The 55,970-nt window shown below is 74.2% G+C and carries 55 protein-coding genes (2 of these 55 only partly in view); 37 read left to right on the top strand and 18 right to left on the bottom strand.

The features are described from left to right. The 3 genes in view from ACIQVD_RS30875 to ACIQVD_RS30865 are tightly spaced (each overlapping or abutting the next) and all read left to right on the top strand, a layout consistent with a single transcriptional unit that may run on beyond the window. On the top strand, positions 1-1,751 hold the end of the coding sequence (locus tag ACIQVD_RS30875) for an SDR family NAD(P)-dependent oxidoreductase (protein WP_402292399.1). It extends 7,513 nt beyond the left edge of the window; only the last 1,751 of its 9,264 coding nucleotides appear in the window; its start codon lies beyond the left edge, outside the window; it ends in the stop codon at positions 1,749-1,751. After that, positions 1,748-4,000, top strand: a complete 2,253-nt coding sequence (locus ACIQVD_RS30870) for a cytochrome P450 (RefSeq protein ID WP_402292398.1) — start codon at positions 1,748-1,750, stop codon at positions 3,998-4,000. The genes ACIQVD_RS30875 and ACIQVD_RS30870 overlap by 4 nt, the downstream gene beginning before the upstream one ends. Continuing rightward, positions 4,000-5,163, top strand: coding sequence for a macrolide family glycosyltransferase (locus ACIQVD_RS30865; RefSeq protein ID WP_402292397.1), 1,164 nt, complete (start codon positions 4,000-4,002; stop codon positions 5,161-5,163). The genes ACIQVD_RS30870 and ACIQVD_RS30865 overlap by 1 nt, the downstream gene beginning before the upstream one ends. Before the next feature lie 89 nt (positions 5,164-5,252). Here the strand turns inward: ACIQVD_RS30865 and ACIQVD_RS30860 are convergent, their stop codons facing one another. The 6 genes from ACIQVD_RS30860 to ACIQVD_RS30835 form a co-directional block, all read right to left on the bottom strand. Further along, positions 5,253-6,248, bottom strand: coding sequence for a 2-hydroxyacid dehydrogenase (locus tag ACIQVD_RS30860; protein ID WP_400685611.1), 996 nt, complete (start codon positions 6,246-6,248; stop codon positions 5,253-5,255). A gap of 167 nt (positions 6,249-6,415) precedes the next feature. Continuing rightward, complete coding sequence (locus tag ACIQVD_RS30855; RefSeq protein WP_100834944.1) at positions 6,416-7,441, bottom strand: 6-phosphofructokinase; 1,026 nt, start codon at positions 7,439-7,441, stop codon at positions 6,416-6,418. 315 nt (positions 7,442-7,756) lie between these two features. Next, a complete protein-coding gene (locus ACIQVD_RS30850) occupies positions 7,757-8,482 on the bottom strand; it encodes a type 1 glutamine amidotransferase (protein WP_111552525.1) in 726 nt (241 codons plus the stop codon). 290 nt (positions 8,483-8,772) lie between these two features. After that, positions 8,773-10,029: a MurT ligase domain-containing protein gene (locus ACIQVD_RS30845; RefSeq protein ID WP_400685608.1), complete on the bottom strand. Its 1,257-nt coding sequence runs from the start codon at positions 10,027-10,029 to the stop codon at positions 8,773-8,775. Between the two features lie 225 nt (positions 10,030-10,254). Beyond that, on the bottom strand, positions 10,255-11,619 hold the full coding sequence (locus ACIQVD_RS30840; protein WP_400685605.1) for a GNAT family N-acetyltransferase: 1,365 nt from the start codon (positions 11,617-11,619) through the stop codon (positions 10,255-10,257). Positions 11,620-11,724: 105 nt separating this feature from the next. Continuing rightward, positions 11,725-13,164: a pyridoxal phosphate-dependent decarboxylase family protein gene (locus ACIQVD_RS30835; protein ID WP_402292396.1), complete on the bottom strand. Its 1,440-nt coding sequence runs from the start codon at positions 13,162-13,164 to the stop codon at positions 11,725-11,727. Positions 13,165-13,482: 318 nt separating this feature from the next. Between ACIQVD_RS30835 and ACIQVD_RS30830 the strand changes: the two genes are divergently transcribed. Then, positions 13,483-13,677 carry a hypothetical protein gene (locus tag ACIQVD_RS30830; RefSeq protein ID WP_400685599.1) on the top strand — a complete coding sequence of 65 codons (195 nt, stop codon included), beginning with the start codon at positions 13,483-13,485 and terminating at the stop codon, positions 13,675-13,677. A gap of 68 nt (positions 13,678-13,745) precedes the next feature. Here the strand turns inward: ACIQVD_RS30830 and ACIQVD_RS30825 are convergent, their stop codons facing one another. Continuing rightward, the gene (locus ACIQVD_RS30825; protein WP_400685596.1) at positions 13,746-14,498 is read right to left on the bottom strand and encodes an MgtC/SapB family protein; all 753 of its coding nucleotides are present in this window, start codon (positions 14,496-14,498) and stop codon (positions 13,746-13,748) included. A gap of 153 nt (positions 14,499-14,651) precedes the next feature. After that, positions 14,652-15,494, bottom strand: a complete 843-nt coding sequence (locus ACIQVD_RS30820; protein ID WP_402292395.1) for a class I SAM-dependent methyltransferase — start codon at positions 15,492-15,494, stop codon at positions 14,652-14,654. Between the two features lie 717 nt (positions 15,495-16,211). Between ACIQVD_RS30820 and ACIQVD_RS30815 the strand changes: the two genes are divergently transcribed. The 5 genes from ACIQVD_RS30815 to ACIQVD_RS30795 all read left to right on the top strand — a co-directional run bounded on the left by ACIQVD_RS30815 (position 16,212) and on the right by ACIQVD_RS30795 (position 20,832). Beyond that, on the top strand, positions 16,212-17,147 hold the full coding sequence (locus tag ACIQVD_RS30815) for a DUF692 family multinuclear iron-containing protein (protein WP_402292394.1): 936 nt from the start codon (positions 16,212-16,214) through the stop codon (positions 17,145-17,147). Continuing rightward, on the top strand, positions 17,144-18,262 hold the full coding sequence (locus tag ACIQVD_RS30810; protein ID WP_402292393.1) for a hypothetical protein: 1,119 nt from the start codon (positions 17,144-17,146) through the stop codon (positions 18,260-18,262). The genes ACIQVD_RS30815 and ACIQVD_RS30810 overlap by 4 nt, the downstream gene beginning before the upstream one ends. Continuing rightward, positions 18,256-19,632: an MFS transporter gene (locus ACIQVD_RS30805; protein ID WP_402292392.1), complete on the top strand. Its 1,377-nt coding sequence runs from the start codon at positions 18,256-18,258 to the stop codon at positions 19,630-19,632. Before ACIQVD_RS30810 ends, ACIQVD_RS30805 begins: the two co-directional genes overlap by 7 nt. Then, a complete protein-coding gene (locus tag ACIQVD_RS30800; protein ID WP_159072982.1) occupies positions 19,629-20,408 on the top strand; it encodes a methyltransferase domain-containing protein in 780 nt (259 codons plus the stop codon). Before ACIQVD_RS30805 ends, ACIQVD_RS30800 begins: the two co-directional genes overlap by 4 nt. A gap of 94 nt (positions 20,409-20,502) precedes the next feature. Beyond that, on the top strand, positions 20,503-20,832 hold the full coding sequence (locus ACIQVD_RS30795; RefSeq protein ID WP_400685581.1) for a DHCW motif cupin fold protein: 330 nt from the start codon (positions 20,503-20,505) through the stop codon (positions 20,830-20,832). Positions 20,833-20,909: 77 nt separating this feature from the next. Here ACIQVD_RS30795 and ACIQVD_RS30790 read toward each other — a convergent pair whose 3' ends face one another. After that, positions 20,910-22,019 carry a hypothetical protein gene (locus ACIQVD_RS30790; protein ID WP_400685578.1) on the bottom strand — a complete coding sequence of 370 codons (1,110 nt, stop codon included), beginning with the start codon at positions 22,017-22,019 and terminating at the stop codon, positions 20,910-20,912. Between the two features lie 281 nt (positions 22,020-22,300). On the opposite strand from ACIQVD_RS30790, the gene ACIQVD_RS30785 reads away from it, so the two are divergent. Both ACIQVD_RS30785 and glmS read left to right on the top strand, forming a co-directional pair. After that, the gene (locus tag ACIQVD_RS30785; protein ID WP_400685575.1) at positions 22,301-22,606 is read left to right on the top strand and encodes a hypothetical protein; all 306 of its coding nucleotides are present in this window, start codon (positions 22,301-22,303) and stop codon (positions 22,604-22,606) included. Positions 22,607-22,652: 46 nt separating this feature from the next. After that, entirely contained in the window at positions 22,653-24,494 is a 1,842-nt protein-coding gene (glmS, locus tag ACIQVD_RS30780) for a glutamine--fructose-6-phosphate transaminase (isomerizing) (RefSeq protein WP_400685572.1), read from the top strand. 85 nt (positions 24,495-24,579) lie between these two features. Here the strand turns inward: glmS and ACIQVD_RS30775 are convergent, their stop codons facing one another. Then, on the bottom strand, positions 24,580-24,840 hold the full coding sequence (locus ACIQVD_RS30775) for a GlsB/YeaQ/YmgE family stress response membrane protein (RefSeq protein ID WP_100834933.1): 261 nt from the start codon (positions 24,838-24,840) through the stop codon (positions 24,580-24,582). A 203-nt stretch (positions 24,841-25,043) separates the two neighbouring features. Here ACIQVD_RS30775 and ACIQVD_RS30770 point away from each other — a divergent pair, with 203 nt between their 5' ends. The 13 genes from ACIQVD_RS30770 to ACIQVD_RS30710 all read left to right on the top strand — a co-directional run bounded on the left by ACIQVD_RS30770 (position 25,044) and on the right by ACIQVD_RS30710 (position 35,891). Beyond that, a complete protein-coding gene (locus ACIQVD_RS30770; RefSeq protein WP_282204788.1) occupies positions 25,044-25,418 on the top strand; it encodes a PRC-barrel domain-containing protein in 375 nt (124 codons plus the stop codon). Positions 25,419-25,973: 555 nt separating this feature from the next. Then, complete coding sequence (locus tag ACIQVD_RS30765; protein ID WP_100834932.1) at positions 25,974-26,423, top strand: MarR family winged helix-turn-helix transcriptional regulator; 450 nt, start codon at positions 25,974-25,976, stop codon at positions 26,421-26,423. Positions 26,424-26,653: 230 nt separating this feature from the next. Then, the gene (locus ACIQVD_RS30760) at positions 26,654-28,123 is read left to right on the top strand and encodes an AMP-binding protein (protein ID WP_400685567.1); all 1,470 of its coding nucleotides are present in this window, start codon (positions 26,654-26,656) and stop codon (positions 28,121-28,123) included. Further along, entirely contained in the window at positions 28,120-28,386 is a 267-nt protein-coding gene (locus tag ACIQVD_RS30755; RefSeq protein ID WP_400685564.1) for a phosphopantetheine-binding protein, read from the top strand. Before ACIQVD_RS30760 ends, ACIQVD_RS30755 begins: the two co-directional genes overlap by 4 nt. Before the next feature lie 180 nt (positions 28,387-28,566). Then, positions 28,567-28,941 carry an ectoine synthase gene (locus ACIQVD_RS30750; RefSeq protein ID WP_282206411.1) on the top strand — a complete coding sequence of 125 codons (375 nt, stop codon included), beginning with the start codon at positions 28,567-28,569 and terminating at the stop codon, positions 28,939-28,941. A gap of 191 nt (positions 28,942-29,132) precedes the next feature. Continuing rightward, the gene (locus tag ACIQVD_RS30745; protein WP_402292391.1) at positions 29,133-30,251 is read left to right on the top strand and encodes an acyl-CoA dehydrogenase family protein; all 1,119 of its coding nucleotides are present in this window, start codon (positions 29,133-29,135) and stop codon (positions 30,249-30,251) included. Between the two features lie 17 nt (positions 30,252-30,268). Next, on the top strand, positions 30,269-30,943 hold the full coding sequence (locus ACIQVD_RS30740) for a transglutaminase family protein (RefSeq protein ID WP_400685558.1): 675 nt from the start codon (positions 30,269-30,271) through the stop codon (positions 30,941-30,943). An 11-nt stretch (positions 30,944-30,954) separates the two neighbouring features. Further along, on the top strand, positions 30,955-31,764 hold the full coding sequence (locus ACIQVD_RS30735) for a maleate cis-trans isomerase (protein WP_400685555.1): 810 nt from the start codon (positions 30,955-30,957) through the stop codon (positions 31,762-31,764). A gap of 431 nt (positions 31,765-32,195) precedes the next feature. Next, entirely contained in the window at positions 32,196-33,398 is a 1,203-nt protein-coding gene (locus ACIQVD_RS30730; protein WP_402292390.1) for an IS701 family transposase, read from the top strand. A 263-nt stretch (positions 33,399-33,661) separates the two neighbouring features. Further along, positions 33,662-34,150, top strand: a complete 489-nt coding sequence (locus ACIQVD_RS30725; protein ID WP_402292389.1) for a nucleoside deaminase — start codon at positions 33,662-33,664, stop codon at positions 34,148-34,150. Further along, positions 34,147-34,806, top strand: coding sequence for a DsbA family protein (locus tag ACIQVD_RS30720; protein WP_400685546.1), 660 nt, complete (start codon positions 34,147-34,149; stop codon positions 34,804-34,806). The genes ACIQVD_RS30725 and ACIQVD_RS30720 overlap by 4 nt, the downstream gene beginning before the upstream one ends. A gap of 306 nt (positions 34,807-35,112) precedes the next feature. Beyond that, complete coding sequence (locus ACIQVD_RS30715) at positions 35,113-35,433, top strand: multidrug efflux SMR transporter (RefSeq protein WP_100834922.1); 321 nt, start codon at positions 35,113-35,115, stop codon at positions 35,431-35,433. A gap of 56 nt (positions 35,434-35,489) precedes the next feature. Then, positions 35,490-35,891 (top strand): multidrug efflux SMR transporter, encoded by a 402-nt coding sequence (locus ACIQVD_RS30710; protein WP_100834921.1) that lies wholly within the window; start codon positions 35,490-35,492, stop codon positions 35,889-35,891. Positions 35,892-36,117: 226 nt separating this feature from the next. Here ACIQVD_RS30710 and ACIQVD_RS30705 read toward each other — a convergent pair whose 3' ends face one another. Further along, entirely contained in the window at positions 36,118-38,112 is a 1,995-nt protein-coding gene (locus ACIQVD_RS30705; RefSeq protein WP_400685542.1) for an amino acid transporter, read from the bottom strand. Between the two features lie 314 nt (positions 38,113-38,426). Further along, positions 38,427-39,530: a calcium:proton antiporter gene (locus ACIQVD_RS30700; RefSeq protein ID WP_400685539.1), complete on the bottom strand. Its 1,104-nt coding sequence runs from the start codon at positions 39,528-39,530 to the stop codon at positions 38,427-38,429. Positions 39,531-39,625: 95 nt separating this feature from the next. On the opposite strand from ACIQVD_RS30700, the gene ACIQVD_RS30695 reads away from it, so the two are divergent. Beyond that, entirely contained in the window at positions 39,626-40,525 is a 900-nt protein-coding gene (locus ACIQVD_RS30695; protein ID WP_402292388.1) for a polysaccharide deacetylase family protein, read from the top strand. Positions 40,526-40,687: 162 nt separating this feature from the next. Here ACIQVD_RS30695 and ACIQVD_RS30690 read toward each other — a convergent pair whose 3' ends face one another. Next, entirely contained in the window at positions 40,688-41,956 is a 1,269-nt protein-coding gene (locus ACIQVD_RS30690; RefSeq protein ID WP_400685533.1) for an MFS transporter, read from the bottom strand. An 86-nt stretch (positions 41,957-42,042) separates the two neighbouring features. Here ACIQVD_RS30690 and ACIQVD_RS30685 point away from each other — a divergent pair, with 86 nt between their 5' ends. Beyond that, a complete protein-coding gene (locus tag ACIQVD_RS30685; protein ID WP_400685530.1) occupies positions 42,043-42,942 on the top strand; it encodes a winged helix-turn-helix transcriptional regulator in 900 nt (299 codons plus the stop codon). Here the strand turns inward: ACIQVD_RS30685 and ACIQVD_RS30680 are convergent. Beyond that, positions 42,864-43,505 carry a DUF6629 family protein gene (locus ACIQVD_RS30680; RefSeq protein ID WP_400685527.1) on the bottom strand — a complete coding sequence of 214 codons (642 nt, stop codon included), beginning with the start codon at positions 43,503-43,505 and terminating at the stop codon, positions 42,864-42,866. The two genes, ACIQVD_RS30685 and ACIQVD_RS30680, sit on opposite strands and share 79 nt — an antisense overlap. A 135-nt stretch (positions 43,506-43,640) precedes the next feature. Between ACIQVD_RS30680 and ACIQVD_RS30675 the strand changes: the two genes are divergently transcribed. After that, positions 43,641-44,081: a MarR family transcriptional regulator gene (locus ACIQVD_RS30675; RefSeq protein ID WP_402292387.1), complete on the top strand. Its 441-nt coding sequence runs from the start codon at positions 43,641-43,643 to the stop codon at positions 44,079-44,081. A 156-nt stretch (positions 44,082-44,237) separates the two neighbouring features. Beyond that, positions 44,238-44,993: a PIG-L deacetylase family protein gene (locus ACIQVD_RS30670; protein ID WP_402292386.1), complete on the top strand. Its 756-nt coding sequence runs from the start codon at positions 44,238-44,240 to the stop codon at positions 44,991-44,993. A 13-nt stretch (positions 44,994-45,006) separates the two neighbouring features. On the opposite strand, the gene ACIQVD_RS30665 is transcribed toward ACIQVD_RS30670, so the two are convergent. The 3 genes from ACIQVD_RS30665 to ACIQVD_RS30655 all read right to left on the bottom strand — a co-directional run bounded on the left by ACIQVD_RS30665 (position 45,007) and on the right by ACIQVD_RS30655 (position 46,747). Then, a complete protein-coding gene (locus ACIQVD_RS30665) occupies positions 45,007-45,744 on the bottom strand; it encodes a DedA family protein (protein ID WP_402292385.1) in 738 nt (245 codons plus the stop codon). 41 nt (positions 45,745-45,785) lie between these two features. Continuing rightward, entirely contained in the window at positions 45,786-45,986 is a 201-nt protein-coding gene (locus ACIQVD_RS30660; protein WP_400685515.1) for a DUF1918 domain-containing protein, read from the bottom strand. Between the two features lie 89 nt (positions 45,987-46,075). After that, positions 46,076-46,747 (bottom strand): TetR/AcrR family transcriptional regulator, encoded by a 672-nt coding sequence (locus tag ACIQVD_RS30655; RefSeq protein ID WP_400685512.1) that lies wholly within the window; start codon positions 46,745-46,747, stop codon positions 46,076-46,078. Positions 46,748-46,818: 71 nt separating this feature from the next. Between ACIQVD_RS30655 and ACIQVD_RS30650 the strand changes: the two genes are divergently transcribed. After that, the gene (locus ACIQVD_RS30650; RefSeq protein WP_400685509.1) at positions 46,819-47,655 is read left to right on the top strand and encodes an adenosylcobinamide amidohydrolase; all 837 of its coding nucleotides are present in this window, start codon (positions 46,819-46,821) and stop codon (positions 47,653-47,655) included. An 84-nt stretch (positions 47,656-47,739) separates the two neighbouring features. On the opposite strand, the gene ACIQVD_RS30645 is transcribed toward ACIQVD_RS30650, so the two are convergent. Further along, complete coding sequence (locus tag ACIQVD_RS30645) at positions 47,740-47,946, bottom strand: DUF6011 domain-containing protein (RefSeq protein ID WP_100834910.1); 207 nt, start codon at positions 47,944-47,946, stop codon at positions 47,740-47,742. 212 nt (positions 47,947-48,158) lie between these two features. Between ACIQVD_RS30645 and ACIQVD_RS30640 the strand changes: the two genes are divergently transcribed. The 8 genes from ACIQVD_RS30640 to asnB form a co-directional block, all read left to right on the top strand. Next, positions 48,159-49,841, top strand: coding sequence for a metallophosphoesterase family protein (locus tag ACIQVD_RS30640; RefSeq protein WP_402292384.1), 1,683 nt, complete (start codon positions 48,159-48,161; stop codon positions 49,839-49,841). After that, complete coding sequence (gene wecB, locus ACIQVD_RS30635) at positions 49,841-51,010, top strand: non-hydrolyzing UDP-N-acetylglucosamine 2-epimerase (RefSeq protein ID WP_402292383.1); 1,170 nt, start codon at positions 49,841-49,843, stop codon at positions 51,008-51,010. The genes ACIQVD_RS30640 and wecB overlap by 1 nt, the downstream gene beginning before the upstream one ends. Beyond that, positions 51,010-51,663, top strand: coding sequence for a PIG-L deacetylase family protein (locus ACIQVD_RS30630; RefSeq protein ID WP_402292382.1), 654 nt, complete (start codon positions 51,010-51,012; stop codon positions 51,661-51,663). Before wecB ends, ACIQVD_RS30630 begins: the two co-directional genes overlap by 1 nt. 47 nt (positions 51,664-51,710) lie before the next feature. Then, the gene (locus ACIQVD_RS30625; RefSeq protein WP_402292381.1) at positions 51,711-52,427 is read left to right on the top strand and encodes an HAD family hydrolase; all 717 of its coding nucleotides are present in this window, start codon (positions 51,711-51,713) and stop codon (positions 52,425-52,427) included. Further along, entirely contained in the window at positions 52,424-53,734 is a 1,311-nt protein-coding gene (locus tag ACIQVD_RS30620; protein ID WP_402292380.1) for a glycosyltransferase, read from the top strand. The genes ACIQVD_RS30625 and ACIQVD_RS30620 overlap by 4 nt, the downstream gene beginning before the upstream one ends. Next, positions 53,731-54,378 (top strand): hypothetical protein, encoded by a 648-nt coding sequence (locus tag ACIQVD_RS30615; protein ID WP_402292379.1) that lies wholly within the window; start codon positions 53,731-53,733, stop codon positions 54,376-54,378. Before ACIQVD_RS30620 ends, ACIQVD_RS30615 begins: the two co-directional genes overlap by 4 nt. Then, the gene (locus tag ACIQVD_RS30610; protein WP_402292378.1) at positions 54,375-55,334 is read left to right on the top strand and encodes an ATP-grasp domain-containing protein; all 960 of its coding nucleotides are present in this window, start codon (positions 54,375-54,377) and stop codon (positions 55,332-55,334) included. Before ACIQVD_RS30615 ends, ACIQVD_RS30610 begins: the two co-directional genes overlap by 4 nt. 292 nt (positions 55,335-55,626) lie before the next feature. After that, positions 55,627-55,970, top strand: the beginning of a protein-coding gene (gene asnB, locus ACIQVD_RS30605) for an asparagine synthase (glutamine-hydrolyzing) (protein ID WP_402292377.1). The gene runs 1,510 nt beyond the window's last position; 344 of the gene's 1,854 nt are visible here — the first part of the coding sequence; the start codon lies at positions 55,627-55,629; the stop codon falls past the right edge of the window.

Genomic DNA, 55,970 nt, shown 5'->3' with positions numbered 1-55,970 from the left:
CCCGGCACGTGGTGCTCGCCGGCCGCCGCGGCGTCGAGCCGCCCGGACTCCGGCAGGAGCTGGGCGCCGCCCTCACCGTGGTCGCCTGCGACGCCGGCGACCGCGCGGCACTGCGGGACCTCGTCGCCTCGATCCCCGACCTGCGGGTCGTCGTGCACGCCGCCGGGGTCGTCGACGACGCCCTGGTGGGAACGATGACACCGGAGCAGGTCGACACGGTGCTGCGCGCGAAGGCCGATGCCGCGTGGCACCTGCACGAGGCCACCGAGCACCTGGACCTGCGGGCGTTCGTGCTGTTCTCCTCGGCGGCCGGGGTGTTCGGCACCCCCGGGCAGGCCAACTACGCCGCCGCGAACGCGTTCCTCGACGCGCTCGCCGAGCACCGGCACGCGCGCGGCCTGCCGGCCACCTCCCTCGCCTGGGGCCAGTGGGCCGAGTCCAGCGGCATCACCGGGAACCTGACCGAGGCGGACCACCGCCGGCTGGCGAGGACCGGCATGCTGCCGCTGGCCACCGAGCAGGCCCTCGGCCTGTTCGACACCGCCCTGGCCGGCGGACGCCCGGCGCTGGTGCCGGTCCGCCTCGACCTCGCGGCGATCGACACCCCGCCCGCGCTGCTGCGCAAACTCGCCCGGCCGCGGCGCGCGCCGGCACCGGCGGCCGGCCCGGACGAGCTGCGGGCCCGGCTCGGAGCCCTGCCCGAGCCCGAGCAGCGCGCCCTGCTGCTCGACCTGGTCGTCAGGCACAGTGCGAGCATCCTCGCGATGGCCCCCGGCGGGATCGACGACCCGCGTCAGCCGTTCCGCGACCACGGCGTCGACTCGCTGACCGCCATCGAGCTGCGCAACCGGCTCAACGCGGCCACCGGGCTCCAGCTCCCGGCGACCCTCGTCTTCGACTTCCCGACGCCCGAACAGCTCGTCCACCACCTCTACGGGCAGCTGTGCTCGCCGGAGAACCGGGTCACCGGGCCGATGGAGCGCCTGCTGCGCAAGGCCCTCGACGTCGGCCGCGCGCAGGACGGCCTCGACCTGCTCGCCACGGCGTCCCGGCTGAGCCCGGCCACCGACGCGCCCAAGGCCGGGGCGGTCGCCCTCGCGACCGGCTTCCTCCAGCCCTCGCTGGTCTGCCTGCCGTCCGCGCTGGCGTCCGGCGGCATCGAGGAGTACGGACGGTTCGCCGCCGCTCTGGAGGCCGCCCGCGACGTCACGGCGGTCACCCTGCCGGGCTTCGCCGGCGACCCGCTGCCCGCGGACGCCGACGTCCTGGTCCGCGCGCTCGCCGATGCCGCGTCGGCGGTCGCCGCGCCGGTGCTGGTCGGCCGTTCGGTGGGCGCGTGGCTGGCGCTGGCGACCGCCGGGGAACTGGAGCGGCGCGGGGCCCGGCCCAGCGCGGTGGTGCTCATCGACGGCTACCCCGACGACCTGCCGGGTGTGCTCACCGGCATGCTCGACGCCGGCCACCAGGTCCAGCCGGTCGACGACGACCGGCTGGTGGCCATGGGCCGCTACCTCGATCTGGCCGGCGCCCCGGAGCCCGTCACCGCGCCGGTGCTGCTGGTGGGCACCGGGAAGCGCCCGTCGCCCCGACTCTCCACCACCGCGCAGGACGTGCTCACCGTCCCGGGCGACCACTTCACCGTCCTGGAGGAGCACTCCGCGGCCACGGCGCTGGCCATCAGCACCTGGCTCCTCGACTTCACCGGATACGGCGCCGGGCTGTCCGAACTCAGGGGAAAGGACCACGCATGATCTGGGACAACGTGTACATCGGCGGAACGGGACGGTACCTGCCGCCCCGCACGCCCGCGACGCAGGCCGTGCCCGACACCGCGACCATGCGACGGCTGCTCGCCCTGTCGGACTTCGTGTCGTTCACCAGCTCCGAGGACGTCACCGAGCACGCGATGGCCGTGCACGCGGCGATCGGCGCCCTGCGCGAGTCCGGCCTCACCGGCGCCGACATCGCCATGGCCGCCTACGCCCAGATGGACCACCAGGACCACATGGCGTCCTCCTGCCACCTGCAACGCGTCCTCGGCCTCGGCCACGCCCTCGTCTACGAGGTCGAGGCGACCAGCAACGGCGGCTCGGCCGCGCTGCAGTCCGCCGCCGCGCACCTGGTGGCCGACCCGGCCGCGACCGCGACCCTGGTCACCGCCACCGCCCGGTTCCTGCCGCCGCGCTGGGAACGCTGGCAGCCCAGCATCGGGATCTTCCTGGCCGACGGTGCGGCCGCGGCCGTGCTCAACCGCGAGTCCGGCCGGGCGCGGCTGGTCGCGACCGCCAACAGCTCCGCGACCCAGATGGAGGTCCTCGCCACCCCGACGATCCCGGACCCCGCGGGCCACCGGAACCGCACGCCGATCGAGGTCACCGGCCTGGCGCCGTACCTGACGCTGATGAGCGGGGCCCTGGTCACCGCGGTCGAGCAGGCCGCCAAGGAGGGCGGCGTCGACATCGCCGACATCACCAGGTTCGTCGTCACCGGTCTGGGCCTGGCCCAACTGGAGGTCGTCGTGCTGGAGCCGCTCGGCATCGACCTGGGCCGCACCACCTGGCCGATGCTGCGCGAGCTCGGCCACGTCGGGCCGTGCGACCAACTGCTCGGCATCGACCACCTGCTGCACGACGAGACACTCAAGCCCGGCGACACCGTCATGTCGATCGGCCTCGGCATGGGGTCGCGGTTCACCGCGGCCCTGCTGGAGGTCACCGAACCGCCCAGGCCCCGCACCACCACCACCTTCACCGAGCCGGTGCGCGCGCAGACCCCGCCCGTCGACGCCTACGTCATCGACCCCTCGGGCGGCGACATCTTCGGCGAGGCCGCCGCCCTGCGCGAGCGCGGCCCGGCCACCCGCGTCCGGCTGCCCGGCGGCGTGTCGGCCTGGGCCGTCACCGGGCACGACCTGGCGAAGAAGCTGCTGCTCGACCCGAGGGTCTCCAAGGACGCGAACAAGCACTGGCCCATGTGGCGCGACGGCGACATCCCGCCGGACTGGCCGCTGATCATGTGGGTCGCGATGCAGAACATGTTCACCGCCTACGGCGCCGACCACACCAGGCTGCGCAGCCTGGTGGCCAAGGCGTTCACCCCGCGCCGCATCGAAGCGATGCGGCCGCGCATCGAGGAGATCACGGCCGGCCTGATCGCCGACCTGGCCGCGGTGCCGCCGGGGCAGCCGGTCGACCTGCGCGCGCGGTTCGCGTTCCCGCTGCCGATCCAGGTCATCACCGAACTGTTCGGGGTGACCGCGGAGACGGGCGCGGACCTGCGGCGGCTGGTGGACGCGGTGTTCAGCCTCGACGCGGACCCGGCGGGGGTGCAGGCCGCCTCCGGCGAGCTGTACATGCTGCTCAAGGAACTCGTGGCCGCCAAACGGCGCGACCCCGGCGACGACATGACCAGCGACCTGATCTCCGCGCAGGAGGCGGACGGCACCCGGCTGTCCGAGCGGGAACTGCTGGACACCCTGCTGCTGACCATCTCCGCCGGCTTCGAGACGACGGTCAACCTGCTCGACCACGCCGTCCACGCGCTGGCCACCCACCCGTCCCAGCTCGCCCTGGTGCGGTCCGGGACCAGCACGTGGGAGGACGTGGTGGACGAGACACTGCGCTGGCAGGCACCGGTGCCGAACCTGCCGCTGCGCTACGCGGTGGAGGACATCGCCGCGGACGGCGTGCGGATCGGCAAGGGCGAGGCGATCCTGCTGTCCTTCGGCGCGGTCGGCCGCGACCCGGCGCAGCACGGGGCCGACGCGGAGGACTTCTCCGTCGCCCGGCCGTCGCGGGCCGACCACCTCACCTTCGGGCACGGCGTGCACTTCTGCCTCGGCAGCCCGCTGGCGAAACTGGAGGCGACGACGGCGCTGTCCGCGCTGTTCTCCCGCTTCCCCCGGCTGCGGCTGGCCGTCCCGTCGTCCGCACTCGAACCGCTGGGGTCCTTCTTCACCAACGGCCACAAGACCCTGCCGGTCATCCTGGAGGAGGGCTGATGGCCCACTTCGCCTTCGTGAGCGCGCCCGCGTCCGGGCACGTGAACCCGACCCTGCCGCTGGTCGAAGAGCTGGTCCGGCGCGGCCACCGGGTCAGCTACGCCACGGGACCGGCCGCCGTGGGCGCCGCCGTCGCCGCCGGGGCGTCGCCGGTGACCCTGCCCTCGCAGCTGCCGCCCGGCATGGCGGCGCGGGGCGAGTTCACGGCGGAACAGCTCGCCGTGACGATGGAGTACTACCTCGACGACGCGCGTGCCTCCTTCCCGGTCCTGGCCGCGCACTTCGCGGCCGACCCGCCGGACGCGGTGTGCTACGACTCGGTGACCTTCACCGGGCGGATGCTGGCGAACCTGCTCCGGGTGCGGGAGGTCTCCCTGGTGCCGACCTTCGCGGAGAACGAGTCCTTCTCGGCGGCGCAGGTGTACCTGCCGGCCGACTTCGACCACACCCACCCCCGGCTGGTGGCCGCGGTCCAGGACATGGGGAAGTTCGCGCAGGGCCACGCCTTCCTGGACGACCCGGACCTGATGTTCGGTCACGTGCCCCCGACGAGCCTGGTGTTCGTCCCCCGCGAGTTCCAGCCGGCGGGGGACACCTTCGACGAGCGCTTCCACTTCGTCGGGCCGTCGCTGAGCAGCCGGCAGGCCGCCGAGGAGTGGAGTCCCCGGTCGCGGGCCCCGGTGCTGCTGATCTCGCTGGGAACCGTCTTCAACGACCGGCCCGAGTTCTACCGGACCTGCATCGAGGCGTTCGGGGACGGCGACTGGCAGGTCGTCATGGCGGTGGGCGGGCTGGACCGGGAGTCGCTGGGCCCGGTCCCGGCCAACGTCGAGGTGCACGCGCACGTGCCGCAGGTGGCGGTGCTGCGGCACGCCGAGGTGTTCCTGAGCCACGCCGGGATGAACTCGGTGATGGAGTCGCTCTACCACGGGGTGCCCCTCGTGGCGGTGCCGCAGATCCCGGAACAGCGGGCGATCGCCCGGCGGGCGGAGGAGATGCGGGTCGGCAGGACGCTCGCCGAGCCGACCGTGCGGGGCCTCCGCGAGGCCGTCCGGGAGGCCGGGTCCTGCCGCCCCCGGGCGGCGGCCCTGCGCCGGATCGTGCGCGGGGCGGGCGGCGCCTCGAAGGGGGCGGACGTCCTGGAGGAGCTGCTGACGCGGTAGCGGCCGGGCTCCTGCCCGGTGCCCGGCGGGCGCGCGGCCGTCCGGCCGCGCGTTCCGCGGGGCGGGACCGCCGGGCGGACGCACCCGGGTCACGGCCTGGGCACGAGGGTGTTCTCATTGGTGCGGCCGGCGGTGTAGTCGTCGACGTTGCGGACGGTGGTGTCGATGATCTGGTGGACGGCGGTGTGGGTGTAGTAGGCCTGGTGGCTGGTGACGAGCACCTGGGGGAAGGTGATGAGGCGGGCGAGGGTGTCGTCGGTGATGCCCTGGAGGGACTGGTCGGTGAAGAAGACGCCGGTCTCCTCCTCGTAGACGTCGAGGCCGACGCCGGAGAGGCGCCCGGTGCGCAGGGCCTCGACCAGGGCGGCGCTGTCGACGAGGCCGCCGCGGCTGGAGTTGACGAGGATGGCGTCATCCTTCATGCGGGCGAGGGCGGCGGTGTCGATCAGGTGGTGGGTGGTGGGGAGGAGGGGGACGTGGAGGCTGATGAGGTCGGCCCGGGAGAGGAGTTCGGGGAGTTCGGTGTAGGTCATGCCGAGTTCGAGGCAGGCGGGGTTCTCGGCGATGTCCCAGCCGAGGAGGTGGGTGCCGAACCCGGCGGCGATGCGGGCGAAGCATTCGCCGATCTTGCCGGTGCCGATGACGCCGACGGTCATGCCGTGGACGTCGCGGCCGAGGAGGCCGTCGAGGCGGAAGTCGAACTCGCGGGAGCGGTTGGCGGCGCGGGTGAGCCGCCGGTTGACGGCGAGCGCGAGGGCCCAGGCGTGTTCGGCGACGGCGTAGGGGCTGTAGTGGGAGACCCGGGCGATGGTGAGGCCGAGTTCGGCGGCGGCGTCGAGGTCGATGTTGTTGAAGCCGGTGGAGCGCTGGGCGATCAACGTGGTGCCGCCCGCGGCGAGGACGGTGAGCACGTCGGCGTCGAGTTCGTCGTTGACGCTGGTGCTGACGGCGGGGTAGCCGGCGGCGAGGGGGGCGGTGTCGCGGTTGAGGAACACGGCCAGGGCGCGCAGGGCGTGGCGGTCCGCGAAGGCCCGTTCCAGGAGCGGTCGTTCGTCTGCTTGGACGCCGTAGGCGAGGATCTCCATGCGGTGAGGCTATCGCCGGGGCAGCGGGCGGGCGGGCCGCGACGCGCCCCCGGCGCACCGTCCGATCATCACAAGATGATGGTCCGACGATCTCGCGGTGGATCATCGGCTGATCATCTTGTGATGACCGGATCATTCCGTTCGGTGGGGCGGGAGTTGACCGGCCGTCAGATGACGGTCTCGGCCTCCCGGTAGCGCTCCGCCGGGACGGTCTTCAGCTCGGCCACCGCCTCGCCCAGCGGCACCAGCTTGATCTCGGTGCCCTGCAGCGCCGTGATGTGGCCGAACGCGCCCTTGTGGGCGGCCTCCACCGCGTGCCAGCCGAAGCGGGTGGCCAGGACGCGGTCGTACGCGGTCGGGGTGCCGCCGCGCTGGGTGTGGCCCAGGATCACCGGACGGGCTTCCTTGCCGAGCCGGTGCTCCAGCTCGCGGGAGAGCTGGGTGGCGATGCCGGTGAACCGCTCGTGGCCGTACATGTCCTTGCTGCCCTCCTCCCACGGCATGGTGCCGGGCTCGGGCTTGGCGCCCTCGGCGCAGACCACGATCGCGAACTTCTTCTGCCGGTCGAAGCGCTCGCGCACCATCTCGGTCAGCTTGTCGATGTGGAACGGGCGCTCCGGGACGACGATGGCGTGCGCACCGGCCGCCATGCCCGCGTTCAGCGCGATCCAGCCGGTGTGCCGGCCCATCACCTCGACCACCATGACGCGCTGGTGCGACTCGGCGGTGGTCTTCAGCCGGTCCAGCGCCTCGGTGGCCACCGAGACGGCGGTGTCGAAGCCGAAGGTGACGTCGGTGCAGGCGATGTCGTTGTCGATGGTCTTCGGCACGCCGATCACCGGCAGGCCCGCGTCGCTCATCAGCTTCGCGGCCTTCAGGGTGCCCTCGCCGCCGATCGGGATCACCGCGTCGATGCCCAGGTCGGCGCAGTGCCGCTTGGCGCGCTCCACGCCGTCGCGCAGGTGGCTGGGCTGGACCCGGGACGAGCCCAGGATCGTGCCGCCCTGGGCGAGGATGCCGCTCACCGAGTCGAGCGTCAGCGGACGGTGCACGCCCTCCAGGAGACCGCGCCAGCCGTCCTCGAAACCGATGATCTCGTCGCCGTGGTCGACCACCCCCCGGTGGACCACGGAACGGATGACGGCGTTCAGGCCGGGGCAGTCACCGCCGCTGGTCAGGACACCAATACGCATTGCTTTGCCAACTCCCGAGCAGGATCGGACGGCCGGACTGGTGGGTGGGAATCGGACATCTCGTCCGAAACTGACCTGCTGCACAGCATACGGTTCCTGCGTCCGGCCGGGCCGAAACCGACGCGGGAGCGGCTTCCTCGACGCACCACACGTAACTGCGACCCGACCGCCGAGGAGGGTGTTGCGTCCGGGCTCTCCTATTCTCCTATGAAGTTGTCCCACGGGGGGACGGCTGACCACATGGCGGTCAGCCGTCCACCACCGTGACCTCGGCTTACGCGCGGATGAACGCGCGGCCGAGCCGGGCGGGGCCGCTCACGCCGGGCGGGCCGCGGCGATCCGCTCGGTGCGCAGCGCGTCGTACCAGGTGGTGTCGGCCGGCGGCAGCGCGTTCACGTCCAGCGCCAGCTTGATCAGCATGTCGGCGACGGCGGGGTTGCGGGCCATCACCGGGCCGTGCAGGTAGGTGCCGAACACGGTGTCGCGCCAGGCGCCCTCGGTGCCGTCGCCGGTGCCGTTGCCCCGGCCGACCTGGACGGTGGCCAGCGGGCTGACGCCCTCGCCGAGGTGGGTGATGCCCTGGTGGTTCTCGAAGCCGGTCAGCTGCGGCAGGTTCAGCTGCGGGTCGACGTCCGCCAGCACGTCGCCCACGCAGCGGGCGCCCTCGCCGCGCGCGGTCCACACGTCCAGCAGGCCCAGGCCCGCCTCGCGCTCGCCGAGGTCGTTGACGAACTCGTGGCCCAGGATCTGGAAGCCCGCGCAGACCGAGAAGATGATCGCGCCGTTCTCGGCCGCCCGGACCAGCCCGCCGTCGTTGCGCAGCCGCTCCGCCGCCAGCCGCTGCGGCCGGTCCTCGCCGCCGCCGATCAGGTAGATGTCGCCGCTGGTCGGCACCGACTGGTCGGAGCGCACGTCGATCCGCTGCACCCCGAGGCCGCGCTGGCGCGCCCGCCGCTCCACCACCAGCGCGTTGCCGCGGTCGCCGTACGTCGACAGCAGGTCCGGGTACACCCAGACCACCCGCAGGCTGCTCTCGCTCATCCTCGAAGACCTCCCGAACTGCTGCTGGGACGCGGGCCGCTGCGGCGCGCCCCCGCCGTACTGCTGCTGCGGCGCCTGCTGCTCGTACTGCTGCGGCGGCTGCTGCTGTCCGTACTGCTGCTGGTGCTGCTGGTGTTGCTGCGGCTGCGGCTGACCGTACTGCTGGTCGTACTGCTGCTGCTGTCCGCCGTACTGCTGCTCGCCGTACTGCTGTCCGGAGTAGGGCTGCGGCTGACCGTAGCCCCCCTGGTCGCCGAACTGCGGCTGCTGCCCGTAGTACTGGTCGCTCATCAGGCCACCACGGCCTTGCGCAGCTGCTGGAAGGCGGTGTAGTTGGCGATGGCCTCGATCCGGCCGGCCGGGGCGGCCTCCACCGCCTGGGCGAGCGAGTCGACCACCTGGAACTGGAGGTTGGCGACCTCCAGGCGGACCGCCAGGTCGAGCTTGCGCTGGCCCATCACGAAGATCGGGTGGCCGGACAGCCGCTCGTAGTCGACGTCCCACAGCCAGGAGGTGTCGGTGCCGTCGGCGTCCAGCGCGTTCACCGACAGGACCACCGGGGTGGGCGGGCCGTCGATCAGCGAGAAGGTCTCCAGCCAGCCGGCCGGGTTCTTCGCCAGCAGCAGCCGGATGTCCCGGCCGCGGAACTGCACCACGTCGTAGCGGCCGGCCACCGCGGCCACCGCCTGCATCCGCTCCAGCGCGACCTGCGGGGCCACCCCGAAGACCGCCGCGACGGCGGCCGAGCTGGTGGCGTTCGCCAGGTTGGCGCGGCCCGGCAGCTGGAGCTGGATCGGCCAGGCGCCGCGGTGCGGGTCGATCACGTGGGTGCCCTGGAGCGCCCAGTGCGGGTTCGGGCGGCGGAAGCCGCACTCGCCGCAGAACCAGTCGTCGCCCGGGCGCTGCATCACGCCGCCGCAGGACGGGCACGACCAGGCGTCCTCCTTCCACGCCTGCCCGGCGGCCACCCAGACCACCTTCTTGCAGGACGAGGCGGCCCAGGTCACCAGCGGGTCGTCCGCGTTGGCGATGATCACCGCGTCGGTGTCCTTGAGGCCCTCGCGCCACTTCTCGGCCATCATCCGGGTCTCGGCGGCGCGGTCCAGCTGGTCGCGGGAGAGGTTCAGCAGCGCTATGGCCTTCGGCCGGGTGTCCCGGGCGACCATCGGCAGGTACTTCTCGTCCACCTCGATCACGCCGAAGCGGGCGCTGGTGCCGCCGGCCAGCGCGCCGGTGATGCCGGCCGGCATGTTCGCGCCCAGCGCGTTGGAGACCACCGGGCCGGCCGCCCGCAGCGCCTCGGCGATCAGCCGGGTGGTGGTGGTCTTGCCGTTGGTGGCGCTGACCAGGACCACGTCCAGGTGCTCGGTGAGGGTCGCCAGCAGGTCCGGGTCGAGCTTGAGCGCGACCTTGCCGCCGATCACCGAGCCGCTGCCGCGGCCCGCCTTCTGGGAGAGCGCTGCGGCCATCTTGCCGGCCGTCACGGCGATCTTCGCGCGGGCGGGCAGCGAGGCGTCGCGCGGGGCTTCCGAATCGGTGCCTGGCATGCTCAGGGGTTCCTCCTTGCTGCGGCACCGCCCGGGGCGTTCGACGATCCGCGGGCGGCGGGGACGGGCTCAGCCTACCGACTCCCGCCCGCACACTTGAGCAGGGGCGACAACCAGCGGCGCGAGCTCAGCCCTTCGGCAGCAGCGTGGCCCGCCGCCGGGGGCCCGGGGGAGAACGGCGGGGCCCGCCGCCGGGGCTCCTGGCGACGGGCCCCGGGCGGAGCCTCAGCGGGCGGGCCAGGGAGCGGGGAGCTTCTCGGTGGCCTCGGCGAGGTGGGCGGTGATGACGAGGGTGCCGTCCTCGACCTGGTAGTCGAGCGGGGCGGAGAGCCGGCGCATGGTGGAGATCAGGCCGGTGTTGGCGGAGGTGGTGACGGCGTAGACGGTGCGCACGCCCGCCTCCAGGGCGAGGGCGGCCATCCGGCGCACCAGGTCGACGCCCAGGCCGCGGCGCTGCCAGGCGTCCTCGACCAGCAGGGCGATCTCGGCGCCCTCGTCGTCCCACATCAGGTGGGCGAGGGCGACCAGGCGGCCGTCCGAGGTCTCGACGGCGAGGGTCTGGCCGTGGCGCGGGTCCAGCAGGTGGTCGAGGTAGCGGTCGGCGTCCCGGACCGGGCCGTGGTAGCGGCGGCGCAGCGACTCCGCGGAGCAGCGGGCGTGCATGGCCAGCGCGGCGGCCTTGTCCCCGGGGGAGGCCCGGCGGACGGTGAGCTCGGCGCCGTCGAGCCCGCCGATCCGGGCGGCGACCGCGGGGACGCGCGGGCCGAGGACGGTGTCCAGTTCGACCAGGGCCCGGGCGCGGGCGAACTCGGTGGGCGTGAAGGGCAGGTGCGGGCGGGAGAGTTCGAGCAGGTCGCCGCCGGGCAGCGGCAGGCGCATCAGGTGTCCTTCCAGGCCGGCCGGGGTGTCGTCGCCGCGGCCGGGGTACTGCCGGATGGTGGCGCGTCCGAACAGCTGGCGCAGGGCGACCGGGAGTTCGGCGGCGTCCAGGGCGGTGCGGGTGGCCAGGGCGAGGACCTGGCGGGGGACGTCCACGAGTTCGTGGGCGTCGGCCTGGTCGGTCCAGATGTCCCAGCCGCCGGCGGCGGCGACGGCCGCGGCCAGCTCGGTGCGGGGCAGCTCGGCCGGGGTGCGCAGGATGAACTCGTCCACGGTGCAGTCGGGCAGCGGGTGGGCCTGCATGGAGACGATGTTGACCCGCAGCGCGGCCAGCGCCGTGCACACCCGGGCCAGGCTGCCGGGGGCGTCGGAGACGCTGGTGCGCAGCCGCCACAGCGCGGTCGGCTCCTCCGGCGCGTTCACCGCCCCGCCGCCCGGCGGTGCGGACGCCCCGGGCGGCCCGTGCGGGTGCCGGTGGGCGAGCCAGCCGCGGAACAGCGCGGTGGCGAGCATGGCCGCGGCGGAGGCGCCCAGCAGCACCGGTCCGTCGTGGCCGTGCACGACGACGTTGGCGACCAGGTCGGCGGCGGCGACGGCGGCGAAGACCGCCGCCAGCTCGACCGTCTCCCGGCGCCAGCGGTGCCCCCGCTTGCGCCGCCGCTCCTGCTTGTCCTCGATGCCGGTGCCGTGGGTGTACGCCATGGTGTCCATGCCTGCATGGTGGCGCTCCGCTGTTTCACGATCACGAATCCCCCGTGACCTGACGGTAAATGTCTCCGCGGGCCCGGTCGGATCGGCGCTGATCCGCGCCCGCGATCAGTTGGACGTACGGCACCGGTCCAGGAGTTCCGCCCCGGCGGACTTCACCTCGTCCAGCAGCAGCCGCAGGTCCGCCTCGGTGGTGGAGGCGTTCAGCAGGCAGGCCCGGAGCATCTCCCGCCCCTGGTGCACGGCGCCGGTGACGAAGACCCGGCCGCGCTGCTGGACGGCCACCGGGAGCAGCGAGTTGAGCTTCTGCACGCCCTCCTCGTCCAGCCCGGCGGGGCGGTGGCGGAAGGCCACGATCGAGGTCTCCACCGGGGCGACGAGCTCCAGCTCCGGGTCCGCGTCGATCCACCCGCCCAGCTGCCTGGCCTGCGCGGTGCAGTGCGCGATGTCCCGGGCGACGCCGGAGCGGCCGCGGTGGGCGATGGACGCCCAGACCTTCAGCGAGCGGAACGGGCGGGTCTGCTCGGTGCCGTACTCGGAGAACCAGCCGAGGTCGCCGGCCGCGTCGTCGCGCAGGTAGGACGGGACGAGGCTGAAGGTGCCGCGCAGCTCCTCGGCGTCGCGCACCAGCGCGCAGCCGCAGTCGACCGGGACGCCCAGCCACTTGTGCGGGTCCAGGGCCAGCGAGTCGGCCCGCTCCATGCCCGCGTAGCGGTGCGCGATGGCCTGGTCCAGCACGCCGAACGCCCCGTACGCGCCGTCCACGTGGAACCACAGGCCCTCGCGCTCGGCCAGGTCGGCGATCGGGGTGAGCGGGTCGACCGCGCCGGTGCCGACGGTGCCCGCGGAGGCCACCACCAGGAAGGGCAGCCGGCCGGCGGCGCGGTCCTCGGCGATCGCGGCCTCCAGGGCGTCCAGGCGGAGGTGGCCCTCGGCGTCGGAGGCGACGGTGCGCAGGTGCCTGGAGCCCAGGCCCAGCAGCTCGGCGGCCTTGCGCACGCAGCTGTGCGCCTCGCCGGTGACGTAGCCGACCAGCGGGGGCAGGCCCGCCAGGCCGTCCTCGCGGACGTCCCAGCCGGCCTTGCGGGCGGCCCGGCCGCGGGCGGCGGCCAGGCAGACGATGGTGGCCATCGAGGTGCCGGAGGTCAGGACGCCGCCGCCGGGCGGGTGCGGGAAGCCGACCAGCTCGGCGATCCAGCGCACCACCGCGCGCTCCAGGTGCACGTCGGCGTGGTCGCCGCCGGCCGAGCTGGGGTTCATCGCGCTCGCGGCCAGCGTGGCGAGCACGCCCGCGGGCTGCGGGGCGGAGTTCACCCAGCCGAAGAAGCGCGGGTTCCCGTTGCCCATCGGGTGCGGCATGATCCGCCGCTCGACGACCTCCAGCAGCACCGCCAGCGGCGCGCCCTCCTCGGGCAGCGGGAGGTCGAGCAGCGCGGTGCGCTCCGCCGGGTCCATCGGCTGCCACACCGGACGGTCCGGCAGCGCGTCGAGGTAGTCGGCCACCAGGTCTGCGGCCGCCCGTGCGGCCCCGCGGAAGTCGTCGTTCACAGCACAGATCGTAGGCGCGCCCGCCCCCGTGACCTGCGGCGGGTCCGCCGGGGCCCGGCGGGCGCCGCGGCGGCGGTCCTCCGCGACCGGGCCGACCGTACCTCCGCGACCGGGCCGGGGGGGGCGACGGCGGTGGTGATCCGCGCCGACAACCCGGCCGGAAGCCCGTGCCCGCGCGCGAATCGGGGGTACAACCCTCTCGTGGCACCGGGCAGCGACCGGGCGGTGCCGGACCGGCATCGGGCCGGTCGGAGTCCGGCCGCCCGGTCCGACCAGGTCGCCGAGCGCGTACCGGCGAGTACCAGCGAGGAGGAACAGGTGGCACAGCAGCAGAGCACCGAGTCGGCAAGGCACTACCTGGACGAGAGCAAGAAGATGATCGAGAAGACCACGGACCCGGGGCAGCGCGCGATCGCCCTCGGCCTGGCCGCCCTGACCCACGCGGTCCTGGAGACCGGCTTCGACCTCGCCGCCCGGCCCCCCGCGGCCGACGCGCCGGCCGAGGACGCCTGAGACCCCGCCGCCGCCGGGCGGCCGCCCGCACCGGAGGGCTCCACCGCCGGCCCGGCGGGTTCGCGCGGTCAGTCGGTGCTCTCGGTCTCGGAGCCCCACAGGCCCACAATCCCGTCGAGTTCGGCCAGCTCCGCCAGCAGGCGGTACACGTCGCCGGTGCCCTCGACGGACAGGTGCACCTTGGTGCCGCCGGCGTCGGGTCCGGCGTCCTCGCCGCCGTCCTGCGGCACCCGCTCGACCCGGACGCCGAGCACGCGGAAGCCCTGTGCCGTGCAGTGTTCCAGGGCGCGGCGCAGGGCTCCGCGCCCCGGCAGGTAGAGCAGGCGCAGGTCGGTCGCCGCGGGGGTGGAGATGGCCGGGATGCGGCGGGTGATCAGGGGGTAGCCGCGCACGATGAGCAGGTAGGCGCCGGTCACGGCCAGGGCCAGCACCCACAGCCCGCCACCGCACGCCATCCCGACGGCCGCGGTCAGCCAGACCGTCGCGGCCGTGGTCAGTCCGCGGACGATGTCCCGCCGTACGAAGATCAGCCCGCCTCCGATGAAGCCGAGGCCCGAGACGATCTGCGCCGCCACCCGCGACGGGTCCAGGGAGACGTGCGACAGGCCGAGCACGTTGTTGAAGCCGTGCTGGGAGACCTCCATGAACAGCGCCGCTCCGAGCCCGACCAGCGCGTGGGTGCGCAGACCGGCGCTCTTCTGCTGGAACGCCCGCTCCAGGCCGATCAGCGTCGACAGCACCAGGGCCAGGCCGAGTTCGGTGAGCTGCCGGAGTCCCTGGCCGCTGCCCGGGTTCCACGGCGGTGACGCACTCAGGTGCACGAGCCCCTCCATCGGCTGACGCTCCGTTCGACGGTCCGGTCCGATCCGGCCCGGCCCGGTGCGGGCCGCGCCGGTACCAGCCTGGCACGGCCGTCCGGGGCGGAGGGGCGCAGACGGTTCACCCCGCCGGGGTGAAGGTTGCCTGACGCGGCCCTAGGCACGGCGTCCGATCGACACGTGCCAGGCCAGCGGGAGGTGCCGGACGCCCGCCGCGTCGGCGTGCTCGGCGCTGAGCTGCTGCCAGCCGGCGTCGAGGCGGTCCTTGAACTCGGGGGGCTGGACGGCGAACGCCCAGTAGGCGGTGCCCGCCAGCGAGCGCAGCTGCTCCCAGTACTCGGCGGGGGTGGCGGCGGGGACGTCCCGGTCGAAGGAGCGGCGGTCGGCCAGTGGCAGCCCGGCGGCGGCGAGTTCGGCGGTGACCAGGTCGGCGGTGAGTTCGAACGGGGCCATCGCTTCGTCGGGCAGTTCGAAGCCGCTGATCGCCGCGCCGAGCACCGCGCCGCTCAGGGTGAGCACCGGGCAGGACTCCGGTTCGCCCCAGGACTGCAGGAAGATCCGGCCGCCGGGGCGCAGCACCCGCCGGCACTCGGCCAGGGCGGCGCCCAGATCGGGCAGCACCCAGGCGGTCTTGAGCATGGTGACGGCGTCGAACCGCCCGTCCTCGTACGGCAGTTCGAGGGCGGAGCCGACGGTGTAGGCCAGCCGGTCGCGGACGTCCGGCGCGGCGTGGGTACGGGCGTTCTCGGTGGCGAGCCGGACGGCGGTGTCGGAGTAGTCGAGGCCGTCGACCCGGGCGCCGGGGAGGGCGGTGGCCAGGGCGGTGGCGAGGGCGCCGTTGCCGGAGCCGATGTCGAGGACGGCGCGGGGGGCGGTCTCGGCGACGGTGGCGACCAGGGAGGCGGCGAGGTCGGCGCCGACGTCGCAGGAGCCGTGGCCGCGGGCCTCGGCCACCCGGTTCCAGTGCTGCTGGGAGAAGTAGTCCAACTGGACGTCCATGGGGTCCCTCGTCCTCTCCGGGGCGCGCCCGCCCGGGCGGCGGTGCGTCGGCGGGCCGGCGGTGGTGTTGCCACATCATGGGCCACCGCGGCGCCCCGCGGGCGGCGTTCGCGGGATTCCGCCGTACGCCCCGGACCGGCCGGAGCGTACGGTTCCGCACGGGTGGGACGGACGGGGCTCCCGGGGTCGGCCGGTGGCCGCTTTTCGGCCGTGTTCGGGGCGTGGACAAAAGTGACGCCACGTCATTTCCCTTTCCTTGAAAGGAAGTTGGCCGAGTGTTCCGGCCAGGTGTTCACCCCCCGGGGCGGGCCCGATGTGTGAACGGCGCATGGCTGCGGTGTGTCGGCCGAATGGTGTCCTGCCCGGCCGGGACCGTCTGGTGCCGACCGGTCCCCGGTGGTGGACTTCGGTCGGCGGGAGCACCCCTCGGTGGCCCTGCTGGTCAAGAACCGCTCGCGGCGTGATGCCACATCCCGGGAAGGGGGTGACGCACATGGAGACCACCACGATCATCGTGACCCGCGAGGCCAAGACCCCGCGCAACCCCACCTGCTGAAACGGCGTCTGACGCGGGGCGCCGAGCGCGCCCCCGAGCCATCCGCACCACAACGACGTCGGCAGCGTGCCGCTGCCCCAGCGGCGGTTCTTGATCGCCACGGCCACCGAGCAGCACCGCCCGCACCCGCGCGCACCGCGGAGAACCGGAGGGCAGCACCTTTGAGCGGGCCAGTAGCACCACTGGGCATCGGGCTCCAGTACAACCCCGAGGTCGCCGAGTGGTTCCCCTTCCACGAGTCGCGCATCGACGCCGTCGAGGTCCTGCTCGACACGGTGATCGCGCCGCTGGACAGCCCGCAGGTCATCCTGCCCGACCGGCTCGACGAGATCGACGCCCTGGTGGCGGCCGAGCCCACCGTGATCGCCCACTCCAACTACGGCGCCGAGTTCGGCTTCGAACCGCTGGAGCGCACCGCCGCCGTCCTGCGCCACGTCCCCGCCGCGAAGCTGTTCGGCAGCCCCTGGATGAGCGACCACTGCTTCTACGGGGACGGCTCCTGGTCCGACATGTGGAGTTCGCCGGTGCAGTTCTCCCGCGCCGAGGTGGACCGGCTGGCCGGCCGCGCCGCCCGCCTGCAGGAACTGCTGGGCGTGCCGCTGGCGCACGAGAACGCCGCCTACTACGCGCCCTGCCCCGGCGCCGACCTGGACGAGCCCGACTTCCTCGCCGCGCTGGTCGAGAAGGCCGGCACCCACCTGCACGTCGACCTGCACAACATCCACACCAACGCGGTGAACTTCGGCCGCTACACCCTGGCCTCCTACCTGGACCGGCTGCCCCTGGAACGGGTGGTCGAGGTGCACGTCGCCGGCGGCAGCTGGTCCGGCGGCACCTACCACGACTGGCACGACTCCCGGGTGCCCGAACCGGTCTGGGAGACCCTGGAGGACCTGCTCGGACGCTCCCGCCCCGGCGCCGTCGTCCTGGAGGTCCAGGGCCGCGCCCACTCCTCCCGCACCCGCGAACTCGACCCGCTCGCCGACGCCGAACTCATCCTCGGCGACCTGGAACGCGCCGCCGCCATCTGGGACCGGGTCTACGGCCCGCACAGCCGCCGCACCACCGCCGCCACCGGGACGGAGGCGCGGGCGTGAAGGCCGAACACACCTGGCGGCTGTGGCGGCGCGTGCTGCGCGAACCCGCGCTGGCCGACGCCGTCGTCGCGGGCGACGTCCGGGCCCGCGCCGCCGAACTCGGGCTCACCCCGGCCGAGACCGAGATCGCCGCCGTGTACGCCGAGAACGGCCCCGGCGTGCAGTGGGCCGTCGACGCCTACCGCTACCGCCTGCTGCGCGTCACCCGCGCCGCCGTCGCCGAGGGCGCCCCACTGACCGCCCGCGCCCTGCGCCAGCTCGGCCACGACCCGGACGCCCTGGTCACCGACTACGTGACGGCCACCGGCTGGGCCGACCGCGGCCCGTACGTCTACACCGTCACCGCCGAGTACCTGCACCGCCTCGACCGCACCCTCCCCACCGGACCGTCCACCGCCGCCCTGCGCGACGTACTGCGACTGGAACGCACCGCCGCCGAACTGATCGCCCGCAACGCGACGCCGGGAACGGCCCCGAAGGGCGGCCCTCCGGCTGAACCCGCCCCGGTGAGCGGTGACTTGGCCGGGACGGTCCCGGCGGGTGGTGCTTCGGTGGGTTCCGCTTCGCAGGGTGGCTCTTCGGCTGAACCCGCCCTGGCGGGCGGCGGCTTGGCCGGGTCAGTCGCGGCGGGTGGTGCTTCGGTGGGTTCCGCTTCGCAGGGTGGCTCTTCGGCCGAACCCGCCCCGGCGGGCGGCGACTTGGCCGAGCAAGTCGCGGTGGGTGACGCTTCGGCCAACCCCGTTCCGGAGCGCGGTGCTCCGGCCGGGACGGCCCCGGGGGGTGCAGGTGGCGGGGAGTACCGCTGGACCGGGCGCGGGGCGGTCGTCCGGTGGGAGCGCGACGTCCTGGGGTGGCTCGCCGATCCGGTCGGGGGTGGGCTCGACCGGGCTCCCGAGCGGTCCGGGGCGGTGCTGGTCCGCCTGGACGGGTCGGCCGAGCTGTACGCCCTGACCGGCATCGGCGCCCCCGCCGCCCGGGTGGCCGAGGGCCTCGCCGCCGGGCTGCCGCTGGCCGAGATCGCCGCGGGCGTCGGACTCGACCCCGACGACGCGGGCCTGCGCGGCCTGCTCGGCTCGCTCGCCGAGTGGGGCCTGCTGGACGTGGCACCGTGCTGAGCGCCCGCCCCGTCCACGCCGACGGCCCGGACCATGCTGGCCGCGCAGGCCGCTCAGGTCTCTCCGGCCGCTACGGCCTGCTGTGGGCGGCGAGCCTGGTCTCCTGCGTCGGCGACGGCGTGCTGCTGACCGCCGGGCCGCTGCTGGTGCTCTCGCTGAACAGCAACCCGACCGTGGTGGCCAGTGCGCAGGTCGCCGTCACCCTGCCGTACCTGCTGCTCGGCGTGGTCGGCGGCGTCGCCGTCGACCGGATGAACCGCCGCCGCCTGATGGCGGGCCTGGACTTCACCCGCAGCGCCCTGCTGCTGCTGGTGGTGCTCTCGCTGCTGGCCGGGGTGGCCCGGATCCCGCTGCTGCTGGTCACCCTCTTCCTGCTGGCCGCCGCGGACACGGTGTTCCGCACCGCCGTCCAGACCACGCTGCCGGCCCTCGTCCCGGCCGGGCGGCTGGTGCGCGCCAACGGGCGGCTGATGGCGGCCGAGACGCTGGGCACCGAGTTCCTCGGTCCGGCCCTGGGCGGGCTGCTGTTCGCCGCCGCGGTCTCGCTGCCGTTCGTGGTGGACGGCGTCTCGTTCGGCCTCTCCGGCGTCCTGGTGCTGCTGGCCTTCGCCGGGCTGCGCACCGCCCCCGCCGAGGAGGCCGCCCCCGCGGCGGCGGGTCAACGGCCCGGGGTGCGCGGGGTGCTGCGGGACGCGGGCGCGGGGCTGCGCTGGATGTGGGGCGAGTCCACGCTGCGCTTCCTGTCGGCCTCCTCCGCGACCATCAACTTCTTCACCGGCGCCACCAACGCCGTGATGGTGCTGTACGCGCACGACGTGCTGCACCTGGGGAAGGCCGGGTTCGGCCTGCTGCTGTCCTGCGCGGCGGCGGGCGGGGTGCTCGCCGGGCTGGTCTCCGGCCGGATCGCCGAGCGACTGGGCGTCACCCGGACGCTGGCCCTCGCGGTCGGCCTGCAGGCCGTCGACCAGACGGTGATGCTGCTGGCCAGCAGCCGGCTGCTGACCGTGCTGGCGCTGAGCTGTTCGAGCTTCGCGGTGGTGCAGTTCAGCTCGGTCAGCCTGGCCCTGCGGCAGTCGACCATCCCGAAGGAACTGCTCGGCCGGGTGACCAGCGTCTACCGGATGCTGGCCTGGGGCTCGCTCCCGGTCGGCGCGATGACGGCGGGCCTGTGCGTCGGCTGGTTCGGCCTGCGCTCCACCTTCGCCCTCGGCGCCGTCGCCCTCGCGGTGCTGGCGTTCCTGGTGCTCACCCGGTCCGCCGCGCTCGGACTGGAGATCCCCGTCCCGACCGACCCCCGGCCCCCGGGCCCGCCGCAGGCTGCGGCGGGGGCGGCGGCCGAGGGGACCGACCGCCTCCAGGAGACGCCGTGAGTGAAGCGACCGACAGCCTCCCCGCGTTGACGGCGGACCTGGCCGTGCTGCGGGAGACGTCCGACCTGCTGGACGTCGGCGACGGCATCGTGCCCGTGGACACCCGCTGGAGCTTCTCCGGCGGCACCCCGCAGAAGTTCGACAACCACGTCAGCAAGAGCGTCCCGCTGTACGCCGAGGGCCACGCCCTGATCAGCCAGTGCGTGGAGTTCTTCAGCCGGCGCGGCGGCCTGATCATCGACGTCGGCTGCTCCACCGGCACCCTGCTCGCGCAGATCGCCGCGAAGGACTGCTGCAAGGACGTGTCGCTGATCGGCTTCGACATCGAGGCGGACATGGTGCGGGTGGCCCGCCAGCGCTGCCGCGAGCTGGAGAACGTGACGATCCGCCAGGGCGACATGCTCTCGGTCGACTACAGCGGCGCGAACGCCGTCATCATGTACTACACGCTGCAGTTCCTGCCGCCGGGCGACCGGCAGACCGCGATGAGGATGGTCTGCGACGGCCTGGTCGAGGGCGGCGGCCTGCTGCTGTTCGAGAAGACCCTGGAGCCGGACTCGCGGACCCAGGACATCGTTCAGCAGCTCTACGCGGAGTTCAAGTTCGACAACGGCTTCGACCCCGGCGAGATCTACCAGAAGGCGCACAGCCTGCGGTCGGTGATGGCCCCGCAGCGCAGCGCCGAGACCCACGAACTGCTGCGCCGGGTCGGCTTCACCAGCATCTCCACCATCCAGAAGTACCTTCACTTCGAGGGCATCCTGGCCATCAAGTAGGCCGTCGAGCAGGCCGTCGAGCAGGCCGTCGAGTAGGCCGTCGAGTAGGTCATCGAGTAGGCCGTCGAACAGCGGAGAGGAGCGGGGCGCGGCGATGAGACTGGACGGGTTCGACTTCACCTCGACGGACTGGAGCACGGTGCCGGCCGAGGTCAGGCCCGGCGAGAGCGGCACCGTCAGCCAGCGGGTCCGGCACTTCGGCGGGGTCCGGGTGCGGCTGGTGGAGTACAGCCCCGGTTACGCGGCCGACCACTGGTGCCGCAAGGGCCACGTGCTGTTCGTGCTGGGCGGCGAGCTGACCACCACGCTGGACGACGGCCGGGTGGTGGTCACCCCGCAGGGCGCCAGCTACCAGGTCGCCGACGAGCGGGAGGCGCACCGCTCCAGCACCGAGCACGGCGCTACCCTGCTGATCGTCGACTGACGCGCGGCAGCGCCCCCGGCCGGTGACCGGCCGGGGGCGCTGGCGGGTGCCCAGCCGGGGCGCTCAGCCCGGGGCGCTCAGTCCAGGGTGGTGGACAGGCCGCCCGCCGAGCGGCAGTAGCCCTGGATCTCCTTGTCGCCGATCTGGGCGCACAGCCGCCCGGCGGCGCCCGCGCTGGTGTCGTTGACGGTGTAGTAGCTGACCAGGCCCTGGGTGCACGCCTTGCGCTGCCAGGTGTCCTTGGCGGTGGCGCACTGCTGGGCGGCCCAGTCCGGGCGGTCCAGGTTGTACTTCATGGTGCGCGAGCCGGCGCCCCGCGAGCAGTCCTCGCCGCCCCCGCTGGCCTGCGCGTTCAGGCACCACTGGAGGGCCTGGGCGAACGCCTCGGGGTGGTTGGCGTAGTCGTGCGAGGAGAGGAAGAAGGTCGGCGCGTAGAAGAAGCAGGCCGACTGGTAGAGGGCCGGCTGCTCGGGGCACGGGTAGAGCGGCTCGGCGGCCAGTTTGTCGGCGGGGAGGTTGGCCTTGGCCTTCTCGTCCTCCTCGTCGGGCGCGAACAGCTGCATGAAGACGCCCTCGGAGCAGGTGATCCGGCGGCTCTGGCTGGGGAACTTGTCGCACAGCGCGCGGGCGGCCGGGATGTCCTGCTTGGTGACGAACATGATGCCGTGGCCGACGCCGTGGATGCACGGGCCGGTGTTGGCGGGCGCGCACAGGGTCAGGATGTCGCTCTGCGGGTCCTTGGAGTTGGCGAGCATCTCCTCGACCGCGCCGTGCAGGTAGCCCGCCGCGCAGGTCTCGTGCGGGAAGGAGATCACCTTCTGGAAGTCCTGCTGGTAGCGCGCCACCGCGGCGTGCCCGAGCTCGTGCGCGATCGGGTGGCAGAACCGCACCGTGTACGGCTTGTCCTTGGTGATCTTGTCGAGGTCGGCGAGGGCGACGCCGGGGTCGGTGGCGGCCATCTCGGCCATCAGCTTGTTGCGCAGGGTCGACCTGGTCCACACCGCCGGGTCGCCGGTGGGGGAGGGGGAGCCGGTGGCGTCGGGCACGGCGCCGGGGCGCTGGCCGTCCGCGCCGGTGGCGGCGCTCGCGGCGGCGGGCTTCGGCGTCCAGTCGGTCACCATGACGGACCCGAGGCCGAGGACGGCCAGCAGGACGGCGGTGACGACGGCGAACACGCGCGGTTGCATGACGGACGTTCCCCCTGTGATCGACACGGACGGTGCACGGCCCATCCTGCGGGGTGACCGCCGGAAACCGGGACAGGGACACCGCCGACGGGGTCAGCCGCCCGCCACGATCACCCGAACACCGCCCGCGCGCCGTCCCTCCGACGGCGGCACCACATCATAGGTGCGCCCCCGGACGCCCGACCGCCCACTACTCCCCGCTCCGCCGCGGTCCGCCGGGAGGGCGCGTACGGCCGCTGTGTCTGGTGATCCTGCCCGGATTCGGGCAGGATCTTTGGCAAATGAACACTTCACGCCTAGGCTCCCGATCCGGACCTGCCTCACCGCACCCTCACGAGGACCTGCTCGCCCACCTCGCCAGGACCACTCCACTGGCCCCCGGGGAGGCCGCGCGGGTCGTCGCGGAAGTGCTGGCGTACTTCGCGGAGACCACCGAGGAGTACGTCCGCCGCCGTCACGGTGAGCTCCAGGCCCGGGGTCTGACCAACGACCGGATCTTCACCCGCCTCGCCGGGGAGCTGGCCGCCCGCCGGGTGGCCGCCCCGCAGCTGTCGGCCCGTCAGCTGCGGCGGATGGTCTACGGCTGACGGGAACGGCCCCGCCGCCCTCCCACGACTGACAGGAGCCCACGTCATGTGCGGAATCGTGGCCTACATCGGCCCCAAGGACGCCTCCCCCTTCCTGCTGGAGGGACTCCAGCGGCTGGAGTACCGCGGGTACGACTCGGCGGGCGTCGCGGTGGTCGCGCCGGCGACCAAGGGCTCCCCGGCCAAGCTGCGGATCTGCAAGACCAAGGGCCGGGTCGCCGACCTGGCCGCCGCGCTGCCCGCCCGCTTCAAGGGCGGCGCCGGCATCGGCCACACCCGCTGGGCCACCCACGGCGTCCCCTCCGACGCCAACGCCCACCCGCACACCGACAACGAGGGCCGGATCGCCGTCGTCCACAACGGCATCATCGAGAACGCCGAGGAGCTGCGCGCCAAGCTCACCGCGGACGGCGCGGTGTTCCGCTCCGAGACCGACACCGAGGTGCTCGCCCACCTGATCGCCGCGCACCGCGCCCGGGGCGGCGAGCTGGAGGACGCGGTGCGGGCCGCGCTGGGGCTGGTCGTCGGCACCTACGGCATCGCGGTGCTGGACGCCGAGCAGGCCGACCGGATCGTGGTGGCCCGCAACGGCAGCCCGATCGTGCTCGGCATCGGCGAGAAGGAGATGTTCGCCGCCTCCGACGTCTCCGCGCTGGTCCGCTACACCCGCCAGGTCGTCCACCTGGAGGACGGCGAACTGGCCACCGTCCGCGCCGACGGCTTCCGCACCTTCACCGAGGACGCCCGCACCGTCACCCGGCAGCCCTCGACGGTCGACTGGGAGGTCGGCTCCTACGACACCGGCGGCTACGCGCACTACCTGCTCAAGGAGATCCACGAGCAGCCCGGCGCGGTCGAGCGCACCCTCTCCGGCCGGCTCGACGAGCGCTTCGCCACCGCGCACCTGGGCGGCCTCAACCTGGACGCCCGCGAGCTGCGCGAGATCCGCCGGGTGAAGATCCTCGGCTGCGGCTCCGCGTACTACGCGGGCGAGATGGGCGCCCAGCTGATCGAGGAGCTGGCCCGCATCCCCGCGCACTCCGAGCCCGCCTCCGAGTTCCGCTACCGCAACCCGGTCATCGAGGCCGACACCCTGTACGTCGCGGTCAGCCAGTCCGGCGAGACGTACGACACGCTGGCCGCCGTCCAGGAGGTCAAGCGCAAGGGCGGACGGGTGCTCGGCGTGGTCAACACCGTCGGCTCGGCGATCGCCCGCGAGTGCGACGGCGGGATCTACCTGCACGCCGGCCCGGAGATCTCGGTCGCCTCCACCAAGGCGTTCACCTCCACCGTGGTCGCCTTCGCGCTGCTGGCCCTGCACTTCGGCCGGGTGCACGACCTCTCGCCCGCCGACGGGCGGCGGATCGTCGCCGCGCTCAAGGCGCTGCCCGGGCAGATCCGCGAGGTGCTCGACCAGCAGGAGGCGGTCGCGGAGCTGGCCGCGGAGTACGCCGACAGCCAGGGGATGATGTTCATCGGCCGGGTCCGGGGCTACCCGGTGGCCCGCGAGGGCGCGCAGAAGCTCAAGGAGATCTCCTACGTCCACGCCGAGGCGTACCCGGCCAGCGAGCTCAAGCACGGACCGCTCGCCCTGATCTCCCCCGAACTGCCCACCGTCGCCCTGGTGCCCGACGACGAACTGCTCGACAAGAACCTCACCGCGCTCGGCGAGATCAAGGCCCGCGAGGGCCGCGTCCTGGCCGTCGCGCACCGCCCGATCGAGTCCCGGCTCGCCGACCACTGCCTGGTCGTCCCCAAGAGCGAGCCCGAACTCGACCCGCTGCTGCTCAACATCCCGCTCCAACTGCTCGCCTACCACGCGGCGGTGGCGCTGGACCGGGACGTCGACAAGCCGCGCAACCTGGCCAAGAGCGTGACGGTCGAGTAGCGGCCGCCCCGGTGCGGGCACGCGAACGGCCCGGGCGCGCTCCGTGGCGCGGCCGGGCCGTCGATCGTCGGGGTGGGGCCGGGGGTCAGGCGCCCCGACGCGCCCACAGCGGGGTGACCAGCAGGATCAGGACGGCGGCGGCGCCGATCTGGAAGAGGTGCCGGATCCAGTCGATGCCGTTGGTGTCGGCCACGCCGAACGCGCTCGCCAGGGCGTTGCCGATCAGGCCGCCGACGATGCCGAGCAGGATGGTGAGCCACAGCGGGATCGGCTGCCGCCCGGGGATGACCAGCTTGGCCAGCACACCGATCACCAGACCGGCGATGATCGCCCAAAGGATCGACATGGTTCCTCCTCGTCCTACGGATTGACGGCCCCAGCGGCGTCGTGCCGAACGCATGCCCGGCCGACGGCCGCTCATTCCTGTGAATTCGCTGGGAGAACGCGGTTGTTCGGCGCGGCATGGAACTACCTCCGGCGGGCAATCGTTCCGGGCGGCCGGCGGCGGAGGGTCCGCCCGCCAGGGGCCGCGCGAGCGGAGGCACCAGCGTGAGCGAACAGCGGGAGGACCTCGACGTGTGGGCGTACCGGGACGCCTCCGGACGTCCGGTGGGTGACCTGGTCGGGTACCACGTGGAGGCGGTCGACGGGCCGATCGGCAAGGTGGACCGGATGGCGGAGGACCTCGGACCGCAGTACCTGGTGGTCGACACCGCGCCGTGGATCTTCCACCACCGGGTGCTGCTGCCGGCCGTGACGGTCCGCCAGGTCGACGAGGAGCGGCGGACCATCACGGTCGACCGCACCAAGGAGGAGATCGGGGCCGCCCCGCCGCTGGTGCGGGCCGAGCAGCACGCCGACCTCGACCTGCGGGCCGAACTGGCCCTTTACTACGGCCCGTTCTACGGCAACCGGCTGCCCTGAGGGCCGTGGGGGCGTTCGATCCGGACGCCGGGACGCAACGAAGTCGGCCTCCCCGCCCGGAGTCGGGCGCCCACCCCCTCGGTGCGGCCCGAGACGTGCGGCGATCTCCTCCACCCGTCCGGGTGGAGGAGATCCGGGCCGGGGGTGACGGGACCTTCCCCCCGGTCGCCGAACTCGCGGCGGCTGCGGCCCGCGCAGCGGCGAGGCGCACGCCGTCAGCGTCCACGGCGGGGAGGACCGCGCCCGCCGCTTCCCGGTGCGGCCAGGAGCGCGGGACGTTCAGGTATTCAGCCGTCCGATCACGCCTCCGCCGGGGTTCGGTCGTACCGGACAGTCGGTGATGACCGGGGCCGGCGGAAGGATGGAGTACGACCCGGCGCGGTCGGCGCCGCGGGTCTCCCGAGGTCTTGCGGGCTGGTGATCGGGTCAGAGAAATTGCTTGTACGTGCAAGCCTAATGGGCCCTTAAATCTTCGGGAAAGGAAAATTCGGGGCGCCAGGATCTTGCATGCGCATGTACTCTTCTGCCAGGCGACACCTTGCAACGGAGGCCCCCATGGCAACTTCATCCCACGCGCCCCTGCGCACCTCCGACCAGGCCGCATGGAACCGGGTGCTCTCGCTCCACGCTTACGTGGAGCGGGAACTGGCCCTGGCGCTGCAACGGCGGCACGGGATCGGGCTGTCGGAGTACCGCTCGCTCGAGCACCTGCACCACTCCAAGACGAGCGAGCTGCGGATGCAGGACCTGGCCGACAAGGTCGGCCTGGGGCAGTCGTCGGTGACGCGCCTGGTGGGCCGCCTGGAGACGGCCGGCTTCGCCTTCAAGGACCTCTGTCCGTCGGACAAGCGGGGCGTGTACGCCGTCATCACGGACGAGGGGCGCCAGCGCTACCAGGCCGCCCGCGCCACCTACGCGGAGGTCCTGTCGTCCGCCCTGAACACCTTCACCGCCGACCCCGAACTGGGCCCCACGGTCCAGGCCCTGCGCGCCATCCAGGTCTGACCCGCGCCGGCCCGGCGGCCGGCCGCCCCGACCCCGCCCCGAACGCGGAACGCGTTCGGGGTTTTTGCTTGAACATGCAACTCTTGTGGCCTACGTCACACTCACTTCGCCAAGTACATGCTTGACCAAGCATCCAGTTGGTTCGGTAACTTCAACGTCGACACCGCACGAATTCGAACAGCCGGTCGGCACTCGTCCCGACGGCTGAGCCGACCGCGAGGAATCCCGCCGTGCCATCGTCCCTCCTGGCCGAGACCGTCGCCGCTCACGGCGAGAACCGGCCCCACCGCACCGCGCTCCACTTCGACGACCGGGCCGTCACCTACGGCCGGCTGAACGACCTGACCGGGAGCCTGCGCGCCCACCTGGCGCGGCTGCGACTCCCGGCGGGCAGCACCGTGTGCGTTCCGGCGCACAAGGACCCGCAGACCATCGCGCTGCTGCTGGCCGTCTTCCGCGAGGGCCACATCGCCCTCGCGCCCTCACCGAGCCTGGGCAGCGCGGCACTCGAACGCCTGGCGCACCAGGCCCGCGTCTCCCACCTCCTCACCGCCGCCGACGACGGCGCGCTCACCGCGCTGCCGGTACGGGCGGAGCGGAGCGAGGCCGAGGGGTTCGCGGTGCCGGACCCGGCGCGGACCCAGCTGCTGCTGACCACCTCCGGCTCGACCGGCACGCCGAAGATCGTGCCGATCGAGACCGCCGGGTTCGACGCCTTCGCCGACTGGGCCGTCGACGAGTTCGCGCTCACGCCGGACGAGACCGCCCTGTCCTACGCACCCCTCAACTTCGACCTCGCCCTGCTCGACGTCTGGACCTTCCTCCGGCTCGGATCGAGCGTCGTCCTGGTCGAACAGCAGCGGGCGACCGACGCCGCGCACCTCGCCGCGCTGGTCAGCCGGCACGACGTCACCTTCGTCCAGGGCGTGCCGATGATGTACCGGCTGCTCCTGGAGGGAGGCGGCACCTTCGCCGCCGTGCGCCACGCGGTCTTCACCGGTGACCGCATGCCGGTCGACCTCCTGCGCCGCGTCCCACCGGCGTTCCCCCGGGCCGCCTTCCACAACGTGTTCGGCTGCACGGAGACCAACGACTCCTTCATCCACCGCGTCGATCCCACCGCCGTGGACGGCCCGATGCCCATCGGCCGTCCCATCCGCGGCACCGACGCCCTGGTCGTCGACGCCGAGGGCGCGCGCCTCGACTCGGCGGGCACCGGTGAACTCCTGGTGTCCACGCCGTTCCAGACCGGGGGCTACCTCCGGCAGGACCTGAACGACGCGGTGTTCACCCACCTCGACGGCCGGGTCTTCTACCGCACCGGCGACATCGTCACCCGCACCGCCGAGGGCCTCCACTTCCTGGAGGGGCGCGCGGACTGGCACGTCAAGGTCAGGGGCGTCCGCACCAACCTGCAAGAGGTGGAGAACGTCATCACCGCCCACCCGGACGTCGCCGAGGCGGTGGTCGTGCCGCTGCCGGACCCGCAGGCCGGCGTCCGGCTGCACGCCCACGTCACCCGGCGCCCCGGCACCGACCTCACCAGCCTCCGGCTGCGCACCCACCTGGGCCGGCAGCTACCGCGCCACGCCATCCCGGCCTCGGTGCACCTCACCGCCGCTCCGCTGCCCCGCACCTCGACGGGCAAGCCCGACCGGAACCTGATCAAGCAGAACCTCACCAAGGGGAGTGACGCATGAGCACCACCGCCATCGCCGCCGAGGTCCGCGCCTACATCGTGGACCAGTTCCTGGCCGGGGAGGACGTCTCGGACCTCACCGGCCACTACGACCTGCTCGACTCCGGAGTCATCGACAGCCTCGGCCTGGTGAAGATGCTCGGGCACCTCACCTCCGCCTACCGGCTGCCGGTCGACGACATCGACTTCGGACCGGACGACTTCCGCACCATCGACGCCATCGTCGCGATGATCGCGGACCACCGCCCGGCCGCAGCCGCCTGAGCGACCGCTCCGACGGTCCGGCCCCCGAGCCGCCCGGGCCGACCGTTCCGGCTGCTCGGCTGCTCCGAAACCGCTCCCGTCCGCTCCCCCCGGTCCGGCCCCTGCACCGTCCCGCCCGACCGGTCGCACCGCACCGCACCGAACCGACGCACCACCCGATTCCGAAGGAGAACCAGAGAGATGTTCACCCGCAGCCTCGATGACGTCGCCGCAGTCGAGTGGGGCAACGGTCTGAGCTACCGGCTCCTGACCAAGCGCGACGGCATGGGCTTCGCCGTCGCCGACACCCTCGTGCGCAAGGGGACTTCGAGCGCCCTGCAGTACCGCAACCACCTGGAGGCCTGCTACTGCATCGGCGGCTCGGGCGAGGTCGTGGAGAAGGACGGCACCCGTCACAAGATCGTGCCGGGCACCATCTACGTCCTGGACCAGCACGACCCGCACTACCTGCTGGCCTCCGCCGACGAGGACCTCCACCTGGTGTCGATCTTCAACCCGCCGATCAACGGGGACGAGAAGCACACCCTGTCCGAGGACGGGTTCTCCCAGTACTGAGCCGCCGCCGCCCCTCCGGCCGCCAGTGCGCCGCCCGGCCCGGTTCCCGCTCACCGTCGGGGCCCGGGCCGGGCACCCGGCCGCGCGCGTCCGAGTCCGTGGCCGTCCGCGCGAGCCGGCGACCGTCGTCATGGCACGACCCCGATCCACTGTTGCCCGATCCACTGCCGAAACGGACCCCAGGATCTCCCGTGACCGATGACCTCTTTCACCTCACCGCCCCGTGGGCCGAGCAGCTGAACGCCGACACCCGCGAGCTGGACGCGGCCGGCGCCTTCCCGTACGGCAAGTGGAAGGCGATCCAGGAGAGCGGCCTGCTGCGCGTCCCCTTCGCCCCGGAGTTCGGCGGCGCCGGCCGCAGCCTCACCGAGACGATGCGCGCCCTGGAGGGACTGGGCCACACCTCCCGGGACGCGGGCCTCTCGTTCTCGGCCTCGACGCAGATCGTGTCCGTGGGCACGCCCCTGCAACGGTTCGCGAGCCACGAACTGAAGGAGGAGCACCTGCCGAGGATCGTCTCCGGCGAGGCGATCACCGCGCACGCGATCACCGAACGGTCCGGCGGGTCGGACGCGGTGAACCTGGCCACCGTCGCCCACCGCGACGGGGACCACTACGTCGTCACCGGCGACAAGATGTTCATCACCAACGCTCCGGTCGCCGACCTCTTCCTGCTCTACGTCCGCACCGGGAAGCCCGGCCCCTTCGGCCTGACCACCCTGCTCGTCGACGCCGACACCCCCGGCTTGACCGTGGGCCCCGCGATGGACAAGATCGGCCTGCGCACCAGCCCGATCGGCACGCTCGCCTTCGACGGCATGCGGGTGCCGGTCGGCCGGCGGGTCGGCCCGGAGGGCGCCGGGTTCCGGGTCCTGGACTACGTGATGAAGCGCGAGGTCCTCTTCGGCTTCTCCATCACCCTCGGCGAGATGACCCGGCGCCTGGAGGAGACCATCGCCTTCGCCAAGGAGCGCCACCAGTTCGGCCGGCCCATCAGCTCCTACCAGGGCGTCTCCCACAAGATCGCGGACATGAAGATCCGGGTGGAGACCGCCCGGAAGTGGCTCACCGACACCGGCGCCAAGGTCGAACGCAACGAGGACGCCTCGCTCGACCTGGCGGTCACCAAGACCGTCGTGTCCGAGGCCAACGTGCAGACCGCGCTGGACGCGGTGCAGATCCACGGCGGACGGGGCGTGCTCACCGAGCACGGGATCGAGCGCGACCTGCGCAACTCGATCGCCGGAACGATCTACTCCGGGACATCCGAGATCCAGCGCAACCGCATCGCCATGCTCCTCGGACTCTGAGCGACGGGAATTCCGACATGACCGACCCGATGGACCACCTCACCCGCCCGACCGAGTTCCTCGACCACCAGACCGAGGAGGTGCAGGCCTTCATCGACCACGCCGTCAAGGACCGCTCCGCCGACCGCCGGACCAACGCGGTCGAGCTCTACTACGCGGTGCGCGACGGCGTCGACTACGAGGTCTACGGCGCCCCGCTGACCCGGGAGGGCCTCCGGGCCTCGCACACCGCCACCACCAAGTCCGGTTTCTGCCTGCACAAGTCCGCGCTGTACGCGGCCGCCGTGCGCGCCCTGGGCATTCCGTCCCGCCTGGTCTACGGCGACGTGCGCAACCACCTCGCCTCGCCCCGGCTCCTGGAGCACGTCGGCGGCGACGTGTTCTTCCACGGTCTCACCCAGGTCCACCTCGAGGGCAGGTGGGTCAAGGCCACCCCGGTGTTCAACAAGCTGCTCTGCAAGCTGTACGGGATGCGGGCCCTGGAGTTCGACGGGCTCAGCGACAGCCTGCACCACCCCCACGGGGGCGGCGGCGCCATGGAGTTCCTCACCGACCACGGCGCCTTCGACGACGTCCCGTACGACTTCGTCCTGGAGACCATGCGCCGCAAGCACCCCAAGTTCCTCGACGCCGGCGGCACCGGCACCGTCAGCGGTGGCCGCCTGGCCGACGAGTCCGCACCCACCCGGTAGGAGAGAAGCCCGTGACCAGCACCCCCTCGCCCGTCGACGGATGGGACGCCTCGACCCGCATCGGCGTCGTCGTGCCGCACGCGGACGTCGGCCCCGAGGCCGAACTGCAGGCCGTCGCCCCGGCCACGGTGTCCGTCCACGGCTCGCGCGTCCACTTCGCCGCCATGCGCGCGGGCGGCGAGATGGACGAGAAGATCCCGTACGACCCGATCCTGTCCTTCGTCCGGGCGCCGTACCTGGACAACGCCGTGGAACTGCTGGCGGCCTCCCCGCTGCACGCGCTCGCCCTGGGCTTCACCTCCTCCAGCTACGCGTTGAAGGCCCGGGGCGAGCGGGAGCTGTACGAGCGGCTGCTGCCCGTCACCCGGGGCCTGCCGATCACCGGGACCACCAAGGCCGCCCGCGCCGCCTTCGACGCGCTCGGCGCCCGCCGCATCGCGGTGGTCAACCCGCCGTGGTTCGACGACACGCTGTCGGGCCAAGGTGCGGACTACTTCCGCGAGTTCGGGTACGACGTCGTCCACCACGGCCCCTGCGGGCTGCCCTCGAACCAGAAGGCCATCACGCCCGAGAACCTGTCGGAGTGGATCCGCACCACGGTGGCCGCCCACCGGCCGGAGGCCGTCCTGGTGGCCGGCAACGGAATCCGGGCGGTCGGCACCATCAGGGCCCTGGAGCAGGAGCTCGGCTTCGACGTCGTCACCGCGAACCAGGTGATCCTCTGGCACGCCCTCCACCTCGCCGGTGCCGCCGCCACCGCCCACGGCATCACCGACTACGGACACCTGTTCACCACGACGCCCAAGGACGACCACGCGTGACCCTGCCGGACGCCCACGGCCGCGGGGCCGTCCTCGGAACCCCGGAGGGCGCACGACCGCCCGCTCTCCGGTGGCACTCGTGCGCGGGTCGATGAGCGCGTAGGGACGCCATCGGCCGCGGGTGGCCGCACCGGTGGTGAAGTTCCACGCCCACCCGGCCGGGACCCACCGGTCCGGCCTCCTTTCCCGAGGCCACGGGCCGATCGACCCGCGCGCCACCGCGAGGATCCCGTCCGCCAACCGGACCCGTTCGTGCCGTTTCGTGATCCGATCCGCCGCGATCGCGCCACGGCGCGCGGGGAGTTGGCGAAGTGGCGACCGGAATCCCTTTTCCCCCGGAAAAAAATAGTGGTCATTCCTTAATGTGGGTGGCCGTGCGGAAATTTCGCAGCCGCGACACCGGAGGGGAAACTATGAGGGGATGGGACTCCGTGGCCCTGTTCACGGATCAGCTCTTCGGCCACCTGCGCAGGGCCGACCAGCGCAGGTGGGCCCACGCGTACGTCAACGGCCTCCTCAGGACACCCGGCAAGAAGTCCATCCGCCGGCTCGCGGCCGTGGCGTGTGACTCCCCGACGGCATCGCAGGCCCTGCACCAGTTCATCAACGAGAGCCCCTGGGAGTGGGAGCCGGTGTGCGACCAGTTGCGCCGGTGGGCCGAAGCCCAGGTCCGGCCCAGGGCCTGGACGGCCGCCCCCGTGGTCCTGCCCAAGCGCGGTGAGAAGTCGTGCGGAGTGCACCGCCGATTCATCCCGCAGACCGGACGCACCGTCAACTGCCAGGTGAGCGCGGCCGTTTTCATGTCGACGGACGCGGGCGAACTTCCCGTCGGCTGGTGCCTCGTCCTGCCCGAGCCGTGGGCCCGGGGCCCCCTGCGCGAACGCGCCCGCATCCCGTGGACCGTCACGTCCTCGCCCGAGGGCCAACTCCTCGACGTGCTCGACGTGGTGGTGCGGCGTTCGCAGTACGAGCCCGTGCCGGTCGTCGTCGACCTCGACGGCTACCTGGACCCGCGCCGGCTGCTCGACGGACTGATCGAGCGCCGGCTGGACTTCGTCGTCGCGATCCCCGACGGCTTCCTGCTGGCCCCGCTGGAGCCGCAGTCCTCCGGTGCGCGCCGGCCGGTGATCGCGGCGGCCCGGGTGTTGAGCGACCGGGGCGCGGAGGCCCGTCCCGCCGCCGCGAGACCCGGCCGGGGGCCGGTCCAGGACAGCATGGTCCAGGCGCCCGGAGTCGTCGCGGCCGACCAAAGACCCCAGCCGCTCCGCCTGTTCGCCCAGCCTGACGGCCGTCCGGAAGGTCCGGGCCAGCTGTGGATCACCAACATGGCGCACCGTCCGGTGGAGGAGCTCTTAGGGTACGCGGAGCGGCACCCGGCGACCGGCGAGGCCGTCGATCTGCTCCAACGGCGCTTCGGGCTGCGGGACTTCGAGGGCCGCTCGTTCCCCGGCTGGCACCACCACATGGCGCTGGTGTCGGCCGCCTTCATCTACAGCCGTCTGGTGGCCGACCCGGCCCGGCGGGGCTCCCGGCCCGGCCCGGAGGAGGGGAGCGGCGACGGGCCGAGGCCGCCGCTCGGGCCCGGAGCACGGTGGGCGGAGGAGAAGGCTCCGAGCTATCCCGTCGCGGTCTGAACCGGCCGTGCGGGGCCGGGGAGGCGGGCCGGTGGCCGGCCTCCCCGTTCTGACGGTCCGGCAGTGCCCACCGGCCGTCACGGGCCCGTTCCGATAGTTGCGATTGACAGCAAGATGTATGTTCATGCAAACTCTACCTGCGCGCTCGAGTTTTCTGCGGGCTCAGATAATTTGTACATACAAGCAACTACTGGGGATTCCATGCCTGAAGTCACGGCGCCCATCGCCCGCCCCCCGGCCGCGGTCTGAGCGGGGGAGCAGCGGTGCGCACTTCCGAGCTTTCACAGAGCGAGCTGACCGAGTACGCACGTGAGGCGGTACGGATCAGCCGCGAGCACGTCGCCGGGGGCGGCATCCCGTTCTCCGGCGTCGTGGTCAACCGCAACCGGATCCTCGGCACCGGCGTCAACCGGGTGCGCGAGGACAACGACCCCACCGCGCACGCCGAGGTGACGGCACTGCGCGAGGCCGCCGCCGCGCACGGGCTGCACGCCACCGCCGGGGCCACCCTGTTCGCCTCCGGCGAGCCGTGCGCCCTGTGCTACATGGCCTCGCTGTACTTCAACGTCAGCCACATCGTGAACGTGGTCGACCGCAAGACGGCCGCCCGGTACGGCTTCGACTACACGAGCTCGTACTCGATCTTCGCCGACGATCCGGAGAACTGGCCGATCAAGGTCACCTGGCTGCGGCTCCCGGAGGGGACGAAGCCGTTCGAGGAGTTCCTCGCGATGGAACGGGGGCGGTCATGACCGGTACGGCGACCGGCAAGGTCGGCATCAAGGTCTGGTCGGACTACGTCTGTCCGTTCTGCATGCTCGCCGAGGGACCGCTGCAGGAGGCCGTCCGCGACCTCGACGTCGAGATCGAGTGGATGCCGTTCGAGCTGCGACCCCACCCGGCTCCGACCCTGCGTCCGGAGGACCCGTACCTGCCGGCGATCTGGGAGCGTTCGGTCTACCCGATGGCCCGGCGGATGGGCGTGGACCTCACCCTGCCGACGGTCTCCCCGCAGCCCTACACCCGGCTCGCCTTCGAGGGCTACCAGTACGCGGCCGAGCACGGCAGGGCCGCGGAGTACACCCCGCGCCTCCTGCGGGCCTTCTTCCAGGAGAACCGGGACATCGGCCGGATCGAGGTCCTCGCCGACATCGCCGCCGAACTCGGGCTCGACGCCGACGAGTTCAGCCAGGCGCTGATCGCCGGCAGCTACACCGAGACCCACCGGGCGGCGCTGCGGACCGCCGAGGCCTTCCGCGTCTCCGTCGCTCCCACGATCATCATCGACGGGCGCCACCGCATCGAAGGCGTTCCCACCGCGGCCCAGATCCGCAAGGCCGTGCTCGACGCCCGGGCCGAACAGGCCGCCGCCGGCGACGCCCCCGCCTGCCGGATCGACGGGTGCTGACCTGACCCGAGCGCCGGACCGTCGCACCGGCCGGCCGGCGGAACGTCGCTGACGCCGTCGACCGGCCGTGCCACCCGGGTGCGGCGCGACGCCCGATCACATCGGCCCGCCGGGCCGCCCGGCAGCCCCGTCGAGCCCGGACCGGCCTGCCCCGCCGTCCGCTCCCGCCCGTCGGCGCGCAGCGGAACACCGCCTCGCCGTTGCCGCCCCGCCCGCGACCTCCCGTGCCGCAGACCCGCGGCGGACCGTTCCCGCTCCCTCTTCCCCCGGCGCAACACCGACCTCCAACGAACGAAAGGACCAGCCATGCAGTGGTTCTACCTCGCGATCGCGGACATCTTCGAGATCGCCGTCGCGATCGCGGCCGGTAAGGCCGAAGGCTTCAAGAACCGTACGTGGACAGCCGTGACCCTGATCACCGGCGCTCTCGGAACCTTCTTCCTCAGCAGGGCGCTGCTCACCTTCGACGTGGGCGTCGGGTACGCGATCTGGACCTCCGTCGCCGGCATCGGCATCACCCTCCTCGGCGCGCTGCTCTTCGGGCAGCGCCTGAACTGGCGCAAGGCCGTGGGCATCGTCGTCATCATCGCCGGGGTCGTCGGCCTCCAACTCAGCGGCGCCGCCTGAGAATCCCGCCCCGTCCTCGTCCCCGTCCGACCCATCCCTCGAAAGGACTTCCACACATGTCCGACACCGGGCGCACCTCGGCCAATTCCTGGATCGTGCTCCTACTCGCCGGCGGGTTCGAAGTCGGCTACGCGCTCTCCGTCGGCGGAAGCCACGGCTTCACCCGCCTGACGTGGTCCCTGGTCGCCGTCGTCTTCTTCCTGCTGACGCTCTGGGCGCTGAGCGTCGCACTGCGCACCATCGACGTCAGCATCGGCTACGCCGTGTGGGCCGGTATCGGCTCCGTCGGCGCGGCGCTGCTGGGCCCCGTCATCTTCGACGAGACCCTCACCGCGGTCCAGGCCGTGTGGCTGGCCGTGATCATCGCCGGAGTGATCTGGCTCAAGCTCGCCGACCGGCCGGCGAAGACCCCGGAGGACGCGGCCGCGCCGCTGGAGGCCAGGACCGTGGACGCCTGACGGGTGCCGCCGCCGGAAGCACCGCGGTGCCGCTCCTCGGCCACCCGACCGAGCCGGGGCCCGGTCGGGTGGCCGAGGAGCGGCCGAGGTGTCGAGGAGGTGCACCCCGGATGCCGGAGCCGACTGCCGCAGGGCGCGGGGGTCGCCTCGCCGGTCCCGGGTGGCGGTCGACCGGCCGGACCCGTCGACCGCGGGTGCTCTCCGGCCGGACCGGGGGCGAGGCCGGTCAGGCTCCGACGTGGATGCCGGGGCGGCGGGCGGGATCGGGTTCGTGCCTGCGGATGATCTCGCGGGTGACGGGGGCGGTGTCGCCGCGCCCGAGCAGGAAGTAGCGGAGCATGTGCTTCAACGGGCTGCCCTCGGCCCACGCGAAGTAGCAGTGCGGCCGGACACCGGTGGAGTCGCGCAGGGCCAGCAGGAGCGCGGCGATCGCGTTGGGCGCCGCGGGCGCCTCGGTGCGCAGGATCCGGTAGCCGTCCACTTCGACGCCGCGCACCAGCAGGGCGCCGCTGAAGTCCGACGGGTCCACCACGTCGATCTCGACGAAGAGGACGTCGGCGGGGCCGGGGACGGGGTTGTCCCCGCGCTGCTCCTGCTCCTTGTGCCGGTACTCGTCGGCGGTTCCGGCCTGTCGGCGGTTGGCGATGATGTTGATGGACCCGTCGTGCGCCAGGGTGTCGGTGACGAACCGTCGGGCGGCGGGGTCGAGGGTGATGCTCTCGGCGCGCAGCTCGGTGGTGCGCGAGACCCGGGACACGAACGAGACGGCGACGATGCCGGCGATGAACATCCCGGAGATGGCGATGCCGTCCGGCTTGTCGACGATGTTGGCCACCAGGGCGTACAGCAGCACCGCCGTGAGGGCGGCGAAACCGGCGGTGGCGACGCGCCGGCGCCGGCGCACCGCCGAGACGGTGACGGCGAACGCGCCGGAGACCATCATGGCGAGGACGCCGGTGGCGTAGGCGCCGGCCTGGGCGTTGACGTCGGCGCCGAAGGCGACGGTGATGACGATGCACAGGGCGGTGTAGACCAGGACGACGGGGCGCACGGCCCGCCCCCACTCCGGGGCCATGCCGTAGTCGGGCAGGTAGCGGGGGACGATGTTGATCAGCCCCGCCATGGCCGACGCGCCGGCGAACCAGAGGATCAGGATGGTGCTGACGTCGTAGGCGGTGCCGAACGCCTCGCCCAGCTCCTGGTGGGCGAGCCAGGCCAGCGCCCGGCCGTTGGCCCGGCCGCCCGCCTCGAACTCCCGGTGCGGGATGAGGACGGTGGTGACGAAGCTCGCCGCCAGCAGGTAGACGCTCATGACGGCCGCCGCGGTGGTGAGGAGCTTGCGGGCGTTGCGGACCCGCGCGTCCAGCCGCTGTTCGGGACTTGCGCCCTCGGCGGCCACCAGGGGCATCATGCTCACCCCCGTCTCGAAGCCGGACAGGCCCAGCACCAACAGGGGGAACGCCAGCAGCGCCGGGCCGAGCAGGCCGCCGAAGCCGCCGCCGCCCTCGCCCAGCGCCCCCGTCCAGGCCGACCAGGCACCCGGCGTGGTGAACACCTCCACCACGCCCGCGCCGATGGTCACCGCGTTCAGGAGCAGGAAGAGGGAGACCAGCGGGATGGCGACGGTGACCGCCTCGCTGAAGCCGAGCAGGAACACCCCGCCCAGCAGGAGCAGCAGACCGACGGTCAGCGCGACCTCGTGGCCGTGCAGCGCACCGGAGAGGTAGGGGTTCTCGACCAGGTGCACGGAGGCGTCCGCCGAGGACAGGGTGATGGTGATGATCCAGGACGTGGCCACGAACCCCAGCAGGACCAGCACGAACACCTTGCCCCGCCAGAACGGCAGCAGGTCCTCCAGCATCGCCACCGACCCCGCGCCGTTCGGGCTCTCCCGGGCCACCCGGCGGTACATCGGCAGCATCCCCACCAGCGTCAGCGCCACGATCAGCAGCGTCGCCAGCGGCGAGACCGCTCCGGCCGCGAGCGCGGCGATCGCGGGCACGTACGCCAGGCTGGAGAAGTAGTCGACACCGGTCAGGCACATCACCTTCCACCAGGCCTGCGGCTCGCTGTGCTCCTCCGCCGCCGCGGGCCCCACCGGCTGCACCCGGTGCCGCAGCAGCCAGCCCGCTGCTCCGCCCCGCGGCGGCCCGGGCCGCAGGGCGGGACTGTCCAGCACTTCCGGTACCGCCAGTGCGTCGACGTCGATCCTGTCGTCCATCCCCACCCCGTCGTCGTCCTCCCACCGCGGCCCGTCCACCGAGGGCCGGGCCGCCTGCTGCCCCGCGCACGCCCGGGACGTGTGCCCCTGCCTCGCCGCCCCAACCCCACGAGTCGGAACGGCTGGACCGCCCGTGCCCGCGTACAGGCCGCGGGGTCGAGGCGGATGCGGGACGGGACGCCGCAGGGGAGTGCGGACGCGGGCGCCGTCGGGGGAGGAGGGCGCGCCGGCGGACGAGTCGGCCGGGGCGGCTGGACGACCCCGCGGGCGCACCGCGAGTTCGTCCAGCCGTGCCCGGGCGGGGCCCGGGGCCGCTACGGGCTCACGGCCAGGACCAGGTACGCGCCGAGGATGGCCAGGTGGACGCCGCCCTGCAGCGGGGTGGCCCGCTTGGGGATGACGGTGAGGGTGCCGACGGCGACGGTCAGGGCGAGCAGGATCATGTGGTTCGCGCCCAGGCCGAGTTCGAGCGGCCCGGAGAGCCAGCTGGAGGCGATCGCCACGGCCGGGATGGTCAGGCCGATCGAGGCCAGGGCGGAGCCGAGGGCCAGGTTGAGGCTGATCTGGACCCGGTTGCGGACGGCGGCCCGGACGGCGGCGATCGACTCGGGCAGCAGCACCAGCAGGGCGATCACCACGCCGACCACCGCGTTGGGCAGGTCGGCGGCGGCGACGCCGCGCTCGATGGTGGGCGAGACGCCCTTGGCGAGGCCGACCACCGCGACCAGCGCGACGGCGAGCAGCGCGACGCTGACCAGGGTCTCCCGCATGGTCGGCGTCTCGGAGTGCTCGTCCAGCGGGTCGACGATCTCGCCCGCCGCGGTGACGGGCAGGAAGTAGTCCCGGTGGCGGACCGTCAGGGTGGAGACGAACAGGCCGTAGATGACGATCGAGGCGGTCGCGGCGAAGACCAGCTGGGTGGTGGAGAACTGCGGGCCGGGCTGCGAGGTGGTGAAGGTCGGCAGCACCAGGCTCAGCGTGGCCAGGGTGGCGATCGCGCCGAACGCCGCGCCGGTGCCCTCCGCGTTGAAGACCGCCACCCGGTACTTCAACGCGCTGACCAGGATGGACAGTCCGAGGATGCCGTTGCAGGTGATCATGACGGCGGCGAACACGGTGTCCCGGGCCAGGCCGGCGCTCTTGTCGCCGCCGTCGGCCATCAGCGTGACGATCAGCGCGACCTCGATGATGGTGACGGCCACCGCCAGCACCAGCGAGCCGTACGGTTCGCCGACCCGGTGCGCGATGAGCTCCGCGTGGTGCACCGCCGCCACCACCGAGACCGCCAGGAAGCAGGCCACCAGGGCCACCACCGGCCAGGGCAGGTCCCGGTGCCAGGTCGCCAGGAGCAGCAGGAACGCCAGCACCGGGGCCACGGTCGTCCACTGCAGGTAGTGCGGTCGCGGGGAGGAAGCCATACGGCCGAGCTTCGCAGATGGCACCGGCCGCGCCGGGAAGTGACACTCGTGGCGGTGGTCACGGCGGCCACGGCGGACGGCGAGGAGCGGCGCGGATGGCGCGGACGGCGCGGGTGGCGCGGACGGTCGGACGGCGGGCGGTACTGGCGGCGGCGCTCGGACTCACGGCGGGCTGCGGCGCGGCGCGGGGCGGGCTGGGTGGACCGGGCGGACGGCCGCCGACGGCACCCGGCACCGCCGTCCCGTCCGTCCCGTCCGCGCCGCCCGCCGCCCCGTCCGGCGCGCAGCCGCCCGCGCCGCCCCACCGGGAGCAGGTGCTGGCCCGGTACGCCGGGCGGGCGCCGCAGCGCTGGGGCACCGACCTGCCGGGCGTCGTGACGACCGTTCCGGGCGGGGCGCTGGCGCTGACCTTCGACGCGTGCGGCGGGCCGGGCGGGGACGGGTACGACGCGGCGCTGATCGGCACCCTGCGGCGCCTGGGGGTGCCCGCCACGCTGTTCCTGAACGCCCGTTGGGTGGACGCCAACCCGGGGCCGTTCGCCGAGCTGGCCGCCGACCCGCTGTTCGAACTGGGCAACCACGGCACCGCGCACCGCCCGCTGTCGGTGACCGGCCGTTCGGCGTACGGCATTACCGGGACGGCGGACCCGGCCGCCGCGTACGAGGAGGTGGCGGGCAACCGGGCCAAGCTGACCGGGCTGCTGGGGCGGGCCCCCGGCTGGTTCCGGGCCGGGACGGCGCACTACGACGAGGTCGGGGTGGCGCTGGTGGGGGAGCTGGGCGAGCGGGTGGCCGGCTTCGCGGTGAACGGCGACGGCGGCGCGACCTTCACCCCCGGCCAGGTCGCCGCCACGGTGGCCGCCGCGCCGCCCGGATCGGTGGTGATCAGCCACCTCAACCACCCGGCGGCCGGCACCGGCGAGGGCTACGCGCGGGCGCTGCCCGCGATGCTGGACGCCGGGTGCCGCTTCGTCCGGCTCTCGGACCCGGCCTAGTGCCGCGTCAGGCAACCCTTCGCCCCGTCGCGGTGTCCGGCACGCCCTCTCGCCGCACCGGCCGAAAAGCCGAGTACACCCAGGACGGGGGCTTCCGGCCGGCACGCCGAGAGCACGCACCGGACACCGCTCCTTGACGGGCGAAGGCGGCCTGACGCGGCACTAGGCCGTGACGTCGGTCAGCTCGCGGGCGCCGCGCAGCCGGGAGGAGAGCAGCAGGACGGGGGAGAGCGCGGTCAGCGCGCAGGCCAGGGCCAGTGCGGTGCGGGGGCCCCAGAGCGAGGCGGCGGCGCCCGCGGCCAGTGCGCCGACCGGGATGGCGCCCCAGGAGACGAACCGGACGGTGGCCATCACCCGGGGCAGCAGCGCGGCGGGGACGGTGCGCTGCCGGTAGGTGCGGGTCAGGATGCTGAGCACCACCACGGAGGCGCCGAACCCGGCGTTGCCGAGCGCGAACAGCGGCAGCCCGGGCCCGCCGGGGGCGAGCGGCATCAGCGGGGCCGTCGCCACGCCGACCAGCGAGCCGTACACCAGGGTGCGGGCGGTGCCGAAGCGGGCGGCCAGCCGGGGGGTGAGCGCCGCGCCGAGCAGGCTGCCGGCGCCCTCGGCGGCCATCAGCACGCCGACCAGTCCGGCCGGGGCGTGCAGGGTGCGCACCAGGAACAGCGGGACGACGGCCATCAGCGCGCCGCAGACGAAGTTGACGCAGGTCGCCTCGGCCAGGCAGGGGCCGATCACCGGGTGCCGGGTCGCGTAGCGCCAGCCCTCGCGGATCTGCGCGCCGAAGGACGGCCGGCCGGCGGTGGGCGCGGGGCGTTCGGCGGCGGCCCGGGGCAGCGTGCGCAGCAGCGCCGCCGAGCACAGGAAGCTGACCGCGTCCACGACCAACGCCGCCGCCGCGCCCAGGAGTTGGACCAGGACGCCGCCGATCGAGGGCCCGGCGAGCTGGTTCACCGCGTGGGTGCCGGAGGTCAGGCTGTTGCGGGCGGTGAGCTGCTCGGCCGGCACCACACCGGGCAGGAAGGTCGAGTTCCCGACGTCGAAGACCACGCTCGCGAAGCTGACCAGCAGCGCCGCCGCGACCAGGTGCGGCAGGCCCAGCACGCCGAACGCGGCGGCCAGCGGGACGGAGGCGATCGCGGCGGCGCGCAGCAGGTCCATGGCGATCTGGGTGCCGCGCAGCGGCAGGCGCTGCACCAGGACGCCGGCCGGCAGGCCGATCACCAGCCAGGCCACGTACCCGGCGGCGGTGACCAGGCCGACCTGGAAGCCGTTGGCGTGCAGCACCGAGACGGCGGTCAGCGGGAGGGCGACGGCGGTGACGGCGTCGCCGAGGCCGCTGACGGTGGTGGCCGTCCAGTAGCGCCAGAACGCGGCGGCCGGGCGGGCGGCGGGCGCCGTGGGCGGTCGTTCGGTGCGGGTGGTGCTCATGTGGCGTTCCCCCTGGTGGCAGGCAGTGAGTTCCCTTGGGGAACTCACTATAGGCGCCGGGGGAGCCGCGGTGGCAAGGTGGTGCCATGCGCTACACCGACGTCGGCGACACCGACTGCTCCATCGCCCAGGCGCTGTCCGTGGTCGGCGACTGGTGGACCCTGCTGCTGGTGCGCGACCTCGCGGGCGGCACCCACCAGTTCGACGCCCTGCACGAATCGCTCGGCATCAGCCGCAAGGTGCTCACCGCCCGGCTGCGCGCCCTGGTCGAGGACGGCGTGGTCGAGAAACGCCTCTACCACGCCCACCCGCCGCGCTACGCCTACCACTTGACCGACAAGGGCTGGGGGCTGCTGCCGGTGCTGGTCGCGCTCCAGGACTGGGGCGGCCGGCACCTGCTCGGCGACGGCACCCTCACCGCCACCGCGCCGCCCGACTCCGCCGAGGCCCACCGGGTGCACGCCCTGGTCGGCACCCGCCTGCCCGAACTCGCCCTGCCCGCCGCCTCGGAGAGCGCCCGACCACCGCTCACCGACCCGGTCGGGCGCACCCCCTGGACGGTGCTGTACTGCTTCCCCGGCGCGTACGCCCCCGGCACCCAGGGCTACCCGCCCGGCTGGGACGACATCCCCGGCACCGTCGGCTGCACGCTCGAATCCTGCACCTACCGCGACCGGCTGGCCGAGTTCACCGCCCGCGGCGCCACCGTGCACGGCGTCTCCACCCAGCGCCCCGACCAGCAGGCCGCGTTCGCCGCCCACCGGACGATCCCGTTCCCGCTGCTCTCGGACGCCGCGCTGCGGCTGACCGGCGCGCTGCGGCTGCCCACCTTCCGGGCCGGCGGCGCCGACCGGCTCAAGCGGCTCACCCTGGTGGTCGACGCCGACCGGACGGTGCGCGGGGTGCTCTACCCCGTCCCCGACCCCGGCGGCTCGGTGGGCGAAGCGCTGGCGCTGCTCGACGAGCTGACGGCCGCCCAGCGGTAGAGCAGCACCGAGGCGACGGCGGCCAGCGCGCACCAGGTGGAGACGAACGCGAGGCGCCACAGCAGGGCGCAGACCAGCGCGCCCAGGCCGGTGATCCACCCCAGCAGGCGCAGGTACCGGTCGCCCGAGCCCAGCAGCGCCCCCAGCACGGCCACCAGGTACCCGGCCAGCAGCGGCCCGGCCGCCGGGACGCCGATCGCGTACCCCAGCGTGTGGCCGTGCACGTGCGCCGCCACCGGGTGCCGGGCGACCGCGAGCGCCAGCGGGACGGCGACGGCCGCGCCCAGCGCGGCGCACCACAGCGCCGCGCGGCGGCGGGTCGCGCACCACACCGCCGCCGGGACGTACAGCGGCAGCAGCGGCAGCGCGATCACCGCCCACACCGTCCGGGCCCACGCCCAGCCCGACCAGACGCCCGCCTCCACCAGCTGGTGCCCGCCCAGCAGCAGCGGCAGCGCGGCCAGCGGCAGCCGCCGCGAGACCCCGGCGCGCACCACCGCGGCGGCGCCGACCGCCGCCACCGCGCCCCCGGCGATCAGATCGGCCTCCGCGCTCCAGCACATCCGGCCAGCGTACGAGCCGACGGCCCGTCAGTACGACCGCGCCGCGGTGGCGCAGGTGCGCGGCGCGCAGGCCCGCGCCCCGCCCCGGGCGGTCGGCGGGCACCGGGGCCGAGCTGCCGCCCGCCCGGCCGGCTCGTGCGCGGCGGCCACGTCCGCGGCCCGGCAGACGAACGCGTCGCCCCCGGGGCGGGCCCGGGGCCGCGCCGAGCGCCTGCGCCACCGCGGCGCGGTCGCACAGGAGCCGACGGCCCGCGCCCGTACCACCGCGCCGCGCCGGCCGCCCTCGCCGCCCTCGGCCCGCACACCCAGCGCGGCCCCGCCACCCGCCTGCGCCCGGACCCCGGCGACCCCGCCCGGGCCGCCGACCTGCTCGCCGCCCACGGCTGGATCGACCGCGCCCGCGACCCGGCCGACCGCCGCCGCCTCACCCTCACCGACGCCGGCCGCACCCGCCTCGCCGCACTCCAGGCCGAGGCCCGGGCCGTCCAGGACGACCTCCTCGCCCGCCTCGACCCCGCCGAGCGCGCCGCCCCGCACGGCCTGCCGCTGCGCCTGCACACCGCGACGCCCGGCTGAGCCGGGGCTACCGTGGAAGTGCGTCGCGGCGGCCGGTCGCGTCGCGGCGGGCGCTCCGGGGGCGGTGACCCCCCGTCAGAGGACCCCGGCGCACGGCACCGTCCGCACCATCCGGCCCCGGACGGGCGGGGCCCCGGCGAGAGGCAGCACAGGACCATGAGCGACACCACCGACCAGGCCCCGCCCCCGCCGCCGTACCGGCCGCTCGACGAGGACTGGGACAGCGCCCTCGCCGTCGTCGCCCACCCCGACGACATGGAGTACGGCGCCGCCGCCGCGGTCGCCCGCTGGACCGGCCAGGGCAAGCGGATCAGCTACCTGATGGTCACCAGCGGCGAGGCCGGCATCGACGGCCTGGACCCCGAGCAGTGCCGGCCCGTCCGGGAGCGCGAACAGGTCGAGTCGGCCCGGATCGTCGGCGTCGGGACGGTCGAGTTCCTCGGCCACCCCGACGGCACCGTCGAGTACGGGCTGCCGCTCCGCCGCGACCTGGCCCGGGCGATCCGGCGGCACCGCCCCGACATCGTGATCACCACCAACTTCCGGGACAGCTACGGCGGCGTCCTCCCCAACCAGGCCGACCACATCGCCGTCGGCCGGGCCACCCTGGACGCCGTCCGCGACGCGGGCAACCGCTGGGTCTTCCGCGACCTCGCCGCCGAGGGACTCGACCCCTGGAACGGCGTCCGCCAGCTCTGGGCGGCCGGCTCCCCCGACGCCCGGCACGCCGCCGACACCACCGACACCTTCGCCGCCGGCGTCGCCTCGCTGGAGGCCCACCGCGCCTACCTCGACGGCCTCGGCGGGGAGATGGCCGACGCCGCCGAGTTCCTGGAGGGCACGGGCCGGGCGGCCGGCTCCCGCCTGGGCACCCGCTTCGCCGCCGCCTTCGAGGTGGTCCCCCTGCGCTGACCGGGCCGGCGGCTCACCGGTGGTCGCTGGGGAGGTCGCTGCCGTCGCTGTCGCCACCGTCCCCGCCGTCGCCCTGACCGCCGTCCGGGCCGCCCTGGTGCGGGATGCGACCGGCGGCGCTGTCGCGGGGCGGGCGGTGGCGGCGGCGGCGGAGCCAGGTGCGGACGGCCAGCAGGACGGCGAGGGCGGCCAGCACGGCGAACAGGAGCACCTGGTAGCGGACGGCCTCGCGGTAGAGGGTGTCGATGTTGCTGCCCGCGAAGTAGCCGACGGCCGACCACACGCCCGCCCACAGGGCCGCGCCCGCCGCGTTGGCGAGCAGGAAGCGGCGCCAGGGCATGCCGGCGGTGCCCGCCAGCAGGCCGTTGGTCTGCCGCAGGCCGTCCACGAAGCGGGCGCCGGTGACCACCAGGGCGCCGCGGCGGCGGAAGAAGGCGTCGGCGCGGGCCATCCGCTCCGGGGTGAGGCGGACGTACCGGCCCCAGCGCTGCACCAGGGCCAGGCCGCCGGTGCGGCCCAGCACGTACGCCAGCGCGTCGCCCGCGAACGCGGTCAGGACGGCCACCAGCAGCAGCACCGGCAGCGACAGCTGCCCCGCGCCCGCGTACACGGCGGCCAGCACCAGGATGGTCTGGCCCGGGACCGGGAGCAGGCAGTTGTCGAGGAAGACCAGCACCCCGACCGCGAGGTAGCCGTAGTCGTCGAGCAGCGGGGCGAGGTGGGCCAGCGGGCCCGGCAGGGTCGGCGACAAGGGCGGGTGCTCCTCCTACCTGGCCCGGGCGGGGGCCGGGATCAGCGCTGCTCCCCGTCGACGCGGTGCTCGACGAGGCAGTCGGGGCCGGGGTAGACGAGGCCGGCGTGGCCGTCCTCGAAGCGGACCAGGTAGGGCGGTTCGCCGTCGGCGCCGCGCACCTCGACGATCTCACCCGTGCGGTCGGTCATGCCGACCGACCTGCTGTACATGTGGACGTGGTCTCCCACGGTGGCTTGCATCGGACAACTCCCGCCGGCGGATCGGACAGGGCCTTCGGACTTCCCTTCCACTGTGCGGCGGCTACCCGGACGGCGCAAAGCCGAACCCGTCACCCGCGCGGCGGGACGTCGGCGAGGTAGCTGCGCACCAGCCGCTTGCACTCGGCGATCAGCACCGGGTCGCCCGCCGGATCGGCCCGGAACGCCAGCTTCAGCACCGCGTCCGCGCACTCCATCGCCACCCGCAGGGCCAGCCCGTACCCGGGCGCCGCGAACAGCCCGCCGCCGATGGCGCGCAGCCGGACGGCGACCGCCGCGTTGTTGTCCAGCTCGGCGTCCAGCAGGTGCAGCTCGTCGACCTCGGCGGGGACGGTGCCGACCAGGCCGAAGTCCAGGTGGCCGAAGCCCGGCACGGAGCGCTTCATCGTGACGAACTCGTCCACCGCGTGGTCGGTGAAGGCGGCCAGGTCGGGGGAGCCGGCCGCCGCGACCCGGCGGGCCAGGCCGTCCAGGAAGCGGGCCAGGTTGCGTTCGGCGAGGGCCGCCAGCAGGCCCTCCTTGCCCGCGAAGAACTGGTAGAGGGTGCCGATCGGCACCTGGGCGCGCAGCGCCACCTCCTTGGTGGTCAGCCCGGCCGGCCCGGCCTCGTCCAGCAGCCCCGCGCAGGCGTCCAGCAGCCGCTCGTAGCGCTCCTGGCTGCGCTGCTGCACCGGTCGGCGGCGCGCCCCGGCCGCCGGGGCGCGGGCGGCGCGGGCGGCGGGCGCGGCGGGGGGCGGGGTCATGACGCCACTCTGCCGCATCCGGTCGGGCCGGGGCGAATTCCGGCCGCCGCGGTGTGGTTGGCTGGCGGACCATGAGCGAGGAGCGGGCGGCGGACGGGGCGGACGGGGCGGACGGGGCGGGCGCGGGGGACCTGGTGGACCCGGCGGCCCCGGTGGTGACGGTGCAGCGGGCCGGGCGGATCGAGGACGGGGCGTGCCGGCACCTGCTGGTGTGGCGGGCCGGGCCGGGCTGGCGGATGGCCGGCTCCGGCGTCCTCGGCGGCGGCCTGGGCGAGCGGCACTGGGTGCTCAACGCCCAGGTCCGGGCCGGGTACGGGCGGATGGACCCGGCCGGGCACCTGGCCGAACTCGCCGCCGCGCAGGGCCTGACCGGCCCCGGCACCGGACTGATGACGGCCGCCGAGGTGGACGCCTGCACCTGGGCCGAGGACGGCGGCGCCACCGCCGTGGTCACCACCGGCATCGGCGTCCCCACCTGGGCCGCCGCCCCCGAGGTCCCGCCCGCCCGCCACGCGCCCGGCACCATCAACATCCTGGCCGTCGTCCCCGCGCCGCTCTCCGACGCCGGGCTGCTCAACCTGCTCACCACCGCCACCGAGGCGAAGGTCCAGGCCTTGCTGGAGGCCGGGTACGACTGCTCCGGCACCCCCTCCGACGCGGTCTGCGTCGCGGTCCGCGCCCCGCGGCCGGGCGCGGCGGTCGAGCCCTTCGGCGGCCCCCGCTCCCGCTGGGGCGCCCGGCTGGCCCGGGCCGTCCACCGGGCCGTCCTGGCCGGGGCGCTGGCCGACCGCGAACGCCGCGCCGGGTACGACGGCCCCCCGACCCATCCGGCCACCGGGCCCGGCTGCGGGTGCGAGGACGTGCTGGCGGGCGGGGGGAGCCGGGCGGTTCGGGAGGCGGCGGGGTGAGCGGGCGCCCCCGCCGGTCCGGGGCGGTGCGGTCCGGTGCGCTCCGGTCCGGTGCGGTGCGGGCGGGCGGGGGCTGACGGGGGATCAGGTGCCCGGCAGGTGGTCCTGGTCGATGACGTAGACCCGGGTGCGCTCGGGGGCGTCGGCGCAGTGGCGGCCGAGCTTCTCCCAGCGGGACTCGGGGCTGTGCAGCGGGCGGTGGCAGCGGCGGCAGCGGACCACGGGGGCCGGGCGGCGCTCGACGGCCGTGCCGGGGAGCGGAGGTTCGGTGCTGTCGCGCTGATCACTCACCGCAACAGTTCACCACCGCCGGGCGGCGGGCGCGAGAGGGGGGTGCCGCCGGGGACCACCAGGTGGCATTCAGGCGATCTTCACCGGAGCGCCCGATCTGATCGTATGAATGTTTACCGGCTGTCTCCGAACAGGTCATCTCGGGGCGTGAACCTCCATCGGGCGAAGGCGAGGTTCCGCTTCCGCACCACCACACCACGAAGGGAAATCCCGTGGACCTTCCCGGCTTCCGGGTGTCGCGCCGCCGGGCCGACGAGATGACCATCGCCGAGCAGTACGAGTACTGGCAGGACGTCCGCAAGGGCGTGTCGCGGCGCAGCGTGCTGCGGGCCGGCGTCTTCGGCGCCGCCGCCGTCGCGGCCGGACCGATGCTGCTCAGCCGCCCGGCGTACGCCGACACGCCCGGCTCGGCCGTGGTGCCGTTCGGCCGGCACCTCGCGTTCGGCAACGACCCGGCCACCCAGATGCGGGTCGGCTGGCAGGTGCCGTCCGCGGTCACCAACCCCGTGCTGCGGGTGGGCACCTCGCCCACCGACCTGAGCCAGACCGTGCAGGCCGAGATCCGCAACCTGCACAGCGACTACGGCACCGGCGCCCCGCTGGAGCAGTACTACGGGCACGCCGCGCTCGACAAGCTCGAACCGAACACCACGTACTACTACGCCGTCGGCCACGAGGGCCTGGAGGCCGCGTCCGGCCCGGTGAACTCCTTCACCACCGGCCCCGCGGGCAGCGGCTCCGGCCTCAAGCCGTTCACCTTCACCGCGATGGGCGACCAGGGCGCCAGCGCCCAGGCCGCGCTGGAGAACGCGCAGATCACCGCGCAGAACCCGGTCTTCCACCTGCTCGCCGGCGACATCTGCTACGCCGACCCCAACGGCCAGGGCAAGCTGAACGACAGCTACAACCCGGCGGTCTGGGACGGCTACCTCAAGCAGATCGAGCCGGTCGCCCAGTCCGTGCCGTGGATGGTCGCCACCGGCAACCACGACATGGAGGCCTGGTACTCGCCCAACGGCTACGGCGGCCACGCCAAGCGCCTGGACCTGCCGACCAACGGCCCCGCCAACTGCCCCAGCGTGTACGCCTTCACCTACGGCAACGTCGCGGTGCTGTCGCTGGACGCCAACGACGTCTCCTACGAGATCCCGGCCAACAAGGACTACTCGGGCGGCGCCCAGACCAGCTGGCTGGAGCGCACCCTCGCCGACCTGCGGGCCAAGCCCACCATCGACTTCATCATCGTCTTCTTCCACCACTGCGCCTACGCGGTGACCACCAGCCACGTCTCCGACGGCGGCGTCCGGGAGAAGTGGGCCCCGCTGTTCGACAAGTACAACGTGGACCTGGTCATCAACGGCCACAACCACATGTACGAGCGCACCGACCCGATCCGCGGCGGCAAGCCCACCCGCACCGCGGGCGTCGGCGACACCGTCAGCCCCGTCACCGACGGCACCACCTACATCGTGGCGGGCGGCGGCGGCGCGAGCCTGTACAGCCTGCCCTCGAACGGGCCGGAGAGCTACGCGGGCAACGTCAAGGACGCCTCCGGCGTCGCGGCCGGCTACTTCGGCGCCGGCGGCAAGGTCACCGAGGCGGTCGACTGGTCCCGGGTGCGCTACCGCGGGCACAACCTGCTCGCCGTGGACGTCAAGCCCGCCGCCCCCGGCGGCACCGCCACGCTCACCGTGCGCGGCATCTCGGTGGAGGGCGCCAAGGCCGGCACCGAGATCGACCGGGTCACCATCGCCCGCACCGCCGCCACCGTCGACACCCCCGCCTTCGGCTCCGGCGCGCTGCTGGCCGGCGCCGCGCTCGCCGCCGGCGCCGGGTACGCGGGCTACTCCGCCTGGCAGAAGCACCGCAGCGGACTCGAGGTCCCCGTCTCCTGATGAACGCCGCACACCGGCGGACCCCGGCCGGGACCACCCGTCCCGGCCGGGCCCCGCAGCTCACCGTCTTCGCCGGGACCCGCCCCGAGATCGTCAAGCTCGCCCCCGTCGTGCACGCCCTGCGCGCCGCCGGGGCCGGCGTCCGGGTCGTCGCCACCGGCCAGCACCACGACCGGCGGATGGCCGGCGCCTTCTTCGCCGACCTGGGCGTCCCCCCGGACGAGTCCTGGGAGCTGACCGGCGACGAGGCCGCCCGCACCGGCGCCCTGCTGGCCCACGCCCTCGCCCACTTCGCCGCCGGGCCGCGCCCCGACCTGGCGGTCGTCCAGGGCGACACCTGGACGGTGCCGCTGGTCGCGCTCGCCGCCCGGCGGCACGGCGTGCCCGTCGCGCACGTCGAGGCCGGGCTGCGCTCGCGCAACCCGCTCTCCCCGGAGGAGAACAACCGCACCGTCGCCGCCGACCTCGCCACCCTGCACCTGGCCCCCACCGAGGGCGCCCGGGACAACCTGCTGCGCGAGGGCGTCCCGGCGGACGCCGTGCACGTGGTCGGCAACACCGTGCTGGACGTGCTGCGGACCTCGGGCGTGGCGGCGGTGCCGGTCGGGCGGCGGCGCGGCGTCCTGGTCACCGCGCACCGCCCGGGCACGGTGGACGCGCCCGAGCGGCTGGCCGCGCTGGTCGCCACCGTCCGGGCGCTGGCCGACAGCTGCGGGCCGGTGGTCTTCCCGCTGCACCCGCGCACCGCCGACCGGCTCGCCGCGCACCGGCTCACCGACGGCCTGCGGCACTCCGGCATCGAGCTGCTGGAACCCCAACCACACGGCCGGATGCTGGAGTTGATCGCCTCCTCGACCCTGGTCGCCACCGACTCCGGCGGCCTCCAGGAGGAGGCCGGCTGGTTCGGCGTCCCCGCCGTCGTGCTGCGCGAGAGCACCCCCCGGCCCGAGGGCGTCGCCCTCGGCCAGGCCGCGCTCGCCGGACTCGACCCGGCCCGGGCGGTGGCCGCCGCCCGGCGGCTGCTCGACCCCGCCGAACAGCGCCGGATCGCCGGACTGCCCTGCCCCTACGGGGACGGGCGCACCGGCGAGCGGATCGCCGCCCTCGTCACCACCCTGCACCGCGCGGACCGGCTCGCGCTGCGCGAACCCGGGCGGGGGGCGGCCTGATGCGGATCCTCGCCGTCGGCGCGCACCCCGACGACATCGAACTCGGCTGCGGCGCGACCCTGGTGAAGGCCCGGGCGGAAGGCGCGGAGGTCGGCCTGCTGGTGCTCACCGACGGCCGGCTCGGCCCCGGCGACCCCGAACTGCGCGACCGCGAACAGCAGGCCGCCGCCCGGCAGTTGGGCGCCCGGCTGTACCGGGGCGGCTTCCGGGACGGCGAGTTGGCGCACGACGCCGCGCTCACCCGGCGGATCGAGGACGTCCTCGCCGAGTTCCGGCCCGACCTGGTGCTCACCCACGCCGCCGAGGACTCCCACCAGGACCACCGCGCCGCCGCCCGGGCCACCGTCGCCGCCGCCCGCACCCACCCCCACCTGCTGCACTACGAGGGCCCCACCACCTTGGACTTCCACCCCACCGTCTACAGCGACGTCACCGGGCACGTCCCCGGCAAGCTCGCCCTGCTGCGCCACCACCTCTCCCAGGTGGTCGGCTCCCGCCGGGTCGACCTCGACGCGCTCGCCGCCCAGGCCCGCTTCCGCGGCTTCCAGGGCCGCCTGGAGGCCGCCGAGGCGTTCACCGCGACCCGCAGCCTGCTCACCCTCACCGTCACCGCGCCCGCCGCGACGGCCGTCCCCCGGCAGGTCCGGGCATGACGCCGACGGCGGGCTCCGGCGCGGGGACTGCGCGTTCCGGTACGGCGGTGGCGGGTTCCGGTACGGGGACGGCGGCCTCCGGCGCGGGGGCGCGCTGCCGGGGCGTCCTGCTCGACCTCGACGACACCCTCTACCCGCAGGCGCAGTTCCTCGCCGCCGCCTGGGACGCGGTCGCGCAGGCCGCCCCCGCCGCGCTGCGCCCGGCCCTGCGCGCCGCGCTGGCCGAGGTGTGCGCGCAGGGCAGCGACCGGGGGCGGATCGTCGACCGGGCCCTGGAGCGGGTCGGCGGGTACGAGGCCCGGACGGCGGCCGAACTCGTGGACGTGTTCCGGGAGTTCCGGCCGGTGCGGCTCGACCCGTACCCCGGCGTCGCCGAACGGCTGGCCCGGCTCGCCGCGGCCGTCCCGCTGGTGGTGCTCACCGACGGCAACCCGGCCCAGCAGCGCGCCAAACTCGCCGCCACCGGCCTCGCCCCGCTGCTGCCGCACGTGGTGTGCACCGACGAGCTGCCCGGCGGGCGGGCCGCCCGCAAGCCCGCCCCCGACGGCTTCCGGCAGGCGCTGGCACTGCTCGGGTGCGCGCCCGGCGAGGCGCTGATGGTCGGCGACCGGCCCGACAAGGACGTCGCGGGCGCGGCCCGGCTGGGCATCCCGGTGCTCCGGGTCCGGCAGGGCGAGTACCGCCGACGGGCGGACCACGGAAGCGAGTCGGCGTCCTTCGGGACGGTCGCGGAGGCGCTCGACGCCGTACGGGAGGCGCTGTGAAACGGGCGCGGTGGGCGCTCTCGGCGATGCTGGCGGTGGCGGCGGCCGGGCTGCTGTGGTGGCGCCCGGCCTGGGCGCACCACGCGCTGGCCGGCTTCCTCGCCGGGGTGTTCGGGCTCTACCTGCTGCGGCACCTGGTGCTGCTCGCCGGGGCGCTGCACGCTCCGGCCCGACCGGCCGACGAGCAGGGCGAGTTGCCGAGCGTCACGGTGCTGGTGCCCTGCCACAACGAGGCCAGGGTGGTGGACGGGCTGACCCGCGCGCTGGCCGCCCTCGACTACCCCGCCGACCGGCTGGACGTGGTCTTCGTCGACGACCGCTCCGCCGACGACACCGGCACCCTGCTGGAGCGCGCCGCCGAGGCGCACCCCCGCTGGCGGGTGCTGCGCCGGGCCGCGGACGCCGTCGGCGGGAAGTCCGCCGCGCTGAACGAGGCGCTGGAACTGGTGCGCGGCGAGATCACCGTCGTCTTCGACGCCGACCACCAGCCCGAACCCGGCTGCCTGCGGGCCCTGGTACGGGCCTTCGACGACCCCGGCACCGGCGCCGCGCAGGGGCGCTGCGTGGTGCGCAACCCCGGCGACAGCCTGATCGCCCGCCTGGTCGCCGTCGACTACCTGTGCGGCTACCTGGTCAACATGGCCGGCCGGCGCAGCGCCTTCGGCCTGCCCGCGTACGGCGGCGCGAACTGCGCGGTGCGCACCTCGGTGCTGCGCGAACTCGGCGGCTGGAACGTCGACTCCGTCACCGAGGACACCGACCTGACCGTCCGGGTCTGGCTCTCCGGCCGCCGGGTCGGCTACGCGGAGGACGCCGTCGACACCGAACTCGCCGTCACCACGCTGCGCGGCTACTGGCGCCAGCGCTACCGCTGGGCGCGCGGCCACCAGCAGGTCTGCGCCGACCACCGGGACGCGCTGCTGCGCTCCCGGCACCTGGGCGCCCTCGGCAAGGTGGAGGCCCTGCTGTTCCTGTACCTCTACCACGTGCCGGTGCTGTGCGCCGTCGCCCTGCTGCTGGCGGGCGTCGAAGCCTCCTGGCCCGGACTGGCGCTCACCGTGCCGCTGTGGCCGGTCGCCCCGTTGATGCTGGCCGGACCGGTGCTGGAGATCGGCGGCGGACTCGTCCGGGCCGGGACGCGGCGGCGGGAGGTCTTCCTGCTGCTGCTGTTCCCCGCGCTGTTCGTGCTCTCCATGCTGCTGTGCACCCGGGCCCTGATCGACCGGCGGGTCGGCTCCGCGTACTCCTGGGTCAAGACCGAGCGGACCGCGGCCGCCCCCAACGCGGCGATCGGGGCCCGGCTGTGAGGCTCCCGACCTTCCCCGGGGCGGCGCGCCCGTCCCGGCCCCGCCCGGCGGTCGGCCCGGCCCGGCCGCTGGCCCCGCTGCTGCGGGTCCTGGCGGTCATCGCCACCACCCTCGCCCTCGGCCACTGGGCGGCCGGGCCGGTCACCCGGGCGGAGGCGGCGGCGACCGGGACGGTGGCCCGCTGGTGCGGGCTGTCGATGGTCCGCCAACTGCCCGGCACCGACCTGGTGCACGGCTTCCACGGGTACCAGCCGTTCTTCATCCGGATCACCCCGTCCTGTTCGGCGCTCACCGTCGTGGCGGCCTGCGCGGGCGTCTCGCTGCTGATCCTCGGCGGGACGTGGCGCCAGCGGCTGGTCGGGGCGGTCGCTGCGGCGGCGCTGTTCGCCACCGCGAACCTGGCGCGGCTGGTGGCCGTGCTCTGGGTGGGCCAGGACTACGGCATCCCCACCATGGTCGGCTTCCACGACTGGGGCGGCACCCTGTGGTCCTACCTGATGCTGCTGCTGGCCGTGCTGCTGATGGTCGCGCTGCGGATCGGACGCCGCCCGCGGCGGCCGGGCGGGGCGGGCGGGGCGGACAGGACGAACGGGACGGACAGGGCGGACGAGACGGACGAGACGGACGAGGTGGAGGAGCGATGACGGTGCGGGTGCTGGTGACCGGGGGCGGCGGGCCCGCCGGGGTGGTGCTGGCGCGGGAGGCGGCCCGGGCCGGCCTGGTGCCGGTGGTGGGCGACGCGGACCCGCACGGGGTGGGCCTGCACCTGGGCCACGAGGGCGTACTGCTGCCGGCGGCCGGCGAGGCGGACTTCGCGCAGCGGCTGCTGGCGACCGCGGTCGAGCGGCGGTGCGACGCGCTGGTGGTGACGGTCGGCGAGGAGCTGGAGCAACTGGCCGGACGGGAGCGGGAGTTCGCGGACAAGGGCGTCGCGGCCTGGTTCCCCGCCCCGGAGACGGTCACCGCCTGCCTGGACAAGTGGGCCTTCGCCCGGGCCGTCGAGGGCATCCCCGCCCCGGGGACGTCGCTCGGCGGGCCGGGCGAGCTGCCCGGCCCGTGGATCGTCAAACCGCGGCGCGGGCGCGGCTCGCGGGACGTCCACGCGGTGCACGACCCGGCGGACTTCCCGACCCTGCTGCGCCGCGTCCCCGAGCCGATCGTGCAGACCCTGCTGCCGGGACGGGAGTTCACCGCGGACTGCCTGATCGGCCGGGACGGCACCGTGCACGCCGCCGTGCCGCGCTGGCGGACCCAGGTGCGCGGCGGCATCGCCACCCGCGGGACGACGTTCGCGGACCCGCGGGTGGACGTCCTGGTGGCGGAGCTGACCGGGGCGCTGGGCCTGACCGGCCTGGTCAACGTCCAGGGCTTCCTGGCGGAGGACGGCCCGGCCCGGGTGGTGGAGGTCAACCCGCGCTGCTCGGGCGGCCTGCCGATCTCGCTGGCGGCGGGCGCGGACCTGGTCGGCCAGTACCTGCGGCTGCTGCGCGGCGAGCCGGTCCGGCCGGAGGCGCTGCGCTGGACGGCCGGGGTGACGACGGCGCGCAGCTTCACCGAGCACCGGGTGTCGGCACCGGTGTCGGCGTCGGCGTCGGCCTGACGCCCGCTCGGGCGGCCCGGGGGCAGGTTCGGGCCAGATGCGGGGGTGGGCGAACGGACCGGCTCCCCGGGCGGGGCGGGCCCGGGACGGCGGCAGGAGCGGCGACGGGGGTGGTGGCGGGGGGTGGTGAGGGGGTGGCCCGAACTGTGCGTACATGACCAACTTTTGGTTGTCGAATGCACCCACCGGGCCTAGCGTCGGGGCGCCGGTGCGGCCGTACGGGAGACGGCCCCGCCCCGCCACCACCGGGACGGCACGGCACCGGCCTCTTCGAGGAAGGGCCACCCCTCGCATGTGCGGGATCACCGGATGGGTCTCGTTCGACCGGGACCTGAGCACGGAGCACGCCACCCTCGCCGCGATGACGCAGACCATGGCCTGCCGCGGACCGGACGCCTCGGGCGTCTGGCTGGACACCCACGTCGCCCTCGGACACCGTCGGCTCGCCGTCATCGACCTCGACGGCGGACGCCAGCCCATGACCGCCGAGCACGACGGCCGCACCGTGCTGGTCACCACCTACAGCGGCGAGATCTACAACTACCGAGAGCTGCGCGCCGAGCTGAAGGCCCGCGGCCACGCCTTCCGGACCGCGAGCGACACCGAGGTCGCCCTGCACGCCTACCTGGAGTGGGG

The sequence above is a fragment of the Kitasatospora sp. NPDC090308 genome (assembly GCF_044769485.1).
Lineage (GTDB): Bacteria > Actinomycetota > Actinomycetes > Streptomycetales > Streptomycetaceae > Kitasatospora > Kitasatospora fiedleri.
This window is presented reverse-complemented; position numbering and strand designations above follow the sequence as displayed.

What these genes read in the sequence shown, in the direction of transcription:
- ACIQVD_RS30755 (WP_400685564.1), top strand. Translation starts at nt 28,120, where the DNA reads ATGAGCACCACCGCCATCGCCGCCGAGGTCCGCGCCTACATCGTGGAC.
- ACIQVD_RS30865 (WP_402292397.1), top strand. Translation starts at nt 4,000, where the DNA reads ATGGCCCACTTCGCCTTCGTGAGCGCGCCCGCGTCCGGGCACGTGAAC.
- ACIQVD_RS30870 (WP_402292398.1), top strand. Translation starts at nt 1,748, where the DNA reads ATGATCTGGGACAACGTGTACATCGGCGGAACGGGACGGTACCTGCCG.
- ACIQVD_RS30820 (WP_402292395.1), bottom strand. Translation starts at nt 15,494, where the DNA reads ATGGACGTCCAGTTGGACTACTTCTCCCAGCAGCACTGGAACCGGGTG.
- ACIQVD_RS30855 (WP_100834944.1), bottom strand. Translation starts at nt 7,441, where the DNA reads ATGCGTATTGGTGTCCTGACCAGCGGCGGTGACTGCCCCGGCCTGAAC.
- ACIQVD_RS30670 (WP_402292386.1), top strand. Translation starts at nt 44,238, where the DNA reads ATGAGCGACACCACCGACCAGGCCCCGCCCCCGCCGCCGTACCGGCCG.
- ACIQVD_RS30700 (WP_400685539.1), bottom strand. Translation starts at nt 39,530, where the DNA reads ATGGCTTCCTCCCCGCGACCGCACTACCTGCAGTGGACGACCGTGGCC.
- ACIQVD_RS30840 (WP_400685605.1), bottom strand. Translation starts at nt 11,619, where the DNA reads ATGGACACCATGGCGTACACCCACGGCACCGGCATCGAGGACAAGCAG.
- ACIQVD_RS30650 (WP_400685509.1), top strand. Translation starts at nt 46,819, where the DNA reads ATGAGCGAGGAGCGGGCGGCGGACGGGGCGGACGGGGCGGACGGGGCG.
- ACIQVD_RS30705 (WP_400685542.1), bottom strand. Translation starts at nt 38,112, where the DNA reads ATGGACGACAGGATCGACGTCGACGCACTGGCGGTACCGGAAGTGCTG.
- ACIQVD_RS30750 (WP_282206411.1), top strand. Translation starts at nt 28,567, where the DNA reads ATGTTCACCCGCAGCCTCGATGACGTCGCCGCAGTCGAGTGGGGCAAC.
- ACIQVD_RS30790 (WP_400685578.1), bottom strand. Translation starts at nt 22,019, where the DNA reads ATGCAACCGCGCGTGTTCGCCGTCGTCACCGCCGTCCTGCTGGCCGTC.
- ACIQVD_RS30740 (WP_400685558.1), top strand. Translation starts at nt 30,269, where the DNA reads ATGACCGACCCGATGGACCACCTCACCCGCCCGACCGAGTTCCTCGAC.
- ACIQVD_RS30710 (WP_100834921.1), top strand. Translation starts at nt 35,490, where the DNA reads ATGTCCGACACCGGGCGCACCTCGGCCAATTCCTGGATCGTGCTCCTA.
- ACIQVD_RS30785 (WP_400685575.1), top strand. Translation starts at nt 22,301, where the DNA reads ATGAACACTTCACGCCTAGGCTCCCGATCCGGACCTGCCTCACCGCAC.
- ACIQVD_RS30850 (WP_111552525.1), bottom strand. Translation starts at nt 8,482, where the DNA reads ATGAGCGAGAGCAGCCTGCGGGTGGTCTGGGTGTACCCGGACCTGCTG.
- ACIQVD_RS30655 (WP_400685512.1), bottom strand. Translation starts at nt 46,747, where the DNA reads ATGACCCCGCCCCCCGCCGCGCCCGCCGCCCGCGCCGCCCGCGCCCCG.
- ACIQVD_RS30685 (WP_400685530.1), top strand. Translation starts at nt 42,043, where the DNA reads ATGCGCTACACCGACGTCGGCGACACCGACTGCTCCATCGCCCAGGCG.
- wecB (WP_402292383.1), top strand. Translation starts at nt 49,841, where the DNA reads ATGAACGCCGCACACCGGCGGACCCCGGCCGGGACCACCCGTCCCGGC.
- ACIQVD_RS30695 (WP_402292388.1), top strand. Translation starts at nt 39,626, where the DNA reads ATGGCGCGGACGGCGCGGGTGGCGCGGACGGTCGGACGGCGGGCGGTA.
- ACIQVD_RS30610 (WP_402292378.1), top strand. Translation starts at nt 54,375, where the DNA reads ATGACGGTGCGGGTGCTGGTGACCGGGGGCGGCGGGCCCGCCGGGGTG.
- ACIQVD_RS30860 (WP_400685611.1), bottom strand. Translation starts at nt 6,248, where the DNA reads ATGGAGATCCTCGCCTACGGCGTCCAAGCAGACGAACGACCGCTCCTG.
- ACIQVD_RS30715 (WP_100834922.1), top strand. Translation starts at nt 35,113, where the DNA reads ATGCAGTGGTTCTACCTCGCGATCGCGGACATCTTCGAGATCGCCGTC.
- ACIQVD_RS30765 (WP_100834932.1), top strand. Translation starts at nt 25,974, where the DNA reads ATGGCAACTTCATCCCACGCGCCCCTGCGCACCTCCGACCAGGCCGCA.
- ACIQVD_RS30630 (WP_402292382.1), top strand. Translation starts at nt 51,010, where the DNA reads ATGCGGATCCTCGCCGTCGGCGCGCACCCCGACGACATCGAACTCGGC.
- glmS (WP_400685572.1), top strand. Translation starts at nt 22,653, where the DNA reads ATGTGCGGAATCGTGGCCTACATCGGCCCCAAGGACGCCTCCCCCTTC.
- ACIQVD_RS30775 (WP_100834933.1), bottom strand. Translation starts at nt 24,840, where the DNA reads ATGTCGATCCTTTGGGCGATCATCGCCGGTCTGGTGATCGGTGTGCTG.
- ACIQVD_RS30690 (WP_400685533.1), bottom strand. Translation starts at nt 41,956, where the DNA reads ATGAGCACCACCCGCACCGAACGACCGCCCACGGCGCCCGCCGCCCGC.
- ACIQVD_RS30680 (WP_400685527.1), bottom strand. Translation starts at nt 43,505, where the DNA reads ATGTGCTGGAGCGCGGAGGCCGATCTGATCGCCGGGGGCGCGGTGGCG.
- ACIQVD_RS30660 (WP_400685515.1), bottom strand. Translation starts at nt 45,986, where the DNA reads ATGCAAGCCACCGTGGGAGACCACGTCCACATGTACAGCAGGTCGGTC.
- ACIQVD_RS30845 (WP_400685608.1), bottom strand. Translation starts at nt 10,029, where the DNA reads ATGCCAGGCACCGATTCGGAAGCCCCGCGCGACGCCTCGCTGCCCGCC.
- ACIQVD_RS30720 (WP_400685546.1), top strand. Translation starts at nt 34,147, where the DNA reads ATGACCGGTACGGCGACCGGCAAGGTCGGCATCAAGGTCTGGTCGGAC.
- ACIQVD_RS30795 (WP_400685581.1), top strand. Translation starts at nt 20,503, where the DNA reads ATGAGACTGGACGGGTTCGACTTCACCTCGACGGACTGGAGCACGGTG.